The organism is Bacillus multifaciens (assembly GCF_030756675.1).
Lineage (GTDB): Bacteria > Bacillota > Bacilli > Bacillales > Bacillaceae_G > Bacillus_A > Bacillus_A multifaciens.
In genome coordinates this window covers 57,672-115,342 of sequence record NZ_JAVBXD010000010.1, presented here as the reverse complement: position 1 = coordinate 115,342, position 57,671 = coordinate 57,672, and the positions used below count along the sequence as shown (strand labels likewise).

The window sequence follows — 57,671 nt, the reverse complement described above, 5'->3', positions numbered from 1 at the left end:
TGAAACAGTAACATGTCTGTAAATGAAAAAGTGATATAATTAAATAAGTTTTTATCGATTTTCTAGTTATATTTGAGGAAAAAGTCATTGTTACTTCTTTGGTTGAATACAATAAAGTAGAAATACGATGCATAAAATTTTTCGCTTTCTTAATCTTTATATTGCATATATAATTTAGAAGAGACGAATCGGACTATTTATTTAGAAAAGAATTGAGGTTTAACAAACAATGACAATAAAAATTATTACAGATAGTGCGGCGGATTTACCGGAGGACCTGCTCCAAGCTTATGATATAGAGGTTATTCCTCTTCGTGTATTTGATGAACAAGAAAACGAATTCTTTGATGGTGTAACACTAGATCCTATTGATTTACTACGAAATATGAGAGAAGGAAAATTATATAAAACATCATTACCTTCCTTAGAAAAAATTCAAGAAGTATTTACTACATATGCAAAACAGAATATCACCTGTATTTATTTAGCTTTTTCTTCTGAGCTCTCTGGCACATATCAATCCTCTGTACTCGTAAAAGAGGAAGTAAAAGAATCCTACCCTAATGCTTCTCTAGAAATTATTGACACGAAATGTGTATCAGCTGGCCTAGGATTAGTCGTAGTAGAGGCTGCGAAAATGGCACAAGACGGAGCGATAAAAGAAGAAATTTTAAACCGTATTGCATTTTTGACTGAGCATATGGAACATATATTCACTGTTGCAGATTTACAATATTTAGTTCGTGGTGGACGGTTAAGTAAAGTGGCAGGATTTTTAGGTGGTTTATTAAATATTAAGCCAATTTTAAATGTAGAAGATGGAAAGCTTATTCCACTGGAAAAAATACGCGGGCGGAAGAAAGTATTTCAACGTATAGTTGAGATTATGGAAACAAGGGGTAAGGACCTTAAAAATCAAACAATTGGAATTTCACACGGTGATGATTTAGAAAGTGTCGACATATTAAAAGAAATGATTACCGAGAAATTTGGTTGCAAAGTATTTGTAGTAAATTCAATTGGTGCAGCTATTGGAGCTCATGCTGGTCCGGGTACATTAGCTATCTGTTTCTTAAATGAAGTATAAAAAGAAACAGTCTCTTTAAAATAAGGGACTGTTTCTTTTTTTATTCGTATCAATTACTAAAATGCTACAAATAGTATGAGAACATAAATGTATTTTATAAATAACCGTTTAACTAAAAATAACACCAAAAAGTAATAACTATTTTAAAGGGATAACACCTACTTGTAAATATTTTTTAAGACAAAACAACAATTTTATTATATAATTTTAATAGAATAAATATTGAAATTTAGGTGTTTAAATTTTGTTTTAAGGATGGTATTTCATGAAAAACATTGACTTTATTCTTGAGAGTGATGAGGGATTAAAGCCATCAGAACGACTTGTTTTATTACTATTAGAAAAACATAGTATATTATATACAAATGATTTACTGGTTTTATCGAATTTATCATATAAAACATTAGTAGATTCTTTAACTACACTTGTTATGAAATCGTATATAACAAAGGAAACTGGAAAAGGCCGCAAGCAAAATAGATATAGTTTAATATAATTATATTATTGTAAACAAAAAGAGGGAGAGCTGTAAATATGCTCTTCTTCTTTTATACTTAAAATTCATCATCACTAATTAAATTCCCCGCGTCATGATCTTTCATCAATCGCTGCTTCAAATAATTTTCTTTCGTTGTTCTATCATCTTTATGCCCAACAGCTGCGGCGATAATATGCGGTGGTAATTGTTTATAGTCATATAAATATTGAACATAAAAATGCCTAAAGAAATGGGGGGTTATTTTTTCATTCTTTGTAAAAGATAGATCAGTTTCTTTTATAATCTTCGTAATATATTGAGATAGGTAATTTTCTTTATACGCTGTATGATTTTTTGTTTGAAAAATTGTACCGCCATGATTAATTCCTAATTCAATTGGCAGGCGTCGTCGTCTTCGAAAAGCAATGATTCTCTCAAACACTGCCTTATTAATGGGTACAATTCGTTCAGAATCTCCTTTTGTATTCACATAAAGAAAATAGCGATCGCGTAATGCATCATATTCTAAATCTTCCCACCTTGCATGCGCAATTTCAGCAACACGTAATCCGGTTGTTGCCAATATTGAAAGCAAGGCATAATTGATAGGATTATCTTTATAATAGGAAAGCAATTGTTTTACTTCTTCATAAGATAACTCTCTTTTTGGTTTATGTTTTTGTGTTATCGTTGTACTTAGTATATCAATGTACAAAGGCTCTTTAATATATTCAATTTCATATAACCATTTTAAAAAAGAACGTGTAATGCGTATCTTTCTACTTACTGTTGCTGGCTTATATTTTTCGTTAGATTGATAGGATATAGCTTCTTCAGCAAGCCACTTTTGATAATTACGAATATGTCGTTTTCGTAAATTCATCCAAACTTTACCTTCTATGAAATGTTCCACATCCATTTGTAAAAATTCCATATGCTCTTTAATAAAAAAATAAAATTGTGATAAATCTCTAGAATAGAGAAGACGAGATGTATCTTTCACTCGTTTCTCTTTATCAAAATGCGTTTGGCGATTTAAGTAATAGTACAAAATTTCTTCGTCAGAAAAACCTTCATATGAGTATGTATGTTGACGTTCATTTTGTTCTTTTCGATCTTCAGCTTGCTTTAAAAAATCTTCGTTCCATATCGCAATTGTATTTGCGAATCTTTCTTTGTTATTTTTATTGTGTAATAACGACTGTTGATTTTGAATTGGTAATAAATTAAATTTCACTTTATATCAAATCCTTATTTATTTCACTTATATCATGAATGAAACAAAATAAACTATAACTATATTATATTTTAAATTTTATGTAAGTAAAATTCAATAGTTATTAATAACCATAGAAAATCACACATTTTCTATGATTTAAAATCTATTTATAAATTTTAATTTTCATAAGTTGAATTAAAATAATATAAAATTTAATTTAAAAACAAAAAGAAATTACGTCTGTTTATACTATAATTATAATTTTGTTTTATATGTGTTATAATAAATTTACACTGTATAACATTTATATTTTAAATTCTAATTTCATATAAATTATATTTAGTTTTGATTAGAAAGGATTTTATTTTTATGTACGATCAAACATATGAACAATATATGGATACAAATGAGGTAAAAGATTATTTATGTATTTCAAATTTCACATTTAAGAAATTAATGAGAGAACATAAATTAACACCAATTAATAAAGATACGTGGCGATTGGATGGAAGTTTTTTGTTTCGAAAAAATGAGGTTACTGCATTACAATCTCAGTTACGTATAGAAGGAATCACATTAAACCAAGCAAGTAAACAGTTTCATATTAGTATGTATCAATTATGGAAATGGATTGAAGAAGGGGAGTTATCCTATACAATTCAAATGCATAGAAATAAAGAAACAAAGTTTGTACAAGAAGATGACGTTAAGAATCTGGCTGAAAAATTAGATGATAGTAATAGTCTTTATACATATTCTCGAAAATATAATGTTGTTTTATTTCAAAAATTTATACAAGGGAATACAATTGCCCGCATAACCTCTATTCCAAAAAGAGGAGATATTATCGTAACAGATGAATTTGGAAATGAGCTGACATTACAGCAGGCAAAAGAAAGCGGCTTTTTAGCAGCGTATCAATTATTAGACAAACCGAGAAGTCACCATCAAAAATTCGTGAAGTTTCGTCTTTTGAAAACACACAATTTACGAAGTGATATTTTCCAGCGAATTGATTTTTTATTGCAATATGTCTCACCACGAAATCTTCGAATTTCAGAAGAACACAATTTTTGGATTATTGAAATTCGCCAATCGCTCATTCAAGTTCCTATGCAAATCCAACAAGAGTGGATTGATTCTCTTATGCCCTATATAATAGAAGGGAAATTAGTAAAACGGCCAAATAATAATATTTACTTAGATAGCAATAGTGTTACGAAAAGTGTTGTACTATCTTCATCAGAGTATCAATCTATCTCAAACATTGTAACTGAAGAAAAGATGTCAATTGAAGAATTTATTACTTCTGCAATTCGTGAAAAATTAAATCGTCATACAATAAAATACTAAAAGGCTTATCATGTTATTGATAAGTCTTTTTATATACAAAAATATCCAAAATGTCTTTAAAAATGACCTTTCAGATTCTTTTTTAAGAGGAGATAATCTATAAAACAATATGATAAGGTTCAACTTATATAAAGCCCCGAAAAGAGGTTTATAAAAGCCTTAAATTGATTTGGTTATATTTTGAAGTAAATTAATTTGCATATAGTTTACATAATAATTTTATGTTCTGAATAATTAAGTGGGATAGCAAAGAATCAATAACATTTCTTTATACATCTTTATAAAGAAAATGAAAAAGGTATCTATATAAATACAAATTAAAAAATCGACATAAAAACCTCTTTCTTTTTATCCCGCATTAACGGGCAGTAATACTCCCACCTCAAAATTCGGCGAAAGCAAAGAAGTTAGGTGGGAGATAAACTGCCCGTAAAAGCCCGATTGGTTCAACTAATAATCAGTGGGGGATGAAGAACCCCCCACTGATTAAAGTTTCACTTTATGCGGGCGAGAGCATCTGGCCATGCATAGGAGCGGTCAGGGTCTTTTTCTGCCACATGCGAAGTTTAAACAAAGGGAGAAAGCGAGTGGAATCTCCTTTTTTTTCTGCATAGCAGCAATCTATATGTCGGAAAATCAAAATGGATTCATATATATTAATAAAAAATATAACTTTCTATACGTGAAAAACAATGATATAATTTCAATTAAAGTGTAATATTACACTTTAATTGAAGGGGGAGGTAATTTGAAAATCGGTAAAATTATACTTTCTATAGTAATATACGCAAGTTTACTAACTGTATCTATATACACATATACAATGCAGCTAGCCCAACCTGTAATGGCAGATGCAGGGCGGTTACTTCCAACAAAAATTAAACGAATCGAAAACGTTGAAGATGAAAAGAAATTACAACAAATGGTTCAAGGCGCAAATGCTTCAAATGAAAAGCTCTCTATTGCGGGGATGCAGCATACGCAAGGTGGTCATACATATTATCCAAATGGCACTGTTTTGGATATGAAAAGGTACAATAAAATATTGGAATTTAATCCAGGGCAAAAAAGAATAAGAGTGCAAAGCGGTGCAACATGGAATGATATCCAAAAGGTGATTAATCCATATGGTCTTGCGATTCAAGTGATGCAATCGCAAAATATCTTTACGATAGGTGGTTCTTTAAGTGCAAATGTACATGGTCGAGATATTCGGCATGATGCACTGATAGATACAGTTGATTCATTTCGGTTATTAATGGCAGACGGTAACATAAAAAATGTCAGTAGAAATGAAAATACAGAGTTATTCTCTCTCGTAATAGGTGGATACGGTCTATTCGGATTCATTCTAGATGTAACATTAAAATTAACGGAAGATGAACTATATCAAATACGAACTAAGACGTTAGACTATCGTGAATATATTTCCTATTTTAAGAAACATGTGGAAGGTGATGAAGGTGTGCATATGCATTTAGCACGTATTTCTGTTGCACCAGATTCATTTTTACGTGAGATGTACGTGACAAATTACGTTCTCGCTACGGATCAAGAAAAGCGAGAGCAATATAGTACCTTAAAAGAAGAGACGAATGTTGCCCTGCCAAAGTTTTTTCTTGGGTTATCTAGATACAGTGACTGGGGAAAAACAATGTTTTGGAATACCCAAAAGAAATATTTTGAACATACGGATGGATCCTATGAAACTCGTAATAACGTCATGAGATCAGATAGTGCATTCATGGAATATGAAAATCCGAATCGTACAGAAATTTTACAAGAGTACTTTATTCCAGTTGATAACTTTTCTACCTATATAGATGACTTGAGAAATGTATTAGGACATGACGAACTAAACCTTCTTAATATCACTATTCGGTATGTGACAAAAAACGAAAGTGCGGTTTTATCCTATGCGAAAGAGGATATGTTTGCTCTTGTTCTTCTTATTAATCAAGGGCGTTCTGAAGAAGAAATAGAAAAAACAAAAAGAGTAATCCAGAAGATGATAAACGTTACTTTACAACATGATGGAAGTTACTATTTGCCTTATTATCAATATCCGGAAAAACAGCAGTTACAAAAAGCTTACTCTCGTTCAGATGAGTTTTTTCAAAAAAAGAGGGAATATGATCCACAAGAACGGTTTGTTAATTTATTTTACAAGGAGTATGGTCAATGACATATACAAGATTTGTAGTTTCACAAAGTCTCATTATGATGGCTGGAAGTATGGTATTTCCTTTTTATGTATTATTGCTAAGAAACGTAGGAAATAGCTTTTCACAATTTGGATGGGCATATGGTTTATTTGCATTAACATCAGCGCTTGCCTATCCTTTAATCGGTAAGGTTTCTGATCGGTTTGGTGATAAAAAACTATTGATTGTATATTCCTGGTCAATGGCTGTGTTAATGTTATGTTTTCCAATCGCGACAGAAGTTTGGCATGTATATATTTTGCAAATTATGATGGGATTGTTAGGGGCTATGCAGAAAAATGCAGAAAAAACATCGCTTGTACGAAAAATAGAACGTAAAGAAGCTGGCTATGAAATTGGAAAATATCATATTTGGACATCTTTAGGAGCAGCGATAGCCATTATTTTAACAGGGTATTTGGTGGATTTTTTAACGATTGGAACGATTTTTTACGTCGCTTCTATTCTATATATGATAAGTGGGATCGTACTTTGCCGAATAAAGAACAAAACCGCATATAACCGATAACATTTGTTTTCGGTTATATGCGGTTTGCAGAGGTTTAATTCACATTTAAGTGCTGTAAAAACAGCGTAGCTGATACGTATCGTTTCGCTAATCTTTGAACATACGCAGTATGAACTGATAACGTTGCAATAACAATTGCATTTCGAATGGCTTCGCGCTGTTCCTTGTTTATATGCTCAATTTTAGCTGCTAACTCATCGGCATTTTCTTTTATTGTTTGTTCAATCGTATAAATCGTATTCGTTGTATTGAATTGAATGTAACCTCGTTGATTTAATTTTTCAAATAAAGAAGAGTAAAAAACATATAATTGTATAGGGTTAATTAAATCATCAGTGCGATCTGCAGGGTCATTCACGATAAGCTTTAACAACTTTCGGATAGAGTCAAAATCGAGCGTTGTTTTTAAATCTTCTACAATAAATAATAAGGCCGCTTGTTCAATTGAATATTTTTTCCCCTTTTGCGGAGAGCCAATCATTTCTTTTATATCACGTTTCACCCAATTTTGGAGTGCTGTAATAGAAAAGTTAGTATTTTCAATTTGATTCCCTAGAGCTACAATTTCGTTTAATGAGAATCCAATATCCGTTTCTTCGATTTTAATCAGTTTTTCAAAAATAGGTGCTAATGCAGTTGTAATAATGGCTGTAAAACTTTGACCGCTTTCAATATCTTCTTTATGTGACTTTGCCCAGGCTTCTTGTAAAATTGCAAGAGGCTTTTTTGTATTCCATCCTCTAAGAGAAAGAAGGAGCATCCCCATTTCGCTACGTGTGAGATGAAATGTTTCCATCTTTTCACCTCCAATAATATAAAGGTTCTTATGAACTTATATTATGCATTGTTCTATATAAAGTCAATTTTATTTTCACGATTGCTCTTGTAGTTAATCAAGTTAATAATTTTAATAAATAACTCTTGATTATTCTTGTGAAAGTTCATATAATAAGTTCATAAGAACTCTTTGATTAACTTTAAAAATCATCTATCTTTTTCATAAATTAAGAGAAGGATAGCTATGATATACATTTATAGAAGAAGGGGAATGAATAGTAAATGTTAAAAAAAATGGTTACAATATTGACAGCATTTATGTTTGTCTTTGCCGCAAGTAGTTTCATTTCAGTAGATAGTGCTTACGCAAAAAGCTACAAATCTGGTAAAAAATCATATAGTCCAAGTTCAAGTCAAACACAAAAATCAAAAGTAGATTTGAATAAAAAAGATTCTAATGTAAATGCAAATAAAACAACAGATTCAAAAGCAAAAGCAACAAATACGGCACCAAAAAGTAATAAAGGAAGCTTTATGAAAGGTCTTTTACTTGGTGGTCTTGGTGGTTTATTAATGGGAAGCTTATTTGCTAACATGGGAGTTCTTGGCTCTGTATTAGCATTTATGGTCAATATGCTAGTAATGGCTGGTATTATTATGCTAGTAGTTCGCGCCTTCAAATATTTTAAAAACCAACGTAAGAAACAGGTGGAAGAAGCAGCATGGAAACGATAAAAATATCTGAACAAGAGCTGATTAACGCACTTTGTGTATATATTGCACAAAAACGTCAAGTTGCCCCGGAACAAGTGTCGGTAGAACTGATGTATGATGACGATTATGGTTTTTCGGCTGAAGTAGAAGTAAACGGACGTCAACAAATTTTAATTCAAGCAAATTTAATTGAGGCACTTCGCTTATGGCTTGATATGGAATATAACATTAATCCATTTGCTGCAAGATTACAGCTTGAATTACATGATGAAGAAGGTATTATCGCGTATGCGAATTTAAATAATTCTTATGAGTAATATAAAAATAGCTGTTGAGATGAACGGTCTCAGCAGCTATTTTTTGTTTGTATATGAGTATATATGTTTAGTAATCAAAAGGGGTTTTCATAAAGGTGTTTTATTGTTTTTTATAGACTGAATGAAATGATCTACTACTTTATTAAAATGGTCCGCTTCTTCTAAAAATGGACAATGACAGCTATTTTCAAAAATGATAAGCTGAGAGTTTTGAAGGTGCTTGTGTAAATGTTCGCCTGCTGCAACAGGAATGAGCTTTTCTTCTTTGCCGAAACAAAGTAAAGTAGGGATCGTAATTTGAGCTAGGAAGTCTCGATAATCCACAACAGACTGGTCGAACAAAATAGCACTTGCGGTAGACTCCGGGATTTTTGTGACTTCTTGTAATATCCACTCAAAATCATCTTCAGAAAGGGGATGTTTGAACATTAATGATATAAATTCTTTCAAGAAGTTAACTCGATTCATTTGCATTTCTCGCATAATATGAATAAGGGCCGGAAGATCAAAAGCTCCAATTGGAAAATCAGCCCATTTAAAATCAGAGGCTAGTTCATCTACGATAACTGAGGCTTTTACATTGTTTTCTCCAAATTGTTTTAAATATTCCCAAACAACAAATGCTCCCATAGACCAGCCAACTAAAACAACGTTCTCAAGAGATAATTTTTCGATAAATGCCTGTAGATCACGAGCATAGTTTGTAATTGTATGCCCGTATTGAACGTGTGAAGAACGGCCATGACTTCGTAAATCAAGTGAAATCGCACGGTAATTCTCACTAAAATACGGTAGTTGTTTATGAAAAAAACGACTGCTCATCCAAACTCCATGTACAAATATAATTGGGATTCCTTTTCCTTGATCTTCATAATATATATTCACTTCGTTATCAAGTTCCATATAAGGCATGTATATCAGCCTCCTTTTCAAAAAGAAAATAAGTTATATATTCGAAAATATGCTTTATTGCAGCTATGTATTCAAAGCTTCAAAAAAATACCATCGACTTTTTTACGAAATAGTCTTATATATCGGTACAGAATCTTTATTTTTTACGTAATTTTAAAAGAAACCTCGATTATTTCTAAAAAAATTCGCCTAAAATATTGTCATATCCTGCCCTTTAAGATATCCTTTTGTAGAGAGGTGAAATCATGGAAAAAGTACTTATTTTCGGGCATAAAAACCCAGATACAGATGCAATTTGTTCTGCAATTGCATATGCAGAGCTAAAGAAAGAATTAGGAATGGATGCTGAACCTGTTCGTTTAGGTGAAATCAGCGGTGAAACACAATTTGCTTTAGATTATTTTAAAGTAGAAGGACCACGATTTGTTGAGACAGTTGCAAACGAAGTGGACAATGTTATTTTAGTTGACCATAACGAACGCCAACAAAGCGCGAATGATATCGAATCTGTTCGTGTATTAGAAGTAATCGATCATCATCGTATTGCTAACTTTGAAACGAGCGATCCTTTATACTACCGTTGTGAGCCTGTTGGTTGTACAGCTACAATTTTAAATAAAATGTACAAAGAAAACGGCGTTGCAGTTCGTAAAGAAGTTGCAGGATTAATGTTATCTGCAATCATTTCTGATTCTTTACTATTTAAATCTCCAACTTGCACAGACCAAGACGTAGCAGCGGCTCGTGAACTAGCAAAGATCGCTGGTGTAGATGCTGAAAGCTACGGCTTAGAAATGTTAAAAGCTGGTGCGGATTTAAGCGGTAAAACAATGGAACAATTAATTTCTCTTGATGCAAAAGAGTTCCAAATGGGCACTGCAAAAGTTGAAATCGCACAAGTAAACGCTGTTGATACAAATGACGTTCTTGTACACCAAGCAGAATTAGAAAAAGTAATCTCTGCAGTAGTTGAAGAAAAAGGTTTAGACCTATTCTTATTCGTTGTAACAGATATTTTAACAAACGACTCTGTTGGTCTTGCAATTGGTAAAGCAGCACAAGTTGTTGAGAAAGCATACAACGTAACGTTAGAAAACAACACAGCTACTTTAAAAGGTGTTGTTTCACGTAAAAAACAAATCGTTCCTGTATTAACAGAAACATTCCAAACTCTATAAGAGAAGCTTTGGACGAAAAGGAAAGAACAAGCAGATATACAGTCTACTTGTTCTTTTTTTGTTTTTAGGAGGCATAAAAATTCGGATATTAAAGTCTGTTATTTTAATGTTTCATATAGGAAAGATGGAATTTGAGTAGGGAGAATTGAAAAACCTGATATTTTTATTTGTGAATAAAAAATGCTATGATTTTATTGCTATATAAATCCAAATTAAAAAACGGACATAAAGCCATTCATTTTCGGTGAGCGAGAGCATCTGGCCATGTAGCCCTTTCCTGCCACACGCAAGGTAAAACAAAGGGAGAAAGCAAGTGCAGGCTCTTCTGCACAGCCGCATTCTTATATGTCGAAAAATTAAAGTGGATTCATATAATTACTTATGTCATTTCTTAAAAATAATAATGAAAAAATGAAGAAAATTATATAGGGTTGAAAGAGAAAAGAGGTAAGAATGTAACAATGAAAAGACTATGTATAATTCCATGTGGGAAAAAGAAGATTTGGGATAAGTGCCCTGATATGGGACTGACAGAAGCGAGAGAAGTGTACATTAGTCCATTCGGAAAAGTGTGCCAAGCGTATGCTTCTCAATTTTTTACACACTGGGTTATTTTATCTGCAAAGCATGGATTTTTACTGCCAACCGATATAGTGAAAGAAAACTATAATCTTGCTTTTAATTCGAAAAGTAGTGAGATTATTAGTATAGAACAACTAAAAAAACAGATGATTGATAAAGACTTACTAGGCTTTGATGAAATTGTTCTGCTTGCAGGCAAGAAGCATAAAAAAGTAGTGACAAAGTTATATCCAGAAGAGATCATTTCTTATCCATTAGAAGGCTGTAAAGGGATTGGATATATGATGCAGAGGCTGAATAAGGCAGTTGAAAATCATAACGAGATTCAGTAAAAGGTAAAAGAATTTAATTTATGAAGCAGATTAATAAGTAGTTATTGAAAAATAAAGGGGCATTAGGGATCCCCCTTTATTCTAAATGTTGGTAATAGTTTATCACTTGCTCCATAAGATTTCTTATCTCTTTAACTGGTGGTTTTTTATCGTATATATCAATATGTGAAGAGTAATAATTTAAATTTCTAACAAGGCCTTTTCCGATTTTTTCCTTTAGGAAAGGGAATATTTGTCCAGTATAGTCTTCAAGAGATTTACAATAGTATTTTTCATCTAAATAAACGCTATATTTACATGTTAGCTCTACTAGTAGGTTACCTTCAGAATCATATACATCTTTAGATTCAAATACGTCTATTAGTGCAAATCTATCATTAAGATAAACTTTTTTCTTCTTTTCAGGCTTATTAGAAAGAATAAAAGCGATACCTATTGCGTTTATCAATGTGTTGCCTCCTATAAATATAAAGTGAAACTTTAATCAGCCTTCACTAATCGGGCTTTTACGGGTAGCATATCTCCCATCTAATTTCTTTTACTTTGCCAAATTTTAAGGTGGGGTCTCATCCAGTATACAAAAAGATACTAATAAAATATATCGATATATGTTAAATGTAAAGGGGGAAGGTGGATTGAGAGAAGAATCTGTTAATTTTATTGGAGAAGTATAGAGTACAATGACTTTTAACTAATGATATAATGCTAATAGATGAAAGACTAAGAAAAGCAGGTGAATCTTTTTTGTTTACAAAAGCACAAGAACTTTTAGCTTCCTATTTTGGCTACTCGTCATTCCGTAGAGGGCAGGATGAAACGATTAAAAATATATTGGATGGAAGAGATACCGTTTGCATTATGCCAACAGGCGGCGGAAAATCTTTATGCTATCAAATTCCAGCATTAGTGTTAGAGGGAACAACATTAGTTATTTCTCCACTTATTTCTTTGATGAAAGATCAAGTTGATACCTTAACTCAAAATGGTATTCCAGCAACATACATTAACAGTTCTATTTCAATTACGGAAGCAAATCAGCGCATACAACTAGCGAAACAGGGGCATTATAAATTGTTATATATTGCACCAGAGCGTCTGGATTCAATTGATTTTATTGATCAACTTATTGATATGAAGATCCCATTAATTGCAATTGATGAAGCACACTGTATTTCGCAATGGGGACATGATTTTCGTCCGAGCTATTTACATATTCATCGTGTACTTGATTATCTTCCATTTCAGCCAATCATACTTGCATTGACAGCAACAGCAACGCCCCAAGTACGACAAGATATTTGCAGCGCTTTAGGAATAGCAGAACAGAATACAATTTTGACGACTTTTGAACGAGAAAATTTATCGTTTTCCGTTGTAAAGGGACAGGACCGTGATGCCTTTTTATCATGTTATATTCGTCAAAACAAAAAAGAAGCGGGAATTATTTATGCAGCGACGCGTAAAGTTGTTGATGGGCTGTATGAAAAATTAAATAAAGAAGACGTTTCGGTCGCACGTTATCATGCTGGTATGAGTGATAATGACCGAAATGAACAGCAAGAACGTTTTTTACGAGACGAAGTAAATGTAATGATTGCGACATCGGCATTTGGTATGGGAATTGACAAATCGAACATTCGGTATGTGATTCATTATCAACTTCCAAAAAACATGGAAAGTTATTATCAAGAAGCAGGACGTGCTGGACGTGATGGGTTAGATAGTGAATGTATCTTGCTATATTCACCGCAAGATGTGCAAGTACAACGTTATTTAATTGATCAATCAACAGGAACGTCTCGATTTTCTAATGAATTAGAAAAATTGCAACATATGACAGATTATTGCCATACAGAGAATTGCTTACAATCATTCGTTCTACAATATTTTGGGGAAGAGCCAAAACAAGATTGCGGCCGCTGCGGCAATTGTACAGACGATCGAAATAGTGTCGATGTTACAAAAGAAGCACAAATGGTACTGTCATGCATGATTAGAACAAATCAACGTTTCGGTAAGCAAATGATTGCGCAAGTATTAACAGGATCGAAAAATAAAAAGGTAATGGAATTTAATTTTCACACGTTACCAACGTATGGGCTGCTGTCAAATCAAAGTGTAAAAGAAGTGAGTGATTTCATTGAGTTTTTAATCTCAGAAGAACTCATTGCTGTTGAACATGGTACGTATCCAACATTAAAAGTAACGGCAAAAGGAAAAGATGTTTTACTTGGGAACCAACTTATTTTCCAAAAAGAAAGAGTAGAAACAAAACAAATAGTGAAAGATCATCCACTATTCGAAGAGTTACGTCATGTGCGTAAAGAAATTGCCCAAGGAGAAGGAGTACCGCCATTTGTTATTTTCTCTGACCAAACATTGCAAGATATGTGTGCAAAACTACCGAAAACATTAGAGGAAATGCTAGGGGTAAAAGGAATTGGGGAGCATAAACTTGATAAATATGGAAATGTATTTTTGCAAGTTATCACAAATTTTATCGAACAGAATCCCGATATAGAAGCGATGATTAAGACCGAAGTTATAACTGAACGTAAGCAGTCAAAAAAAGCAATGAAAAATTCTCATCATGCAACATATGAAATGTATGAACAAGAGAAAGAGCTTTCTCATATTGCTGAACTACGTGAGTTGTCTTTGCAAACTGTAGAAAATCATCTAATTCGTTGTTTTGAAGAAGGAATGGACGTAGATTGGCCAAGGTTTGTACCGAAAGAATATGAATCTATAATTGCAACCGCAATTGAGAACGCTGATGGTGGACTGAAGGCTATTAAAGAACAACTTCCTGATTATATAAGTTATTTTATGATTCGCGCTTATTTACAAATGAAGAAATAGTAGTGTGATAGTAAAGACTATATATATAGAAATTTAAAAAACGACATAAAACCATCTTTTTTAGGTGGACGAGAGCGCCTGGCCAAGCATAGAAGCGGTCAGTGCCTTTTCCTGCCACATGCGAAGTTTAAACAAAGGGAGAAAGCGAGTGGAATCTCCTTTTTGTCTGCATAGCAGCAATCTATATGTCGGAAAATCAAAATGGATTCATATAGAATCAATATTTGTTTTATATGTCTTCTAATGTATCTAGATTTTTCATATATTAAGGAATGAGAGAGATTTGAAAGGGGAGTAAGGTATGGATAAACTAGTATTTAAACAATTTAAGATGACAAGAGGTTATTTTATTAAAAACGTAGAATCACTTTCGAAGGATATCGTAAATGTGCAGCCAGACGGTTTTAACAACACGATCCAATGGCATATTGGCCATGTATTAACGGTTGCTGAACAGTTTATGCTTGGCTTTCCACATAAAACGACCCATCTTCCCGCAAATTATATCGAATTATTTGGAAACGGTACAAAGCCGGCTGATTGGGAAGAAGATGTACCTACTGTAGATAAACTTATTATAGAGTTGAAAGATCAGTTAGTACGTCTTCAACAAATTCCTGCTGAACGGTTAAATGAAACGCTGGAAAAACCATTTATGGGACTTGAAACCTTTGGGGAATTAGCCGGGCTTACATTAATGCATGAAGCAAATCACTTAGGGCAAATTCAAGCAATGAAGCGTATCATTGAACATACAGGAGTAAAGAATTAGTAAACTAACTTAGCTCCTTAAAAATTCAGGATTCCCGATTTCTTATACAGTCTTTGATGTGGACAATTAAGTAATTGGTACATACAATGCTAATTCACCTTATGGGAGCGTATTCAAAGCGCAAAAAGACGGTAATACTTCTGTACAAATTCAAGCAGGGGTGAATCCTTCATTTATTAAGAAAATGAATTTTACAGCCAAATTCACTCTTTCTAAATTTAATTAGTGATAAGGAATTGTTTTTGTTATAGTAACAATGAAATAAAAAAGGCGTATCCTGTTTATGGAATACGCCTTTTAACTATTCTATTTTGAGAAGGTGATCCTTTAATAATAAGAAAATATTTAGTAATCCAATTATATCGTATAAAGGTGATTGTTTGCATGTTATCACTACCTAAATTCAAAAAAACTTAAAATATAAATGCCATAACATATTATATATGACTAATATGTTATGGCATTTTGTTTTTGATAATGATTTTTGAAGGTGAATTTGAAAAGTATTTTTCTCTATTTGGGTAGAAATAAATAAAGGTATCATATCGTTGCAATTCTTTAGAAACTAATTCTAGTTCATCAGAAATCGATAAATTCATATCAAAAACGCTATCCCTTTTGTATATTTCTGTAAACAGAATAGCGTTTTTTTTATTATATGGATAGAAATTACTATTATGTTAAATCGATAAATGCCACAGTTGACAAAACACGTAATATTGTTATAATGGTACATTGTTATATAGGTAACAAAATAGAATTTTTGACGAGAAGGATGTGAAATTATGAAACAACATAATAAACAAATGAATGGAAAAGATCAAAAAATTAAAGTTGAACGTGTACAAACTGGAATTAGGATGGAAAAAAGAATGGTAAAAGTTTTGAAAGCAATGGCAGAGTATCATGATATTTCACTAGGAGTTCTTCTTGAAAGAATAGTTCTTCATTCTTTTGAAAACAAACCTGTGTTTAGCGAGGAAAGTCTTGAAAAAGTTAAAGCTATAAAAGAAGTTTACGATATGGATTATGGTCTAGAAATAAGTCGTCAGTGGAATGATTCGGAAAACTAGAATGATTATTTTCAAATACAGTACCATCTAGATTTTTGTAAGAAATCCATGAAGTAAAGAAACTAAATAAAATTATCAGGAGCGATATGAAATGAAATTTAGCACATTAACAATATTTGATAATTACCCCAATCAACTTCCTCGAACTCCTGGACAATTCTATAATGAGGTATTGGAGCAAGCCGTTCGGGCTGAAGAAATGAATTTTGATGGGGTATGGTTTGCAGAACATCATTTCTCAGATTTTGGCATTAATCCCTCTCCAGCAGTTCTGCTCGCTGCGGTATCTCAAAGGACGAATAGAATTCGTCTTGGTGTGGGTGTTTCAGTACTTCCATTACACAACCCTATACGAGTTGCTGAAGATTATGCGATGGTTGATCTTTTATCAAATGGAAGATTAGATTTGGGGTTAGGTAGTGGATATGCACAGAAGGAATTTGATGGTTATAATATTTCATTGGAGGACAAAACTGAGCGTTTTAACGAGTCTCTAGAAGTGTTACGTAAGGCATGGTCAGGAAAGCTTTTTTCTCATCAAGGGAAATTTTTTCAATACAAAGACCTTAGGCTTAATGTTCAGCCAACACAAGCTCCGTTTCCGCCTCACTGGATTGCAACCTCTAGTGAAAAAGGTGTTAGTCATGTTGCCAGTATGGGAAACAAGTTCATGGGGCTTGGGTTTAGTAAATCACGAGATGAATTAGCAAAGCTGATTGATACTTACAAGAATACGTATCTAAAGTCAGGATACGGTAATCCAGAAGAGTTGGAAATCCCTGTTGCATTTCATGTTCATGTTGGTGAAACATATGCATTTGCTGAATCCAATGCAAAATATCCTTATCAACTATTTATGAATACTCCGCGTGGGACGAATATCTCATATGAAGATCTTAAACATAAATTCAATCCAGTAATAGGAAGTCCTAATGAAGTTATTAAACAAATTCAGTCCTACAGGGAAATAGGTGTTACGAATTTTATGGCAGTAATGAATTTTGGTGGATTAGAACATCATAAAGTACTTTCATCCCTAGACTTATTTGGTAAGTATGTAATTCCTGCATGTAAGTGAAAAATTGATTGTTCCTCAAAGCCAAAAAATGAATTTAATTCTCATAAATAAATATAGAGAGAAAAAATTTGTTTTGGGGATACTTTATAATCTTAGATTGATGGTGATAGGTGCTACCTATTTTTTAGTTGATGGACATGTAAGGAGGCACCTAAAAGAACAATTTTCTTCATCAGCATGGATTAGAAATTTCATGTGGATTTTTTTGTGAATTTTTTATAACCACTTGACTTATAGGATTCACTTTCAATACAATTAAACTTCGACTGAAAATTCCGACGAATGGGAGGGGATTCTAAAATGAGTGACATTTATGAACTAGAGTTAGAGAAATTAAATCGTACGCTTTCGAAAATTAATGACCAATTGAAGAAACTAGAGAGTATCCCGGTTTATCACGGAGAAAATTTTACAGAACAAGTGCTTGAAACGATGCGAGAATCTAGTCGTCAAAGACTTCGCATTGCCAGTGAAGAACCTTATTTTGGACGATTAGATTTTCAAGAAGAGGGACATGCGCAGCCAGCACCTGTTTATATTGGGAAAGTTGGTGCTTCTGATGAAGAAACGCAGCAACCAATCGTTGTTGATTGGCGGGCGCCTGTTGCCAGTATGTTTTATTCATTTACAGGAGGAGAAGATGCGGCTTTTTATGATTCTCCTGAAGGAATCGTTGAAGGAGTTGTTTACCTAAAACGCAACATTGCTGTTAGGAAGCAAATACTCGAACGTGTTGTAGATACATATGTAAGGGGAAGCGAGGATCTGTCACTAGCAGATGATTTTCTTCTCTATCGTTTAGGGGAAAATAAAGATAACAAATTAAAGGATATTGTTTCAACAATTCAAGCAGAACAAAATGATATTATCCGTGCTGAAAAAAATGTTCCTCTTATTATTCAAGGTGTTGCAGGGAGCGGAAAAACAACGATTGCTCTGCATCGTCTTGCCTTTTTAATTTATCAATATCAAGAGCAGCTCAAGGCTGAGAAAATGATTGTTTTTGCACCAAACAGTATATTTCTCGATTATATTTCCAGTGTGTTACCAGAGCTCGGTGTTGGTGATATTTATCAAACTACGTTTCAAGACTGGGCATTACATACTTTAGAAAATAGTGTTTTTGTAAAGAATACTGATAAACAACTTCAACAAGCGTTCTCCATTCATAAAAACAAGCATGAGATTATGGCTGGAAAATTAAAAGGATCAATTGAGTTTCAACTATTTATTAAGCAAAGTTTGTCCAACTACGAGAAAAGCATAGTGCTAACGAAAGATTTTGAACCTTGGGATGGTTCCGTATTACAAGGAAAGGTAATTCAGCAATGGTTTGAAACAGAATATAAACACTATCCAGTTGGAAAGCGAAGAGAGCGAATCGTAGCTCGTATGAAGCGTTGGATTGAGATGGAACTTAAGATGGTTTCAGACGCAAATAAAAAGAAGCAACTTAAAAAACAAGCAACGCAAAGATTGAACAGTTATTTAAAGTGTTGGTCGAAGATGACTGCATTATCCTTTTACAGTATGTTAATGAAACAAGATGATATTTTAAGTGTGTTGCCAGCTGAACTCGTACAAGAAACAGCAAAAAACTGCCGAAAAAAAGAAGTGTCACTAGAAGATTTAGCACCGCTCATTTATATTCATCACTATCTAGAGGGCATAAAGATTGGACAGAAATTTCATCATGTTGTAATTGATGAAGCGCAAGATTTCTCACCATTTCAACTTTCCATTTTAAAAGAAATAACACTTGGTAATTCTTTTACTATTTTAGGTGATTTATCACAAGCGATTCATGAATATCAAGGTATTGACGATTGGAATCAGTTTCAAGATGTATTTGATCACAATGCACAGTACTTTGAATTAACGAGAAGTTATCGGTCAACAAAAGAAATTATTTATTTTGCAAATGAAGTCATTCAAACGGCAAATATTCCAGTAGGTCTTGCTAATCCAGTATTTCGCAGCGGTGAAAGTATAAAAGTTGTTTCAACAAATGATCAATTGCAATCCATTTTATCTACTGTAAAGACTTTGCGAGAACAAAGTGTAAAAACGATTGCGATTATCGGACGTACAGAGGAAGAATGCCGTGAGATATATGAAAAACTCACTGAAGCTGGTATTTCTGCAAATATTATAGAAGCGAATCAAAGTAAATATGAAGGTGGTATTTCAGTCGTTCCTGTTTATTTAGCGAAAGGATTAGAATTCGATGCAGTATTACTGATGGATGTAGATGCAACACATTATAAACAAACAAAACAAGATGCGAAATTGTTATATGTCGGGTGTACTCGCTCCCTACATGATTTATGGATTTTTTATTCGGGGACATGTTCACCTTTAATTCAACAAATTCCAAAAGAGTTATACGAAGAAAGGATAGATGATTAATTAAGAAGAAAATGAATTTAAAAGCTATAGCTCTGAAAGTACGCTATGTTGACTGGTACTTTTAGGGTTATAGCTATTTTCATAAGTTGTTCGTATCGAAAATAACATGAATAGTATGTTTATTCAACCGGTCTTGGGCCAGCATCCATCCCTGATGTTTCTACTGTTAAAACAGGACGAACTGTCATATCTTCATTTACGTATACTTGACACGATAGACGCAAGTGATCTTCAATACCTTTTTCCGCAAATACAGATTTTTCAATCTTGCCAGGCTCACAAAAATCACCATCTAAAATTTCCACGCGGCAAGTTGTACATTTTGCTTTACCGCCGCAGCGGTGAAGGATATTCACACCATTATCTTCAAGAGCCAACACTAATTTTGTTCCTGCATCCACTTCAAAAGTTCCTTTTCCTGGAACAGTTATTTTTGGCATTTTATACTCTCCTTCTATAAAATATGAATAACATAATTATCACCTTACCCTGTAAAAGGTAAACATAAGACCAACAATATTTCCTAAATGAAAAAATTATTATAAAAAATTCATGACTCCCGTAACTTTTTTCTTTATTGAATCGTTTATTAAATAAGCGCGCTTAAAAGGAGTGATCACTTTGAATACGAAAAGAAAGATGATTTTACATCATACTTCAGAAATTCAGCAATCAAATAGATCGTTTATTATTAAACATTATGCGGAATTAAAGCGTTATTGTACATTTTTAACGAAAAATAGATGGGACGGAGAAGATCTCGCACAAGAAACGATCTGTAAAGTGTTAAAAAAATATACAGATACGGAATGGAGTCAAAGTATTTGTTTAACACTGCTCTACAAAGTAGCTCGCAATCAATGGCTAGATGAAATGAGGACAAAAGCATATGAAACAGAAAGTAATAAAGAAGCTTCTTATGAACCACATGAAAACGTCGCTGAATTATATGCTTTAATCGAAACGATGCTTTCTTGTTTAAATGAAATGCAAACTGTTATTTTCTTATTAAAGGATGTGTTTGAATATAGCTTAGCTGATATTGCAACTATTACTTCTATGTCAGAAGGAGCAATAAAAGCTTCCTTGTTTCGAACACGTAACAAACTGAAAACGATAAAAGAAGAGGAACGTTTTGTAATTTCAAAAGACACGGAAGAAAATATGGAAATACTCGTAAAAGCGATTCGGCAACAAAGGCCAGAGTTATTAGTAAAACTTATGCCAACACTACAATTTTCAAAAATCTCACAACACCCATTCCCTTTATTACACAAAAGATCTTCTTACAACTGTTTCTCATGTGCTGCTTAATCTAAAATGGTGGAGGGATTTTTCATGAATGCGATTCCTTATGTAATAGAACAAACGAAACTTGGTGAACGGTCATATGATATTTATTCTCGGTTATTAAAGGATAGAATTATTATGATTGGGCAAGAAATTAATGATCAAGTTGCCAGTAGTGTTGTAGCGCAGTTATTATTCTTAACGGCAGAAGATGCAGAGAAGGACATATCTATTTATATTAATAGTCCTGGCGGTTCAACTTCTGCGGGGTTTGCTATTTTAGATACGATGAATTATATTAAGCCGGATGTGCAAACCATTTGTATCGGTCTAGCAGCTTCGTTCGGAGCATTATTGTTACTATCGGGAGCAGAAGGAAAGCGATTTGCTTTGCCAAATAGCGAAATTATGATTCATCAGCCGCTCGGCGGAACGCAAGGGCAAGCAACTGAAATTGAGATTTCAGCAAGACGGATTTTGAAATTAAAAGAACATATCAATCAAATCATTGCCGATAAAACAGGGCAACCAGTCGGAAAAATAGCAAAAGATACAGAACGGGATTACTTTATGAGCGCAGAAGAGGCGAAAACATATGGCATTGTAGATGGGATTATCGGTTAAAGTTGAAAAGAGGTTATTGAAACAAATTGTTCAATAACCTCTTTTTAAATGATAAACAATTGAATTTTCTCAATTAATGGAATAAAATGAAAATATTATATATTCTTTGTTATTAATATATAAAATACATATTGTTTAAGGAGTTTACAATGCAAAGAAAAAGACTAAGAGATTTAGATATTCGTATTGGAAAATTGAGGACAGGAACATTTAATGCAATTACAGATGTAGAAGGTGTTATCGTCGGTCACAAAACAATTTTAGATAAGGATGTTTGTTCAGGGCTTACTGTTATTTTGCCTAACAATGGGAATCTAGCTGGATCGCATTTTCCAGCAGGCTTTTTCTCTTTTAATGGAACGGGTGAATTTACAGGAAGTCATTGGATTGACGAAACAGGTACTCTAGTAACTCCGATTGTATTTACTGGCAGCCATTTACTTGGATTAGCACATCATTTTCTTTCGCGTGCTACAAGAAGAATCGAAAATTTAGAGCCTTTCTCAAATGGAATAGTTGCAGAGACATGGGATGGATGGTTAAGTGATTTAGAAAAAACAACCATGACATATGAGGATTTAGAAGAAGCGATTTCCTATGCCAAATCTGGCGGAATCGAAGAAGGAAATGTCGGCGGTGGTACTGGAATGATTTGTTTTGAATTTAAAGGCGGTATCGGTACTTCTTCTCGCGTAATTGAATGTGAATCAGGGACTTATACAGTGGGCGCTCTTGTACAAACCAATTTTGGTAGAAGAGAAGATTTTGTTCTTAACCATAGTCCAGTTGGCAGTATCTTAAATGAAACGGAAGTACCATTACCATGGAGTACTCCGGAAAACGCAGGCTCTCTTCTCGTTACAGTAGCTACAGATGCACCGTTATTACCTTCACAATGTGAAAGAATATCAAAAAGAGCATCGTTAGCAATGGCTAAATTAGGTGGTATCGGAGAAGAAGGAAGCGGAGATTTCTTCCTAACTTTTTCAACTGGGAATTGCTATTCTTACGATAATGAAACACCTTATCCTATTAATATGTTTCCATCGGAACAGTTAGATTTTATTTTTGAAGCAGCGCTTGAATCTGTCCAAGAAGCAATTGTTAATTCTATGTGTATGGCAGAAACGATAACAGGACAAAAAGGGAGACAGGTACATGCGTTGCCGTTAGAGCGGTTAGTAGAAATCCTAAAATCTTAAATTGGACAATGTATTGTCATAGACAGGGGGACTTTATGTTTTATAGGAGAAAATTTTATATTGTAAAAGGCGAGTTTGTCGAGATTTTTAACAGGCATTTTAATGAAACAAACTTACCGAATCAACTAAAATATGGTTCACGGCTAGTAGGTCGATGGATGAAGGATAATGGTGATGACACCACTGAAGTTTTTGCTTTATGGGAATATGACAGTTATGAAGATTATGTAGAAATTGAATCCAAAATTAGAAGTGATCAGGCTCAGCTTAAACGGATTCATGATTGGTACGAAAAACATGGCGGAAGAGAGCATGTGTTAAAGGAGTATATATTGGAGATGAGAAACGAAGCTTTAGAATCAACTGTAACGGGAACCAAATCACATATGAATAAGTAATTTTAAGTATTCTTTTTTTATTAAAAAGGCACGATCGTTCAAACTTGATCGATTTTTCTTATGAGTATACAAATAGGGGGAGTATGTATGTTTTCTCACGATCAAAATTGCTTTATTTGTAAGAAACATGAAGGAAGTATATCTGTGCCAGGTGGTGTCATTTACGAAGATGACTTTGTCTATGTTGGACATGTGTATTGGGAGGGGGAGGAAACATATTTAGGCTATCTGATGATCGATACGAAAAGACATACACCAGGATTAGCGGAATTAAATGAAAAAGAAGCGCAAGCATTCGGGCTCATTGTTAGTAGGGTGAGCCGGGCTTTAAAAGAATGCGAAGGTGCGGAACATATTTATGCATTTGTATCTGGAAATGGTGTACCACATATGCATATGCATCTTATTCCGCGATATCCGAACACTCCAAAAGAATATTGGTCTCCAACAAAAATTGCAACTTGGCCTGAAGCGCCTCTAGGAAGAGAAAAAGAAATCGAACAATTATGTGAAAGGATTAAAATGTATTTGGTGAATGAATATGAATATAACGGATAAACCTCTGCAGTTTTCATGGATAGGGAATGAAGAGATGTGTATCGATCAAATAAAAATTGATCAATGCGGCGATGTAATCATCGGGAGATATGGCGGAAACAAAATTGCTGGTGCCAAAAAGAACGAAGACGGAGCATTAGTATGGGCCCATGATGATTGGGAACTCGCTATGATTTTAGATGCTCATTATAGCGCGGAAAGTACAGCATTATTAGTACAAACAATGCAAAATGAGTTTTCTAATCTAAAAGTCTTGTTAGATGAACCAATAGAAACGGTGTTTAAATCTGTGGAAAAACATATATTATCGATTTTTCAATCTGAATCATTTCGACAATCTTGTCAGCGAATAAAAGGAGAGACGGCTTGTTTAATTTGTGTACGAAAAGCAAATTATCTCTGGTGGTTATCCGTTGGGGATTGTTTAGTATATCTTCTGCATGACGAACTACATAAATTAGGTCAGTACACTTTGAACCAACGAAACTTCTATGAATGGATTGGTTTTATCAATACATTTTCATTACCAGTTCCTTGTTATTCATCTGGAGTTCGAGAATTGCGTACAGGACATAATCGTGTTGTAATGGTGACAGATGGTGTATTAGAATGCGGGGAACAATATTACGAAAAACCAAATAACTTATATACTGATCTCTATGCAGATAAAGAGAGTATACAACTAACGGATTGTGTTGAAAAGATATTACAACATGTACATGAGCAGCATGGAAGAGATAGTGCGACTATTGTAAGCTGGGATTATATCAATTCTTTACCATCTACTTATCCAAACGATCAATTATTTCAAAAGGAAAGCTAAATACTTATAAAGAAGGAGAGTAACATGGATCTAGAAATGGTTTTTGAAGAATTTCCAGTTTTAGAATCTCAAAATTTAGTATTGAAGAAAATTGAAGAGGTTCATTTACAGGAACTATATGCCATCTATAATAACGATAAAGTATTTGAATACTGCGGAATTATACCGAAGCATAATATAAAAACGGTAAGTAAAATGATTCAACACTTTGAGAGAGACTATGACAAGCAGAGTAGAATCAAATGGGGAATTTTTCAAAAGAATAAAAGCGATATATTAGTTGGAATTGTTGAAGCATTGGATTTTAATCGCAAGGTAAATATGGCCACAATCGGATACTTTTTAGCGGAAGAATACTGGGGGAAAGGCATTGCGTCTGAGGCGGTTCAAACAGTTGTGAAATTTTTATTTGAGGATGTCCATATAAATCGAATCCAAGCCGAAGTAATGCCAGCAAATGATATATCAAAGAAGGTGCTTTTAAAGAACGGATTCATGAAAGAAGGATTATTAAGACAGGCTACATTATGGTCTGGGAAGGGAATTGTTGATTTAGAAATATATAGTGTTCTTCAAGAGGATTATAAATGATAAAGACAAATATAATATCAAAGACTGTTTTCTTCTCGTATCGATGAGATTTTCGTCCATTCTTCTGTAGGAGATGGAACAGAAGAATTAGAATCTTTGTTATTTCGTGGGTGTTTTGTTGTATAGCTTGGTACAACAGATATAAATAATCTTGAATCATTCCAATTGCCTTATATTCACTTAATTCTCTTTTCTTTTTTTAAAGAAGTTAACGCATTTTAAACATCGTAGACGAGCACAGGAAAATAGCGATTAGCTTTCCGTATAACTGGCACTCTAATCGCTCCTGTTTTAATTCAAATGTTTCTCCGGGATGTAGTTGTTTCGAAATCTGTTTTACATTGATTTGTATATATTCCGATTGTTTCTTAATAGCGCCATTTTTAAAGTATTCGGCAATTACATCATTTCGATATACCCTTCTGTTCCATGCACGCGAATTCGTTGCCCATCTTTTATCAGTTTGGTAGCATTCTCCACTCCGACAACTGCTGGTAAGCCATATTCTCGTGCGATAACTGCTCCATGGGTCATCAGTCCACCAACTTCGGTAACTAGACCTTTTATGGATATAAATAATGGTGTCCAGCCAGGGTCAGTAAAGGAGGTGACTAATATATCTCCATCTTCTAAATCCGCATCTTCCATGTTTAAGATGACACGTGCTCGCCCCTCTATCACTCCGGAAGAAACGGGTAGACCTACAATCGCTTCTGCTGGGAGATTTTCTCGTTTGTACTTACCCGCAATGATTTCACCATCAGACGTGATAACACGTGGAGGTGTTAGTTTTTCATATAATTTGTACTCACCTTTACGTTTACTGACAATCTGGTAATCCAGTTTATTTGTACGGACAACTTCGTGAAGTTCTTCAAAAGTCAAGTAGTATATATCTTCAATTTTATGAATAACGCCGTCTTGTACGAGTTGCTCGGCTTCTTTCAGTAAAGCCTGCTTATAAACGAAGTAGCGATTAATCATGCCGTATTTTGGGTATTCACGATAACCGATGAAATTCCGGATTAGGTCGATCATTCGTTTTGTTTCTTTGGCTTTTGGTTCACCATCCGGTAATTGTTTCAATCGATATATTAACTCTTGTTCTTTTTTTAAAGCTTCCTGTCGCCCTTGCTCAAATTTCTGATTGCTAGCATTAGGCTCAAAATTTTTGATATTACTAAGAATCATGGGGACAAGTGTAGTTGGGTTTTCGCTCCAACGAGTTTTAGTAATATCGATTTCTCCGGTACATCGCATGCCGTATTTGCTGAGATAATCATAGATAGCATCTTGGGTTTCCTGTCCACCATCAAACTTAACCAGTTCATCCAAAAAGTTATCATCTTTTACATGTTGTAAATAATCAATTACTTCCGGATAAGGACGAATTACATCTGCGACATCCAATAGCGCCAGACCCATTTTCGAAGTAATATTGTTTGGTACAGATTGAGAAAGCGTATCTGCTACGTTTTTTTCATCTAACCACTTGTTCATTTTTTCATTGATCCATAATGAAGCATCCATAGCAGCCATAATTATACCCAAACTTTGTGGGTCAAATAAAATCTTCTTTAATTTCTGGATATCTTCAAGAATAAAATCAAATAAATCTGATCCTGATTTCGTTTGGATGTTTTGTTTTAACTCTTCTATCGATATTTGACTACTCTTAATCAAATTAGAAACGATTGTTGGATCGTTTTCGATTTTTTCTTGAAAACCTGAAGACGATATACCTTTATTGTTTTTACTGGGACTCTGTTCATTTTTATCATTTGGTAGTGATTTTATAAAATCTCCACGCTCTATTATAGTCATGAGTGCGTCTTTTATGAGTGGATCGGATTGTCCTAATGTATCTATTATCGTTTTTCTGCTGATAGGCGAAGCCAGATTATGCGTGATATCAACAAATAACCTTCCACCAGCTTTAAACCTGGGCCCAAAAGATGTTAACTGGAATAAAGACATTCCTAGTGGTTTCATGGGATCGGTCATCATTTGTTGATGACCAACCGATACATAGACGTGATTTTCTTGATCATTCGCTTCAGGGATGGGGTATAAAGTAGTGATTGGACGACTCTGGACAATATAAAATGTATCATCAACTAAACACCATTCGATATCTTGTGGGCAACCAAAATAAGCTTCGATCTGTCTTCCTATGCGTGCTAGTTGTAAAATTTGTTGTTCAGTAAGTGTTTGAGTCTTTTGCTGATCGGGATCGATCTGCCGCGCTCCTGTTCCGCCTTCTTTTAGTCCATAGATAGCCAATTTTTTGGTTGCTATCATCTTATCGACGATTTCCTCATCCTTTACTTTATAACAATCGGCAGATACCAAGCCAGAGACTAGTGCTTCTCCAAGTCCAAAACTGGCATCGATTGATAGCAGATTTCGGTTAGAGGTAATCGGATCAGCGGTAAATAAAATTCCTGAAGCCCGTGGGAAAACCATCCTTTGAACGATAACGGATAAATAAACTTGACTGTGGTCAAATCCATTTCGCATACGGTAGATTACTGCTCGATCCGTAAATAGGGAAGCCCAACATTTGCTGATATGCTGCATGATTGCTTCTTTGCCGATGATATTTAAATAGGTGTCTTGTTGACCAGCAAAAGAGGCAAATGGTAAATCTTCAGCAGTCGCACTAGAACGCACTGCATAAGCGTGTTCATCACCAAACTGGGAAAGATAGTGAGTAACTGCTTTCACAACATCGGAAGGAATTTCTACTTCCATAATGACTTTTCGAATCTCCCTGCTGATTTCACCAATTTGATCTCGATCTTCTAATTTTAGTATTGTTAGTCGATCCAACAAAGCATGATACGTTTCGTTTTGTTCGATTGCTTTTTGATATCCCACTGTTGTAACACAAAATCCTTCTGGTACTTGTATTCCTTTAATTTTTGATAATTCTCCTAAATTTAATCCTTTTCCGCCAACGAGCAAAAGCTGCGTTTTTTCCATTTCCTGAAAACCGAGAACCAAAGAACTCATTCTACATCTCTCCTAACCATTAATGTTTTATTGATTTTAGCAGTAGTAAATGAGAATAAAAAGTCTATATTAACCATTTTTAAAATGCTATAATTAAATTAGGAAGAGTTCAAAAAACAGCTAAAATACATAGGTGTTGCCTGTTTTACTTCACTAATAGGGATCTTTAATTAAAAAAAGGACAATACATATTAGTCATATAAAATATGTATTGTCCTTTTTTTATTAGGATCTTTTCAATTTAAGTCTTGATAATGTACGATTTTTTACTTTTGGTGACGTGCCCCCCGGTAAAGTAATTTTTGAACTATCTGTATCTCAGATAATCTTAGCTAAAGCTAAGGGTATTGTTGAACGAAAATTTACTTTGTTTCTGTTCTTAAGCTGATGGATGTGTGGTCGGATCCCTTTTAAAGCTTGAATGACCTTATGAACCTCTTTTTCGGTAAAATGTGCAGGTGAGGCATAGGTTTGTTGAATTTTTTTCTTCATTTTCGCGGAAATACATAATTTGAATAAAATTATTTCACATTTTTATCTACTTAGTAATATTATGTAGCAGTACTGAGTATTAATAAGTACAGGAGCAGGGAATAAGGGGATAGCGTCAGGATTATGCGGATTTACAACGTTAAGGAGAAAGGCCTTGTATCAATGGTGTATACCCTATTGATATAAAATTAGATTTCAATGAAATTAGGCGTTATAGCGTCTCATATGACTTGTGTCAGAAGTTTTACCGTTGTGAATTCATTAACTTTTAACGTTAAAATCTGCTTAGCGTTGTAAATCCGCATTTTCGGGACTCCCACCTATTACGCATATTGGCCCAGTATCAGTGTTGCTGTAACCAGGGAGCAAGTAGGAGAAAATCTCATCATTTTCACACCAGAGAAACCGGGAACCTACATGTACAGCTGCTGGATGGGAATGATAAGCGATGTAATCTTTGTGAAAGAAGTATAGGAGGAAATAAAAGCTTCATAAAGAAAATCTGCTGTATTTAATGGGGGTAGCTGATTTTAAAAATATTTAGAAAATCCATTTGACACCCCTGCTACTCAGTGTTACGATATACATGTAATAAGTAATACTGAATAGTGTATTTTCTCAAAAGCTATTGAATAAAAATTCCCCTTAGTACTCTGTTATACTGAATATAAGTCAGACAGAATAAAGGAGGTAGAGGAGGATCTGAACATGGAAAATTTAACTGAAATGCTGAAAGGTTCGCTGGAAGGTTGTGTGCTGGAAATCATCAGCCGCCATGAAACCTATGGCTATGAGATTACCCGCCACCTGAACGAGCTTGGGTTTACCGAAGTCGTGGAAGGGACGGTCTATACCATCCTCGTGCGATTAGAAAAGAAAAAACTTGTGAATATAGAAAAGAAACCGTCAGATATGGGCCCGCCCCGCAAGTTTTACTCACTTAATGAGGCTGGCCGCCAGGAACTTGAATTATTTTGGAAAAAATGGGATTTTGTATCATCAAAAATTAACGTCTTAAAGTCAATCTAGCTTCATAAGATATTCCGTCCGATATTTTTGGAGTATCTTGTTCAGCTTTATAAAAAAGGAGGAAAAATAACATGATGGAAATGTTCAAAAAAATAATTGGTGATAAAAAAGAATACAAGATGATGATGGCACGGGTTGAAGCCTTGCCAGAGGACTACCAGTTTGTATTTAAGAAAATTCAAAACTACATGTGGAATTTCTCAGCGGGCAACGGGATGGATATGCTACACATACAGTATGAATTAATCGATTTGTTCGAAGCCGGTGCGGCGGAAGGTAGACAAGTGCTGGAAATCACCGGGGACGACGTGGCGTCCTTTGCCGACGAACTAGTGGCAAACGCTAAAACCTATGTTGCCAAGTATCGTGAAGATTTAAATCAGAGTATCATGAATCGATTGGGAAAAAAATGAATTCAATAGATAATACCGACTGAATAGCTGGTTACAAATGTGAATTGCCACCCTCTCTATTCAGTTATTTTTTCGTCTTGGTACTAAGTCATACAGATTATCAGTCAGACTAAATAGTGAAATATATGTAATCTAGCTCCGCAAAGCGCTTTTTATAAGGAGGAAAAAAGTATGAGCAGTGCAGTGATTTCTGTAAAAGGGTTAAAAAAATCTTTTAAAGACAAGGAAGTCTTAAAGGGGGTGGATTTTGAGGTGCGGCGTGGTGAAATTTTCGCACTGCTGGGATCAAATGGAGCGGGCAAGACGACGACGGTCAACATCCTCTCGACGCTGATGAAGGCCGATGGCGGCGAAGTAGGTATTTGCGGCTTTGACGTCCAGCGTCAACCGGATCATGTTCGCCAGAGCATCAGCCTGACAGGGCAGTTCGCAGCTTTAGACGGCATGCTCACTGGGCGGGAAAACCTGATAATGATCGCTAAGTTGCGTGGAGTTTCCAATCCCGCTCAAGTCGCCGACAATCTGCTTGCAAGATTCAGCCTGACCGATGCGGCTAACCGCCGGGCAGACCAATATCCCGGCGGGATGAAGCGCCGGCTTGACATCGCCATGAGCCTGATTGGGACGCCAGCAGTCATTTTTCTCGACGAACCGACGACAGGGCTTGACCCCGAAGCGCGGATTGAAGTCTGGGATACCGTCAAGGAGCTTGCCGGCGGCGGCACAACCATCTTGCTGACAACCCAGTACCTGGAGGAAGCTGAACAACTGGCAGACCGTATCGCCATCCTGCATGACGGAAAAATCATCACGACCGGTACCCTTACCGAACTCAAAGAAATGTTCCCACCAGCGAAAGTGGAATACATCGAGAAGCAACCAACATTAGAGGAAATTTTCCTCGCGATCATCGGCAAAAAGGAGGAGATGTAAATGAAAAGCAAAACAGGGGTATTACTAGGGCGTTTAATGCGCAACATCATGCGCAGCCCGGATACGATTATCACAGTGGCAATTACGCCAATTATGATGCTGCTGCTGTTTGTCTACGTATTTGGAGGTGCCATAGAGACAGGAACGGACAACTACGTCAATTATTTATTGCCGGGAATCTTGCTGATGGCTATTGCATCCGGCGTCGCTTACACTTCCGTCCGGCTGTTTACGGATGTAAAGAGCGGGCTGATGGCGCGTTTCATTACCATGCCCATCAAGCGCTCGTCGGTATTGTGGGCTCACGTATTGACCTCACTTGTTTCCAATGCACTTACTATCGTGGTGGTTATCCTCGTCGCACTCTTGATGGGCTTCCGTTCCAGCGCTGATATCCTAGATTGGCTCGCGGTAGCTGGAATACTCGGGCTGTTTACGCTGGCGCTGACATGGCTGGCGGTCATTCCTGGATTGACAGCGAGATCTATGGAAGGGGCAACAGCCTACTCGTACCCGCTGATATTCCTGCCGTTTATCAGTTCAGCCTTTGTCCCCACCGAAACCATGCCTAAAATTGTCCGTGCGTTCGCTGAGAACCAGCCCGTGACTTCAATCGTGAATGCGATTCGTGCCCTCTTGTATGAAGGATCTGTTGGCAACGGTATCTGGATCGCGCTTGCTTGGTGCGTCGGCATCATGGTCATCGCTTACTTCTTTGCCATTAAAGCATTTAAACGCCAGTTAGGGTGAATACACCATCGGTTCGGTGTCTCGTGGCAACTAAATCTTCTGAAATAAAATATATGTTTGAAAAAGCACGGGAAAATTTTCTGTGCTTTATTTATTTGTCATGTTCTCAGGGTAACGATTGTCGATATAACACCTTCATGTTATTCAACAATCAGAAAGAACGCCATTCTTTCGAAAGAATGGCGTTTTTTTGTTTTAGGGGTATTAATTTTTTCTTAGCTTGATAGCGATGTGACGTGACCCCTTCATGGCGATATGAAACAGTCATCATTTATTCAAGGCGTTCGTAATAAAATGATACAAGAACATTCATGTTAACGGGAGGAAGTGAAATGCACTACAGTGATCGGAAAAAGAAATGGAACGACTTTTCCAAAACAATGCCGCATTCTCTTTTGGATATAAAAAATGAACTAATGAAAAAATGTGAAAACAAACAACTTCCCGTTAAAACATGGAAGTTAACAGAAGAAGAAAGGGTGCTCATTCATCAAATCAATGACCAAACAAGAAAACATAACAAAAATAATGTGACGCGAACGCAAGCTTATTATCGTTTTTACCTCCGCTATCCAGAAATACAGTGGGCATTGCTTGGACATATGGTATCGCGTAATGGCGGTTGGAATATGACCGATTTGAAAGGGGAGTTATATACGAGATTATTGTCAGAAAAAGATCAACTCACCTTCTTTTCTTTTTTAGAACGAGGTAACTGGTTAATCTTCCAGGATGTATTTCCGCAGTTTTTGCTGTACGAACAAAGTATAAAAAAAGAAAAAAACTTATTCTATCTTCTACCCTTTTTTCATGTGTCAACATTTATGGAAACAATTTGGAACTATTTTTGGAGTACAGGTGACCGCTATACATTAGCCATTGCCACCGTTATTAATGAACAAAGCTATTTAGAAAAAAGGGTTATTCAAAATGAACATTTTAAAAAGACGGTATTGAACAGTATTGCATTTAAACTTTACGATTTTTTTCGCTTTAATCATATCCTTTTTCCATTCTATAAAGATGAGACTAAACAAAAAACACTGCTGTTCGGTGATACAATCAAACATTTCATCTCCCTCCATGAACGAATTCTACTCGGAAAACGATTATACTCACTATTATTTCACCGCGAGAACATCTTACAAAAAGTAATAAACTGGGCTCATGATCATCCACATACCGGTTCACGAAAAGACTACTGGCCACATTTATTTTATGATGTAAACGAATCATTCTCTCGTGCATTTTATAAGCGCCGAATAAAAAACTGTCAATTAAGAAAGGGTGCGAATCGCTTATATAGCCCGCGATTCATATACGCATGGAAAGATCTTAATCATGAAGAAGCGGAAAGCGAAGACTGGTTTGAAGACTGGCGTATTGTGGACTATTTAATCGATAAAGGAGAAAGTACAAATGGAAAGATTTATAACGAATACTGCAAAACGCTTGAAAAAATTGAACTTGCCATCTTGGTCAAAAAAAATGTCTTGCTCCGAGAAGAAACAGGGGAGGAATGACCATAAAGTAATTGTAGCTACGATTATATTCTCTTCTTTAATCGGAACATATTTAGACTTATTGTTTGTCAGTAAACAAATCTACGCCTTCCCAGCAAGACCTTTCCCGCAAGTTTTTACAATCAATATTGCGTTTACGTTATTCATATTACCTATTTGCACTGCTCTTTTTGTGTGGATCATGAAAATGTTACCTACATTATCAAAAATCATATTTATCATTTCGATTGGACTTTGTATGAGTATTTCTGAACGATTTGCGGAGCAGCTAGGATGGTTCGTTCATAGCGAAGCATGGCATCATTCCTACTCCTTTTTTGGATACCTGATTTTCTTGCTTTTTATGTGGAGGTTTTATCGATGGTTTCAATAAGAGATGTATGACTATTGTTGGTTTAAAACAAAGATTTACTGTTAATAAGAAAGTCGTATTGTTTTGAAATGAGGAATAATTTATTCAGATAAAGAATAGTAAGAAAAGTGACGGTCAGGGGGCGATTGTATAGCTAATCATGTAGAAAATCTATATAACTATCATGTATGGGCAAATCAACGGATTTTTAATCATCTTAAAACACTTTCTCCCGCAATTTATAGATACAAAAGCTTCTAGTCCTATATCTTTTATTATTTTAGGACTTACGTTTACGATTACTGGATTATTATGGTGTCTATTTATTGCTTAGTTTTCTTCCTATGTCACAAAGAAACTAAGAGGAAATGAAAAAGTAGGAATGGTGCTAAATAAAATAACAGGGATGATTTTTATCGGTATGGGGTTGAAGCTGCTTCAAACAAAAGCTCCTCAGTAAACTTAAATTTTAAAGAAAATCCCCCTTTTAGAAGAATGGAAACGAAAGCCTCTTAAGTTGATTCTTAAAGAGGCTTTTTCTTTGAAAAGTATTGTATCAAAAACATTTATTTATAATAAGTCACGTATTGAATCCATAATTATCGAGTTTTATAACTTAACTCTTTCTACAAGATTTTGAATTTGTTTTTTGGGAGCATTCATACAAATGCCTCCGTGATAACAAATGACGGATTTGATATCAAAATCTAAATATTTATTTAAAGAAGTAAGAGCCTCCTTCATGTCTAACGTTGTTCTCTCGACAGGTCCTTGTAAAGAACCATCTACACATATCAAAGCATCGCCAGCAACAAGAGTTTTGCTTTTCTTTACATAAAGGCTAACATGTCCTGGAGTATGTCCAGGTGTATGGAGTACTTGAATGCCTCCGCAATACGGAAGTTCTTGTCCATTTTCTAAAGTTTGATTGACTTTACAGTTGGGAGGGTTCGTATATAACAATTTCATTTCTTTAGGAAGAGATGCCCATGCTTCTTTACTCATACGTTCAGGATCTGTTTTTATAAGCGGGAATTTCCCCTCGATATATGGTTTATCAAGCTTGTGTGCATACACATTAATTTTAGTAGTAGATGCATCTACTACTTCTGGAAGGCTTCCGATATGGTCTATATCTTGATGTGATACAATGACTGCCTTTAATTTCTCAAAGGGAACCCCTAAATCATTCATCAAAGTACGTATTTGTTCCAACTGACCGGGCATGCCCGCATCAATCAAAACAGCTTCCTCATCATCCCAGATAAGGGTAGGATGTAAGATGAAACCTTGTATTTTTAATTCAAGTGTCGCAACTCCATTTGAAACCTTCATTGATTAAGCCCTCCTTAGGAAGTGTGTTTGTTTAGTAATTAACTACTACACTATGATAATTTACCACGCTTCACGTCATTGTTAAATGAACAAATAATTAATCATAACATAAATAATATTTTTTGCCAAGTTTTTAATTGTTTTAATTACTAATTTTAAACAAAGAGGATTTCCAAACCATATCTAGAATAAGAAAAAGATATTTTCAGATAAGGAGATGTTCACATGGATCTTATATCAAATGTTAAAGGAATTGTTTTAGACTTAGATGGTACGTTATTAAATTCACAAAAAGAAGTATCGAAAAGAAACTTACAAGCTATCCGTGAATGTTATAGAAACGGAATAACTGTTATTTTTGCGACAGCAAGACCCCCGCGCTCAGTAAAAGCCTTTCTTCCACAGGAACTTCAAGACATGGCGGCGTTTGTGTATTACAACGGCGCATTAATCATTGATAACACATCAGAGTACAAACAACATTATCCGATTGAATCAGCTATTACAGATGAAATTTTTGAATATGTAATTACTCATCATTCAGATGCTTGTCTTTCTATCGAATCTGAAGATACGTGGTATAGCAACAAGACGTTAGATTATAGTAAAGCTATGAATGCAATTGTAAATCCAGTTGTAGTTTCATTAGATGAATTGAAAGAAATTAAGGCTTCAAAATTATTAATCACACAATATCCGTATTACGAGAAATTACACAAACAATTTGAACATAAAGTAAACACTGTATGTACCGACTCGGGAACTTTAATTCAAATTATGGCTAAAGGTGTTTCTAAAAAACTAGCTATAATGGACCTTTGCGTTGAAAGCCAAATATCTATGAGCAGTATAATGGCATTTGGTGATGATTGGAACGATTTAGATCTCTTTCAAGCGTGTGGTTTTCCGGTTGCTATGGAAAATGCAATCAGTGAATTAAAAGAAATTGCGCATTTCGTTACAAAATCTAATGATGAAGATGGTGTCGCGGAAGTGTTAGAGAAGTTAATTCGTACGGTTAGTGTTGGTTAAAAATGTAGTTGAAGAAGGGAATTAGCAAATGTGGAAATGAGAATTGAACAAATTATAGAGTTTTTACGGATAATAGATAAGTTTAAATTGATTGAAAGAAAAACTAAAGTTTCTCATAGTAGTCGTCATGAAAATAATGCAGAACATACATGGCATATGTGTATGTTTGCTCTTTTGTTATATAAAGAAATAGGAGAGAAGATTAATTTAGAAAGAGCTTTAAAATTAATATTAATACACGATCTTGGTGAAATATATGCCGGTGATACCTATGCACATGATTCTTTTGCTAGAATAAATAAGAAACAACGAGAAGAGGAAGCGATCCAAAAGTTGTTAAATGAGTTACCAAATGAGTTAGAACTTGAATTTCACGAACTTTGGAATGAATATGAAGCAAACGAAACGAAGAAAGCGCGGTTTGTTCAGGCGATAGATAAAATGCAGGCGTTTACACAAAATGTACATACAAATGGTGAGGTATGGAGAGAAAATAAAGTAACCTCGGATCAAATTATTAAATATAATGAAATTTGGACAGAACAAAATAAGACATTTGAACATTAAGAAGTTTTACGGTCAGAGCGAACAAGCTGTGCACAATCAAGTATATATTGCGATGATTGTGTACTATTTAAATGTGTTAGCTGAGCTGTTTTCGCAAAGTAAACGAACCTATTTGCAAATCAGTCGTTTTTTAAAAGCATCATTATGGAAACCAGCACACATTTGGCAACGTAAAATCCAAGGAAAAAGTGTTCCATAAAGCTTTTCATGTCTCTGTTACACTCGCTAAAGGTTATAGAAAAAAATGGATGTTTACTACCCCTGTTAAAGTGTCTATGTTTTTCTTCTAATAAAGGGAAGGGTAAAAACAGAAAATTCAAAACTTAATTATGTGACGCTAGCGATAGAACATACATCTATGTTTTTTTTGATAAGTAAAGACAATGGCACAAGAAAACACGCTTTTTTTACATTTAATATACTAAATACAAAAAAAGGAGCTTGATTATTCATGTCATTAAAACATAGAGGCTTCTTCATTCCTGTTGCATTTCCGGTTCCTATTCCAGAGCCTATTTCAGAATCCATTCCAGAACCTATTTCAGAACCCATTCCAGAACCTACACAATCAACCGAGCCGACCGGATTTGATTATATCGTGATTGGTGCCGGAACTGCCGGAGGAGTAATCGCCAAAGAATTAACGGATGACAAAAGCACTTCTGTACTAGTGCTTGAAGCAGGAACGAATATGACGAATGAGCTAAGTAGTGCTTCTATTACAGATTCGATTAATTTAGCCAGCGATAATAAGTTTACATTTAATATTACTTCTAACCTAGAGAAAATCATTGAACGTTCACTTCTTTCACAAAATGGTCGAGTAATTGGGGGAAGCTCAGAAATTAATGACATGTATGCAGTACGTGGGAGTAAAGAACTGTATGACAAGTGGGCAGCTCTCGTTGGTGACCAATGGAGTTACAATCAGATTCGTTCCTTATTTATGAAAAATGAGACATATATAGGAGCGACTCAAAGCTCTAACGAGAGAGGAACGGAAGGTCCTATTTTTGTTAGACAACAACTTATTCCTCCTCATGGGCTGATAGAAACCTTGACCAACGCAACCGCAAAGGTTTTAGGTATCGACATTGTTGATGACTATAATACAGGTGTCAGGGATTGTACATTTTACAAATCACAATATATCCAACAGAAAAAAGATAGTCAATTTGTCCGTTCATCGACAGCAACAGGATATTTAAATGAACATATTGTCAGTCAAGGAGACGAGGTCCATCCAGATGAGTTTGGGGTTAATGGAAGAAAGTTAGTTATTTTAGCTAAAACAACTGTTAATAAAATCTTATTTAAGAAAATACAGGGACTGAACATTGCAGTTGGCGTTGAATTTGTCAAGAACGGTATTTCACAAAGAAGATTTGCAAGAAAAGGCATTATCGTCTCTGCGGGATTTTTTTCTTCAGTCATTCTACAACGTTCAGGAATCGGAAAATCGTGCGATTTGGCTAAGGCGGGGATACCAACATTGATAGAGAGTCCAAATGTTGGTTACAATCTTCAAACTCAAGCTTATGTTGGAATGGGCGTTAAGGTAGAGACATCCGAACTTGTACCTATATTGTCGACTGATCCCCAACCCATTGCCCTAGGTGCCTTTAAAGCGGAAAATCCGGCGAGTCTGGAGGGGCGTCGCCTCCAAATTCTTGGAGCCCCCGCAGCTTTATTTCTCCCTATTCAAGATGTAATCCGTAATGGTTGGAATTTTGATAGTTTCAGTAGTACCAATATCATGAGTTTTGGTATATTAGATCTTAACCCGAAAAGCAAGGGTACGATTATGGTGGCGCATAGCGATCCTGAAGCTTTTCCGTCGCTTACCTTCAATCCGTTGCAAAATCTTGATGATCTAAATTTTCTGGTAGATCAATATATAAACACTTACAAAATTATTAAGCAGGCTCGAACTCATAATAGCGGCATACATGAGGTTGTATACCCTCCGGAAGAAATCTTCAAGTTACCTAATGAGGCAAAAAAACGAAAGCAACTTGAGAATTATGTCAGGGCATCTTATTCGAACTTCTTTCATTTTGGGGGACAATGTAAGATGGGACGGACGATTCAAGAAGGCGTAGTGGATGGATTCCTCAATGTCTTTGGTACTAAAAATCTTAAAGTTGCTGATCTTTCCATTTCACCTATTTTACCAGACGGCAACACTTCCATCCCTGCTCAGATGATTGGTTTAAATGCGGTACGATTTATTCAGGAGGATCCTCACCCTTATGTAGTAGATGATAAAGAATTTGATGATTATAAAGGATAGCACACACATTTTAACGGTTTTATACGCTAAGAGATTCTCAAGACTCAATGTTAAGGATAGATGCAGCAACCGTGTCATAAAGCGCAAAATAACTTACAGAAAATGCAATAATGTATTTTCGATATTTCACAATATACACAAGGATTAGTGTTAAAGGCTCGCAAAGGTATGACAGTTAAAGAAATCAAACAGAAAGTAAAATAATAAAAGAAAAAGGACGATGATTATTGTTGTTGTTCTTTTTCTTTTACTAGCTTATAAAATGTTATTTTTTTCATTCTTGCTCGCTTCTTGGCTTCAACCGCTGTTATATTTCCCCCTTTTTATACATCATAAGCAGTTAAAAATGAATCTCTGTCAATGCTGTTTTTAATACAGGGACTTCTGACAAGTCTTTCAAATTCAAAAGTTTCTCAATGGGTTACCAAATAATTCAGAACTTGAATTCCACGAATTTTGGAATGAATAAGAAGCAAATGAAACGAAGGAAGCGCGTTTTGTTCAGGTGATAGATAAAATGCAGGCGTTTACACAAAATGTACATACAGATGGTGAGGTATGGAGAGAAAATAAAGTAACCTCTGATAAAATCATTAAGTATAATGAGAATTGGACAAAACAAAATAAAACATTTGAAGATGTATTTCATTATCTTTGGGAAGTTGCTGAAAATAAAAAAATGTTTTATACAAAAAAGGAGATTGATTCTACGGTATAAACTATTGGCGTAATGTTTATTTAAAATCCCAGAACACTTATTCTATGTAAAACTAAAATTAAAAGGGTGAAACATGACTAATATGTATCACCCCTTATTTTTTATGACTTTTTATAAAGTAATTTTGATATTTTTTTGCACTATTTAAAACGCTTTAAAACAAGAAACTCCCACCATTTCCAAGGTAGAATGTTCTTTATAAGTACCATTAACTTTACACCTTTTCCGATCGGATAACGTAAAGTTGGATGCTGTGATTGTGCAATACTTACTATTTTCTCGGCAACATCTTGCGGGTCTCCCAAACTCTCATTCCCGTTATGAATATGTTGTTCAATTTTCTTCATGTATTCTTTGTAAGGGGACTTAGATTCAGAGGGAGATTCCGCAAGTTTTTGGCCAATTTCCCAAATGTTTGTGTTATATGATCCTGGTTCAATTAATGAAACATCGATTCCAAATGGTTTTACTTCTAGACGAAGAGATTCACTCCAGCCTTCAAGTGCATATTTAGATGCAACATAAGGAGAGAGGCCAGGGAACCCTATTTTTCCACTGATGCTACTAATATTAATGATTTTTCCGTGTTTTTGTTTTCTCATTATTGGAAGAACAGCTTGTGTTACTGCGATGGCACCAAATACGTTTGTCTCAAATTGCTTCCGATACTCTTCAAGTGGAATTTCCTCTACAAATCCACCACTTGCGTAGCCGGCATTATTCACAAGTATATCTATTCGTTCAAGAGTACTTATAAAAGATGTAAACTTCTCAATAGATTTTTGAGAAGTTACATCAAGCTGATGGATTTTTATTTTATGCTCTAAGTGTAACAGTGCTGCCTGTTCGAGCAATTTTGTTTGTTTTTCAACATTTCGCATTGTAGCGATGACAAGATATCCTTTTTTCGCAAACTCTAACGATGTAAGAAGCCCAAATCCACTTGATGAACCTGTAATAATCGCAATTTTTTCTGTCATTTGTTTCTCACTTTCTATTGAAATTCAATTTGATTTCATCATATCGAAAGGAGGAAGGGAATTTCAATAGATTATTTACATAGACATATTTATATTCTTATTTTAAAAGGTAGATTTATAGGGAAATTCCTTTTTATCTGTCAAAATATGCGCTTACCAGGGAAATAATAGGGAAACATTATTTCCAATAAGTAATAACCTAAAATTACGAGAAATTAAAATGTACGATTTAGAATAGACATTTTAAAAGGCCTGTTTTATACCGTACATTTTAGGAATAAAGTCCGCCCATATACATTTCTGTTAATGTATGTACTATGTCCTCGAGAGAAAATTCTCGTTCATTTCGTACGATTTCCCATAAAAACATTTCATTTGCAAAGAACCAACTTCTTGCTACTAAAAAACTGTTCAAATCTTTACGCGCTAAACCGCTGTTTTGTGAATATGTAATATCTTGAACAATTCGCTCAATAAATCGTTCTCGAATAGCATCCCATCTGTTCCTGACTTCATTGGATGTACCAATTGCTTCTTCAACAACTTGTAGTAGCTGTCTTTCTATTTCTGCCATTTGTAAAAATGCATGAACTTGCTTTTGAATCATACTATGAGCTTCTTGCTTTGTTACGGGTTGAAAAACACGTTCTGCAATTGTATAAAATTGATTCATTACATCGTCCATTAATACAATGAGTAAATCATCTTTATTTTTAAAGTATACGTAAGCAGTCCCATATCCTGTTTCTGCTTTTTTTATAATTTGGGAAATTGTTGTTTTTTGAAAGCCTTGTTCTATAAATACTTCACGCCCAGCCAATAATAATTTCTTTTTTGTTTCTAGCGAACGGCGTTGTCTTGCTGAAAAAGTATTTTTAGTCATATGTACCACACCTTTATACTGAAATATCAGAAAAATTAATTTCATTGTAGAGGAACCGATAGTAAACTGTCAACTGACATTATGTCATTGACGCTATGTCAGTTTTAGTGATATATTTTTTATTAATTAGAATTAAAAGAAAATTCAAGAGAAGGTGATAGAATGTACACAAAACCATTTGAGCCATCTTATGAGTACGCCCGTCAATGTGATCGTAATGATGAGCTCGCATCGTTTCAACATGAATTTTATAAAAAAGAAGGAACCATTTATTTGGATGGAAATTCACTTGGGCTTCTATCTAAACGAGCTGAGCAGTCTTTATTAACATTACTAGATTCATGGAAACAATTTGGCATTGACGGCTGGACAGAAGGACCGCATCCTTGGTATTTCTTATCTGAGCAATTAGGAGAATTAACTGCGCCTCTTATTGGTGCCACGCCAGAAGAAGTAATTGTAACCGGTTCCACGACGACAAATTTACATCAAGTGGTTGCTACGTTTTTCGAACCGAAAGAAGGAAAAACAAAAATCCTTGCCGATGAGTTAACATTTCCATCTGATATTTATGCTTTGCAAAGCCAAATTCGTTTAAAAGGATTGGACCCTGCTGAGCATCTTGTTCAAGTGAAAAGCAGGGATGGAAGAACGTTAAATGAAGAAGATATTATTGCTGCAATGACAGAAGATATTGCACTTATTGTCCTTCCAGCTGTGTTATATCGAAGTGGTCAAATTTTAAATATGAAATTTCTTACAGAAGAAGCACATAAACGAGGGATTCATATCGGCTTTGATCTTTGCCATTCTATCGGTTCTATTCCGCATCATTTTCAAGAATGGGACGTTGATTTTGCAGTTTGGTGTAATTATAAATATTTAAATGCCGGACCAGGCGGTGTTGGAGGCTTGTACGTAAATAAAAAACATTTTAATCGTCTACCAGGATTAGCGGGTTGGTTTGGCTCTCGAAAAGATAAGCAGTTTGATATGGAGCACGAACTTACACCAGCTGAGCATGCCGGTGCCTATCAAATTGGAACACCGCACGTATTAAGTGTTGCACCGCTTATTGGTTCTTTAGAAATTTTTAAAGAAGCAGGTATAGAGCGCTTACGGAAAAAATCCCTTCATATTACACGTTATATGATAAACCTTATTCAACATGAATTAGCAGATATGGACTTTACACTTGGTAATCCGTTAGAGGATGAAATACGAGGCGGACATATTTATTTAGAACATAAAGAAGCGGCGCGGATTTGTAAAGCATTAAAGGCAAATGGAATTGTTCCTGATTTTCGCGCTCCAAATGGCATTCGTTTAGCTCCTGTCGCGTTATACAATACGTATGAAGAAGTATGGAACGCTGTCCAAATTTTGAAAAAGATTATGGTAGATGAGGAGTATAAACAATTTGAAAATAAACGAGAGGTTGTGGCATAAAGATGAAAGAACACAAATGGATTGATATTTCTCAACCTCTAAATAATAAAATTGCCACTTGGCCTGGCGATACACCTTTTTCCTATGAAGTTTCATGGACAAAAGAGCAAAGCGGCTCGGTTAATGTTGGTAAAATTTCGATGAGTATTCACACCGGCACACATATTGATGCTCCGTTTCACTTCGATAATGATGGTAAAAAAGTAAGTGATCTTGATATTAACATCTACATCGGTCCTGCTCGAATTATAGATGTAACAGGTCTCGAAAGCATCGGAGCAAAAGAACTTGAAAATTATGATTTAGAAGGGGTAAGTAGATTATTATTGCGAACCTTATCAAAAACAAATCCACATGTATTTCCTGAAACGATTCCGTATTTACGTGCAGATCTTGCACCATACCTTCATGAAAAAGGAGTTCGTTTAATTGGTGTTGATGTTCCGTCTGTGGACCCACTTAATGATAAAGAGCTAGCAGCACACCATGAATTATTTAAACACGGTATTCATATTTTAGAAAATGTTGTTTTGGAAAATGTACAAGACGGAGACTATGAACTGATTGCCCTGCCACTTTCACTAACAGATGCAGACGGTAGTCCAGTGCGTGCCGTATTAAAACCATTATAAAAATAAATATATACTGCATAGAGAGGATGTACACATATGACAGAAAATGAAAAAGTGATTATGGAAAAAGGAATTCATACAGATTTTCGTAACAACATGACATACGGAGAGTACTTACAACTAGACAGTTTGCTTTCAAGTCAAAAGCGACTGTCCAATCATCACGACGAAATGTTGTTCATCGTGATTCATCAAGCAAGTGAACTTTGGATGAAATTAATTTTGCATGAGTTAGAAGCAGCTATTGAGTCCATTCAAAATGGAAATCTTGCGCCTGCTTTTAAGATGCTTGCACGCGTTTCAAAAATTCAATCGCAAATTATTCAGTCGTGGGATATTCTTGCGACGCTTACACCGGCAGAATATATTGAATTCCGCGATGCACTCGGTCAATCATCTGGATTTCAATCTTACCAATATCGGATGATTGAATTTGCACTTGGTTATAAAACACCACATATTCTTAAAATCTATGAAAAAGATGAAGAGTTATATACTCGTCTACATAAGGCGTTTCACACACCGAGTTTATATGACGTTGCGATTCAAACGCTTGCTAAAGAAGGTTTTCCAATCAATCCGATTGTGCTTCAACGTGATATTACACAACCATATGAACCAGATGCAACAGTAGAAGCAGCGTGGTTAGAAGTGTACTCAGATGTGAAGAAATACTGGGATTTATATCAATTAGCTGAGAAGCTAATCGATATTGAAGATTGGCTGCAGCAGTGGCGCTTCCGTCATATGAAAACAGTAGAACGTATTATTGGTCATAAGATGGGCACTGGCGGTTCTTCAGGCGTTTCGTATTTAAAACGTGTGCTTGATCAATCATTTTTCCCAGAGCTTTGGGCTATTCGGACAAAACTATAAACGATTAAACAATAAGCATAAAAGTTTTTTCTATGAAAAAGCTTTTATGCTTATTTGCATATTTTTAAATTGAAATTATGCTTTATATTATTGTTATACGAAATAAAGTCACCCCAAAAACGACAAAGCTAGCTTCTTATTTGAAAAAAGATAAGAAGTGAGCTTTTTTGTCTGCTACGATAATGATTGGTTATGTAAGGCACATTTTTATACCAATAATTGTTTTTATGATAACTACATATGAATAGAATTCACTTTTTAGGAATACATAAAATATATACGTACAAGCCTATCCTACTCACTACATCCTTAGTGAAAATAGGATTCTATAAATTTGGAGGAAGATATATGCAAAAAAAAGTTCTCCTATTTACGGATTTGGGAATTGATGATGCGTTTGCTATTTTGTATACCTTTTTTCGTAAAGATATTCAACTTGTAGGGATTGTCGCCGATTATGGAAATGTATCAAGAGAGAATGTTATCAGAAATATTAACTATTTGAAGTACATTGCAGGAAGAGAAGAGATACCTGTATTCCTTGGTGCTTCTGTACCGTTGACAGGTATATTGGTTCAGTATTTCCCCGAGGTACATGGAAAAGTCGGATTAGGACCTATCATTCCCCCTGAAATTTCTTATCCAGTTTATCCCTTAAATGATATTTACCAAGTTATACATTCAAATTTAGAAGATCTTACAATTATCAATTTAGGAAGACTTTCTTCGTTAGCTACAACTTTTGTATTAAATTTAGAAACAATGCGGAACGTAAGGGAATGTATTTGCATGGGCGGAGCTTTTTTTTATCCAGGTAATGTGACTGCTGTAGCTGAAGCTAACTTTTATGCCGATCCTTATGCAGCAAACTTAATTTTGCAGCATGCGAAGAACTTGACAATTATTCCGTTAAATGTAACTCAACATGCGATTGTTACACCCGAAATGGTCCAACAAATCGATGCATTTCATCAGAATACACAGGATCTTGCAGGACTCATCATCAAACCTATGTTAGACTATTATTATAGTTTCTACTCCAAGTCTAATCCCGGTATAAGCGGAAGTCCTATGCATGATTTTGTAACAGTGTGGTATTTGCTGAATCAAGAGGCTGTTAGCCTTTCAAGAGTACCCATTAAAGTAATTCCTGATCAAGGAGAAGGATTTGGTCAAAGCATTGCAGACTTTCGTTTTGTGACTAATCCAGGATATAAAACGCATAATGTAGCTTTTCAGTTGGATTATGAAAGATTCAAGAAGGATATTATAGAAACGTTCTTACAGAAGAGATTGTAACATACTTTATTAACTTCAGATAATCCGGATTATAAAAGTAAACTCAGATTTTCTGAAGTGACTTTTCTAGGTTTCTAGATAGAGTGACTATCCCTAGGGGGATTTGATTAAAAAAATGTTTTAGACTATAGAAAAAAGTCTTAGACTGTTAAAAATAGTTGTAGACTACAGAGGTGTTTTCGTACATGAGAACACCTCTTGTCCTTTTTACTAAGACTGCATCTTCCGGATTACATACATATAGCGGGGTTAAACGTGTACGTGACGAATACACCTTGGGAATGGGTCCGATGGAACAAGTACATGAGTTATATACTTTGCGTTGGCAAATAGAGATTGTCTTTAAAACGTGGAAATCACTCTTCAAAATACACCATTATCGTCATGTAAAACAGGAACGATTAGAGTGCCAATTATATGGAAAGCTAATCGCTATTTTCCTGTGTACCTCTATTATGTTTAAAATGCGCCAACTTCTTTTGCAAAAGAAGAAAAGAGAATTAAGCGAATATAAAGCGATAGGGATGATTCAAGATTATTTATATCTTTTGTATCAAGCTATACAGAAAGACACCCAAGAAATAACAAAGATTCTAATCCGCCTACACCACCTATTACAGAAAAATGGGCGAAAATCTCATCGATATGAGAAGAAAACAGTCTTTGATATTATGGGTGTTGTCTATGAGTATAGTGGGTTTGGAAAACAAAAGAAAGCTGCATAATTTTTGAAATTTGATTGAGGTTTATTTGGCATGCTCATTTTTAAGGACAAAAAGTATTTTAAGAGTTTTTTAATTCATTTGAACGAAAGTTCATTTTGTTTCCGTTCTTAAGTTGATGGGCATGTGACGGTAGCCTAGAAAAAATCTACTCTTTTTTGTTTCTCATTTCAAATTTCGTTATAATAAGTCAAATTAGCGCTAAGTAATTATGGAGGAGTTTAAATTGAACTTACCAGAATTAGAACATACATTGAAAAAGAAGAAAGTAAATGCTTTTCTCGTATATCAAAAAGGAGAAATCGTTAGAGAATATTATAAAACAGAGAAATGTGCACAAAATGTATTTAAAGTTAATTCAATAACAAAAAGTATCATTTCTATTTTAATCGGCATTGCACTTGAAAAAAGATATATCCATAGTATTCATACACCTATTGTTGAGTGGATTCCAAACGCACCAAAAGAAAAACAGCTGTTAACAATGTATCATTTACTAACGATGACAACGGGAGAAGAGTGGAACGAGTTTGGTGACGGTGTTATTTTCCCAAATGATTTCGTAGAATCAAAAAACTGGATTGACTATATTCTTAATAAACCGATTATTGAACAACCAGGGACTAAAATGAATTATAATTCTGGTTCTTCACATGTATTAAGTTATATTTTGCAACTTGCAACAGGGATGTCAACAGCAGTGTTTACTGAGAAATATTTATTTGAACCGTTACATATTACAAACTATGAGTGGCAACAAGATCCACAAGGAATTTTTGTGGGTGGTTTTGGTATGAAAATGAGACCAAAAGATTTGCTGAAAATCGGTCAACTCTGTCTGCAAAACGGCTGTTGGAATGGACAACAACTCGTGTCTTCGAACTGGATCGAACAATCGCAGCAAAACCGATTTATTACGTACAAACATATTGGAGCATATGGATTTCACTGGTGGGTTCTAGATAGAGACACATGCAATGTGCCATATCATACATATTTTGCGATGGGATACGGCGGGCAATATATTTTCATTGTGCCTCAATTAGAACTCACCGCAGTTATTACAAGTCAAATGCCTAAACGGGGTTTAGTACCACTAAAAATGTTTGTGAAATATTTACAAGAAGTGTACTAAAAAAGAGAGGTTTTGTTTCGGAAATTTACAAAACCTCTCACTAAAATTGTACTACATACGATTTTAAAGTCATGATTTATAAACTTCAGCAATGGAATAGAGTTGCCACGCCTTGAAAAAAGCTTCTTCTTTTGGCACGGCATGTTGTTTTTATCTTGGAGTCTCTTTGAATGAAATGTTAATAAATTTTTCTGTTTTCGTTTCAAACTCTACATCAACAAATACTCCAAATTCTTTTCCACTCTTGTCACGCAACCATAACTTAAATTTTTCAACTGATACATTTCCTGTTTTCGGCCTTCTTCCAATATGAAGGTAATCGATAATATCAGCTTGCGGGTATTTTTCTTTCGTCATTTGCACCGCGATCTTTCCCCATTTCGCATATGGAGGCTGTGCATGAACAGCGGAGAAAGGTTTATAAATAAATAATATAATTGCAGCAAGGCTGATACATATAATTAATCGAGTATATAACCGTGTCATCTTAAAGCTCCTTTATAGCATTTTTTATAGTGTTTACATTTAGGCATATTCATATGAATGTGCCTTTTTTTGTCTTCGTTACATAAAACCGCATGATTTACAAAAAATAACCTTGAAATCATCGTCATATTCAAGGAGGTTGAACTATGCAGCGTAAAGCTTTCTTCAAAGTGCCGCTTCTGCTTATTACAGCGGCGATTACTTTGTTGGTAAGTAGTGTTCATGAGAAGGAGGTAGGGGCTTTTTCAAATCAAATTATCCAAAAAGGAGCTTCTGGGGAAGATGTAATCGAGCTACAATCAAGACTGAAATACATTGGATTTTACACTGGCAAAGTAGATGGTGTCTTTGGGTGGGGTACATATTGGGCACTTCGAAATTTCCAACAAAAATTCGGGTTAAAGGTTGATGGACTTGCTGGTGCAACAACAAAACAAAAGCTCGTAAAAGCTACCAAATATGAAAAGCAACCAAGTAACACAGCGAACAACCAAGGTAATAAACCGTCACAAAATAATAAACCAGCACAAAATAAAGGCACAAATGTTCCGAATGGATACTCGCAAAATGACATTAAAATCTTGGCAAATGCTGTATATGGTGAATCACGCGGTGAACCTTATATCGGACAAGTTGCCGTTGCAGCTGTTATTTTGAATCGCGTAAGCAGTTCATCTTTTCCAAACACAGTCGCAGGCGTTATTTATGAGCCGCGTGCGTTTACTGCTGTTGCAGACGGCCAGATCAATTTAACACCAAATGAAACAGCAAAAAAAGCTGTACTTGATGCAATTAACGGATGGGATCCATCTGGAGGAGCGCTTTATTACTTTAATCCGGATACAGCAACAAGTAAATGGATTTGGAGCCGCCCGCAAATTAAGAAAATTGGAAGACACATTTTTTGTCACTAGTTAGGAGGTGGATGAGATATGTTTAGAGGTTTACTTATTGTTTTATTAACAATCGGAGTTGTAGGCACAGGATATTGGGGATATAAAGAGCACCAAGAGAAAAATGCGGTCTTAATTCACGCTGAAAATAACTACCAGCGGGCTTTCCATGATTTAGCCTATCAAGTCGATTTATTACATGACAAAATCGGGACAACATTAGCAATGAATTCACGCACATCATTATCACCTGCATTAGCCGATGTGTGGCGCATCACATCTCAAGCTCATTCTGATATTGGCCAATTACCACTTACATTACTCCCATTTAATAAAACAGAAGAATTTCTATCAAATATCGGAGAATTTAGTTACCGTACAGCTATACGTGATTTAGATAAAGAACCGCTGAATGACCAAGAATATAATACACTTCAGCAACTATATAGTAACGCGGCAAATATTCAAGATGAACTGCGTAAAGTACAGCATCTTGCCTTAAAAAACAATCTACGTTGGATGGATGTTGAACTAGCGCTTGCTTCTAATAAAAATCCAGCTGATAACACGATTATAGATGGATTTAAAACAGTAGAAAAAAACAGTAACTCTTATTCACAAAGCCCTTTTGGACCAACGTTTACAAGTTTGCAGACAGAAAAAAAGGGTGAAACGCACATATCCGGTCCAATAATTTCAAAAGAACAAGCAATAAATATCGCAAAATCTTTCCTTAGCTTAAAGGGATCTGAAACGATTTCTGCTGAAAAAAGCGGCAAAGGAGCAAAAGAAAAATTTTATAGCATTACAGTAAAAGATCCTAAGACAAATAGTGAAACGAATATGGATATTACGGAAAAAGGCGGCTATCCAATTTGGGTCATGAACAACCGTGAAGTAAAAGAACAAAAAATCAGTTTAAATGAAGCAGGAGAAAAGGGGCTTTCCTTTTTAAAACAAAATAAATTTAAAAATATGGAGTTATATGAAAGCTCACAATACGACTCTATCGGTGTTTTCACATTCGTAACGAATCGGGACAACGTACGTATATATCCCGAATCCATCCAAATGAAAATTGCGCTTGATGACGGTTCGATTGTTGGTTTCTCTGCTAGAGACTATTTAGCTTCACGTAAAGATATAAAAATTCCAAAACCAACATTATCGGTTTCGGATGCACGAAAGAAAATTAATCCGAATTTAAAAGTTATGGAAGAGCGTGAAGCAATCGTTGTAAATGACTTGCATAAAGAGGTACTATGTTATGAATTTTTAGGGACACTTGGAAAAGACACCTATCAAATCTTTATTAATGCTAATAGTGGTACCGAAGAAAAAGTGAAAAAACTACAAAGTGTAGAACAAATTTTTGATTAATGAATAGGAGTGATACCTTTGAGGAAACCCTTATACTTTTGTATCTGTTTGCTTCTATTAGCAAGTTGCAGTACAAAAAAGAATGATAACGCAGCAAATCCAAAACCAACTTCAAATGCAAATCAATATACAACAAAAAACGTAACATATAAAGAAAATACACGTAAATCAGAAGAAACAAAAGCTGATCATCTTGCAAATATTGCTTCAAATATACCAGGTGTAAAAGGTGCAACAGCTGTTGTTCTTGGTAAGTATTCCATTGTTGGTATTGATGTAGGTGCTAAGTTAGATCGTACAAGAGTAGAAACAATTAAATACTCAGTTGCAGAGAGCTTAAAACATGATCCACAAGGTTCTAATGCAGTTGTAGTGGCCGATTTAGATACGTACGAGCGTTTAAAACAAATTGGAAAGCGTATTAAAGAAGGAAAAGCTGGCGAAGGAATTCTTGATGAACTTGCGGCAATCGTTGGACGTGCGATGCCGCAAGTGCCTAATGATTTATTAGAAAACAAAAAGACGAATCCAGTTAAAGAAAATAATCAACAATTACCAAAATATGAACAAAATGAATTAAAACAAGAACAAGTCGATCAATCGAATCAACAATTAAAACGATAAAACAATCCCCCGTGTAATGCAGCACGGGGATTGTTTTATCGTTTTGAAAACTGAAAATTTCCTTTATTACTAAAAATGTTATATGATTTTACATGGAAGGAAACATATGTTTTTATAACTGGGGGAATTTATGTTATGCAAATGAATCAATCTATTCAACTCGTTCCATATACAGAGGAATATAAAGAAACTTTTCAAACCTATACTTTACCCGAAGAACAAGTACAATTTACTGCTCATCCAATGGAACTATTAAATCATGCGAAGCAGGATCCAACTCGAAATCCTATTGTTATTTTAGCTGATGACAAGCCAGTAGGTATTTTTTCCTTACAATCAGGAAGTCGTGTGCAAGAATATACAACGAAAGAAAAGTCTTTGTTACTCACTTCATTTTCGATTAATTACACTGAACAAGGAAACGGGTATGCAAAACGCGCACTGCAACTGCTACCAAATTATGTAGGTTTATACTTTCCAAACATAGAAGAAATCGTATTGGCAGTCAATGAAAAAAATATTCCTGCGCAAAAATTATACATAACAGTTGGTTTTGAAGATAGAGGACAGCGTCGAATGGGGCCGATTGGGCCTCAGCTCGTTTTATATTTACCTGTCAACAAAGCATCAGTTAAACGCTATGTGTTTTAAAATAGTAAATCTGTAAAAGTTTTGAGCGAGAAGGAATAGTCAACCACAAGCTTTTTGTATGGATTCTAATTGTTATGATTGAAATTAGAGTTTTGTTATATGAGAGTTTGATGTTATTGGAAATTTAGATATAAATTAATTTCTACTTAATACTCATTGAATGCTAAAATAGTGAAGTGGTAGCTTCATTCGAGACAAGTACTAGGTAGAACTTATTGGTGGAAAAGAAACAACTAATTTTGTAAAGTCCTTTAATTTTTATGTGCGAATGTAAAGCGCACATAAAATTCCAAGGGGATTCGCACCTGAATTTTCACGATTTACGATTGAATTTTATGATTTTCTGTAAAGGTTTTTAATTTTATTAAAGAAAATAACTGGTTTTTATACAGAATTTACGTATTTGCGTGTTATTTTGAACAAAAATCGCTGTCGCATCCCTCATAGGATGCGTGGATTGAAATATTGCTACACTTTTCCCGGAACCCGAAACGCCAAGTTGCATCCTTCATAGGGTGCGTGGATTGAAATTGTTTTGTATATGAATAACTAACATACTTAAAAAGTCGCATCCTTCATAGGGTGCATGGATTGAAATTCTACAAAATTTAAATTGTATTACAATAAGGCTTTTTGTATTCATCATGAATGTATAGATGAAAAAATGCTTACTTGCACTTATCTACTTGGATAAAGATAAGATACTTACTCACGTTAAAAATTCATATAGACGCAGTAATTTGAGGCACACCATAATACTTAGTTTTTTCACAATCGCACTAAAAGATATAATTTAACAACCATTTTTAAACCCTTCATTAAACATCTTGTTTATCACTCAGATATTTTCTAATTTTAAAATAATCATTTCTTGTCAATTATCACTCCACTTTTTTTGTTTACTTCTTAGCATGAATAGGATTAAGATGTTTTATAAGCATGTTATTGTATAGCTGAATGCATATATACAAAACAGAAAAATACCATTATGCTATAGAAGTTAGAAAGCTGAAAGGGATTGAGAATTGTGAGAAAACTTGATGTACTGTTAATGGTGCTCAGCGCCCTATTCCCAGTTACAGGTTTAATGAAACAAATGCCCCTACAATTATCATTATATATAGGTGGTTTATTATTTTTAACTAGTTTTGGGAGCTATCATGCCAAACGAATGCATTCACGAATATTTAGTTGGGTAGCATACGCAGCATTTATTACACTCTTGATGTCAATTTGGAATCAATACATAACAGTTGATTCTTTAATTGCGAACGCAAAAATCGCTGCATGTATTGCTGTCATCCCGTTTTTATTCCGATTCCGTACATATGCGATTACACTAGGACTTCTTGCATTATGGGGCGTAATGCTTTGGGATGCAAAGCAAATTCAATCACTAGCAGTTCTTCAGCGCATGATGAACCTACTTACAACAGAACGGTTGTATTTAGTCATTTTAGTGGCAGGCTTCTTACTCGGCGGTTTGCTTGCAAACGCGCTGCACCGTGATAACGGAAAGCAAGAAAAAACAAGCGCATTTCAACAAAAAAAGAAGCGAATGAGACCTACATTTAAAATTCGCATTCCGAGTTTACCGAGATTAAAATTTAAAATGCTAAAGTTCGGTAAAAAATCTTCTAAACAGAGAGACACTCGCACGTATGAACGAAATCATCAAGAAGCAGCACCAACTTATCATACAACGCCAACAGAGCAACATAATGATATTGGAACAGCACAAGGACAAACGAGAATGGAACGAAGAAAAAATCGTTATAATGCATAGAGAATGTTCTTTTACAACGAAAAAACCCGTAATGTCTACAAATAATCGATAGGCATTACGGGTTTTTTCGTTGTAATAATATACATATTAATTATCATAAATTTGAACAAGAATAAATATAAAAGCGCGTTTTTGTAAAAAATAGCCGTTGTCCAATTAGAATGAATATTTTATAGTTAAATATATAGAAAAAATTAACAATGGGAGGGCGTCATGAAAGATAATTATGTACTCTCCTTTTTGCAACCGCAATATCCAAATTTAGCCGAGATTGCATATAGCATAGAAAAGAACATCTACGAAGATCCACATGAAGCAATTGTGAAAGCTTGCCTATTTCTTGAAGCTGTAGTAAATGAAATTTGGGATCAAGAAAAATTACAAAGCGTATATGAGATAAAGTACGTTCAGCGCATACAAAAATTATTTCGTGAAGGAATTATTGATGAAACATTCCGTGGTTATTTTGATTTAATCCGTTCCATAGGCAATAAGGCTGCTCATGATGTCCATTACGGCAGTATGGTGGATTCTATGCGAATCTATCGTATTGTTTTTAAAGTTGCTGTTTGGTTTATGGAGTCATATGGCGATGAAGGATTTCAAGCTCCGGGCTATCGAGCTCCAGAGGTCCCGCAACAGACAGCGGAGAATCATAACGATGAATTAACAGAACTATTAAGTAAAACAGTAGAAGTAGCGATTGAAAAATCCATTCAAACAACGATACAAGAAGTATTCGCACATATGATGATGCAACAAGCGATGTTTAATGTCGATCTCAAAAAGCAAGAAGAAACAGAAATTGTTACTTCAAATGAAGAAAAAACAGAACAAGCACTTGATGCACCTTTTGATTTAGACGCATATTTTCAAAAACACAATGTAAATGTAATTGACAAACGTGAAATTGGAGGCACATTGTGGGTTCTTGGCGGTTGGGAGTTAAATGAAGTTTTATTCCCATTAAAAGAAAAGAAAATATTCTTCCGCTATAAGGAAAAAGGAAACCGGATAACAAGAGGAAAGCCAGCTTGGTTTTTATTTGGTTCATACATTACAAATGGAAAATCAAAAATAACAACAAAACAAGATGTAAAGCAAGAGCAGACAAAAACAACAAAGTTTAATCTTATGGCATATTTGAAAAAACACAATGTTGAAATGATAGATAAACGCAACCGCGGCGGAGCATTATGGATCATCGGCGGTTGGGAGCTTAACGAAATTTTATTCCCTCTAAAAGAACATAGCATTTATTTCCGCTATATGGCGAAAGGGAATCGGGCGACAAAGTATAAACCGGCTTGGTTTTTGATGGGGAAATGATGTAGAGGAAGGTACATTTTACTATTAGATGTACCTTTTTTATGTGATCATTTGTATACTTATTTTATATAATTTTCACCATCAACAATTATTACTAGAGGATTTTCTCATTAACTAGAAAATAAACTACAATAAAAACAAAGGAGCGATCACTTTTGAAAAAAATAAAAATCCCTACGTTAAAAAAAGAATTAAAAGAATATGACCAGACAGAACTAATTACGCTAATTGTTGACTTATTTAAGATGAATAAAGAAGTGCAACAATATTTATCTAGTAAATTTTTAGGTGATGAAGTAAACGAAGACTTACATAAACAATTACGAAAGAAAATTGAAAATGAATTTTTCCCAGAGCGTAGTTTACCAAAATTAAGACTTGCTGATTTAGAAAAAATGATTCTCAGCTTTCAAAAAACAACAGATGATCCGATCAGAACAATCGATTTAATGTTGTATTATGTAGAAATGGGTGTAGATTTTACAAGATCGTATGGAGATATAGGTGGAAAATTTTATAATAAACTTTTATCCATGTTTGCAAAATTAGTAGATTTATGTGAAGAAGATGAATCTTACTATACACCATATGCTGAGAGATTATCTAACCTTTTAAGTAATAGCATGGAAATCGCTTGGGGATTTCCTGAAGAATTAAGTGAGTTATATTATTGTATCCCTTGGTTAGAAGAGGAAGAGGAAGAGGAATAAGAATTTGACCGATTACAGAATTTGCGATACGAGAAAGCCCATGTAGGACTTTAGTGCGCCTTTAGGCATGGGATGAAAGTATTGCTTTTTGAATAAAAACATTCGTTCTGTTATCATAAAGCCATAGTCATGCAAAAGACTCTAAAACAATTATGTTCTCTGAAAAACGAATATTGTATGAGGTTGCACGAATCAATTTCATTTCGTGTGTAAAACAATATGTGTCGTCAAGAACAAGACGTTAAAACATGGTGGAGAATCCAAAAAGCTGTACGGTATGGTAACAGTACCGTAGCCCACGAACCTATACGGTCTGTCGTGGGAGTGGTGATGGCACACCGCAATCTTGCACGTCAGCGATATCAGAAATGAATTTCGCCTTTGGTAGCAAGAATCCCACTGACGTTAGTCAGCTTGCCCCTTTAGGGGTGGGAGTGTCAATACCTAATAAAAATACATTGATAGAGGAGAAACAATGCTAAAACACCTACAAAAAGCAATCAATCATTTAACTGAAGGAGAAGCAAGGGAACTACTCTTCAAGACACTCACACAACTTCACTCACTAGAAACAAATTTTAATAAGGAAACATTAACTTCACTTACAAATACACCGAAAGAACTGATAGAACAGTATATTCAAAAAACTGATATTACGAAAGGCAAACATGTTCATGTTGTTTTTGGCCATTCCGCAGCAGGATCTCTAAAATATGCCTTAAAAACAGCCAATATTCACGATGAGCATGTTCTATTGTTTTCCGATGCTTTTTCTGTTGGACCTCTTTTTCATTTAGATGAAGAAGAAGGGCAAGTTGCACGGCAGCAATGGCTACAGGAGAAAATACCATTAGAAGATTACGGTTATGAGGAATACTTGCCAGAAATGAAAGAAGCTCTGGGGAAATTATATGCAATCCCATCTCATGTTTCAATTACAATTTGGACAGGAAATAATGCTTACGAACATGTAGGGCTTACTTTTGTATTATTTTTATTGAGAGCTGCTACTAATGATTTATATGTCATAAATACAGCTGACGGCTTCGATAAGTTGTTTCACAAACCAAACTTAGATTACACTGTCCGCCATACTGGAGAAATTGTTCCTGAAAAGTTAATCGCAATACGCGAAAGCTACAAAGAATCATCTCCTCTAACAAAAGAAGAGCGACAAACACTTGAAAATGAATGGGAAACATTACGTGAAGAGCACGCAGTTTTACGTATATGGGAGAATAATTGTGTTGTTTCTGTTCCAGAAGATTATATTGATGATTTCATCGTACAATGTGCTAGAAGTTTAGAAACTGATGGATTTACAAATCAATTTTATAAATCTGCTCGATTAGTTGGGGAGGTTTTAGGACATTTTGAACAATATGTAGGAGATGATTTCATTGAATATCGTTTAAAAACATTAATTAAACAAGGTATTTTTCTTATGAAAGGCTCTTTGCATTCCATGAGGTTTTATAGCGTACGATTAGCACAGCCGGAAAAATGATAGCGAATGAAAGGAGGCGTCTATGTGAACATCTCCTTTTTCATTTTCATATGAAAAGTAATATATAATTGCAACTTTCTAGACTTTTATAAAAATAAATGCGTTATAATAATTAAACGCTACGATTACCAAATTTTTCTGAATCTAAAGATTGTAGAGATATCTTCAAAAAATGAGTGGTGATTAAATCAACAATAGATACACACTTTTGAGGAGAGTAACAATGATTTATTTACGACAATTAGTTTGTTTTGGCTATCAACAAGCTCTTTCCTGTATTTTTCCTGTACTAATCTTTTTGACACTTGCTCTTTCGAAGGTGATCCATATTCCGGGTCTATACCGTTATGATTTCATCTTACTCGTCTGCCTTCTCATTCAATACGGCATGTATAAAAGCGGGCTTGAAACAAAAGACGAGCTTAAAGTGATTACTGTTTTCCACCTTATTGGATTGGCATTAGAAATATACAAAGTGCATCAAGGTTCTTGGTCTTATCCGGAAGATGCATGGA

At 34.8% G+C, this 57,671-nt stretch carries 54 protein-coding genes and 7 pseudogenes (1 of these 61 only partly in view); 50 read left to right on the top strand and 11 right to left on the bottom strand.

Annotation, left to right across the window (positions count from 1 at the left end; translation table 11 throughout):
* The first annotated feature begins 229 nt into the window (after positions 1–229).
* Positions 230–1,087: a DegV family protein gene (locus tag Q9306_RS09300; protein ID WP_306197536.1), complete on the top strand. Its 858-nt coding sequence runs from the start codon at positions 230–232 to the stop codon at positions 1,085–1,087.
* A 265-nt stretch (positions 1,088–1,352) separates the two neighbouring features.
* Positions 1,353–1,583, top strand: a complete 231-nt coding sequence (locus tag Q9306_RS09295; RefSeq protein ID WP_306197533.1) for a hypothetical protein — start codon at positions 1,353–1,355, stop codon at positions 1,581–1,583.
* 58 nt (positions 1,584–1,641) lie between these two features.
* Here the strand turns inward: Q9306_RS09295 and Q9306_RS09290 are convergent, their stop codons facing one another.
* The gene (locus Q9306_RS09290) at positions 1,642–2,781 is read right to left on the bottom strand and encodes a tyrosine-type recombinase/integrase (RefSeq protein ID WP_371932366.1); all 1,140 of its coding nucleotides are present in this window, start codon (positions 2,779–2,781) and stop codon (positions 1,642–1,644) included.
* Positions 2,782–3,153: 372 nt separating this feature from the next.
* Here Q9306_RS09290 and Q9306_RS09285 point away from each other — a divergent pair, with 372 nt between their 5' ends.
* The 3 genes from Q9306_RS09285 to Q9306_RS09275 all read left to right on the top strand — a co-directional run bounded on the left by Q9306_RS09285 (position 3,154) and on the right by Q9306_RS09275 (position 6,870).
* Positions 3,154–4,137 carry a DNA-binding protein gene (locus tag Q9306_RS09285; RefSeq protein ID WP_306197528.1) on the top strand — a complete coding sequence of 328 codons (984 nt, stop codon included), beginning with the start codon at positions 3,154–3,156 and terminating at the stop codon, positions 4,135–4,137.
* Positions 4,138–4,885: 748 nt separating this feature from the next.
* The gene (locus Q9306_RS09280; RefSeq protein ID WP_306197526.1) at positions 4,886–6,322 is read left to right on the top strand and encodes an FAD-binding oxidoreductase; all 1,437 of its coding nucleotides are present in this window, start codon (positions 4,886–4,888) and stop codon (positions 6,320–6,322) included.
* Positions 6,319–6,870 (top strand): MFS transporter, encoded by a 552-nt coding sequence (locus Q9306_RS09275; protein WP_306197524.1) that lies wholly within the window; start codon positions 6,319–6,321, stop codon positions 6,868–6,870. Before Q9306_RS09280 ends, Q9306_RS09275 begins: the two co-directional genes overlap by 4 nt.
* A gap of 34 nt (positions 6,871–6,904) precedes the next feature.
* Here the strand turns inward: Q9306_RS09275 and Q9306_RS09270 are convergent, their stop codons facing one another.
* Complete coding sequence (locus Q9306_RS09270; RefSeq protein WP_306197521.1) at positions 6,905–7,666, bottom strand: DUF1836 domain-containing protein; 762 nt, start codon at positions 7,664–7,666, stop codon at positions 6,905–6,907.
* Between the two features lie 263 nt (positions 7,667–7,929).
* Here Q9306_RS09270 and Q9306_RS09265 point away from each other — a divergent pair, with 263 nt between their 5' ends.
* Both Q9306_RS09265 and Q9306_RS09260 read left to right on the top strand, forming a co-directional pair.
* Positions 7,930–8,382, top strand: coding sequence for a hypothetical protein (locus Q9306_RS09265; RefSeq protein WP_306197519.1), 453 nt, complete (start codon positions 7,930–7,932; stop codon positions 8,380–8,382).
* The gene (locus Q9306_RS09260) at positions 8,370–8,678 is read left to right on the top strand and encodes a YxcD family protein (RefSeq protein WP_306197517.1); all 309 of its coding nucleotides are present in this window, start codon (positions 8,370–8,372) and stop codon (positions 8,676–8,678) included. Before Q9306_RS09265 ends, Q9306_RS09260 begins: the two co-directional genes overlap by 13 nt.
* Before the next feature lie 87 nt (positions 8,679–8,765).
* On the opposite strand, the gene Q9306_RS09255 is transcribed toward Q9306_RS09260, so the two are convergent.
* Positions 8,766–9,590 carry an alpha/beta fold hydrolase gene (locus Q9306_RS09255; protein ID WP_306197515.1) on the bottom strand — a complete coding sequence of 275 codons (825 nt, stop codon included), beginning with the start codon at positions 9,588–9,590 and terminating at the stop codon, positions 8,766–8,768.
* A gap of 245 nt (positions 9,591–9,835) precedes the next feature.
* On the opposite strand from Q9306_RS09255, the gene ppaC reads away from it, so the two are divergent.
* Together ppaC and Q9306_RS09245 are read left to right on the top strand one after the other, a co-directional pair.
* The gene (gene ppaC / locus Q9306_RS09250) at positions 9,836–10,768 is read left to right on the top strand and encodes a manganese-dependent inorganic pyrophosphatase (RefSeq protein WP_306197513.1); all 933 of its coding nucleotides are present in this window, start codon (positions 9,836–9,838) and stop codon (positions 10,766–10,768) included.
* A gap of 461 nt (positions 10,769–11,229) precedes the next feature.
* A complete protein-coding gene (locus Q9306_RS09245; RefSeq protein WP_306197511.1) occupies positions 11,230–11,682 on the top strand; it encodes a DUF6884 domain-containing protein in 453 nt (150 codons plus the stop codon).
* A 76-nt stretch (positions 11,683–11,758) separates the two neighbouring features.
* Here Q9306_RS09245 and Q9306_RS09240 read toward each other — a convergent pair whose 3' ends face one another.
* Entirely contained in the window at positions 11,759–12,130 is a 372-nt protein-coding gene (locus Q9306_RS09240) for a cytoplasmic protein (protein WP_306197508.1), read from the bottom strand.
* Between the two features lie 296 nt (positions 12,131–12,426).
* On the opposite strand from Q9306_RS09240, the gene recQ reads away from it, so the two are divergent.
* From recQ to Q9306_RS09210, 6 genes and pseudogenes are all read left to right on the top strand, one after another.
* Positions 12,427–14,544, top strand: a complete 2,118-nt coding sequence (recQ, locus tag Q9306_RS09235) for a DNA helicase RecQ (RefSeq protein WP_306197506.1) — start codon at positions 12,427–12,429, stop codon at positions 14,542–14,544.
* A gap of 301 nt (positions 14,545–14,845) precedes the next feature.
* Positions 14,846–15,316 (top strand): DinB family protein, encoded by a 471-nt coding sequence (locus tag Q9306_RS09230; protein ID WP_306197503.1) that lies wholly within the window; start codon positions 14,846–14,848, stop codon positions 15,314–15,316.
* A gap of 16 nt (positions 15,317–15,332) precedes the next feature.
* Positions 15,333–15,542: pseudogene (locus Q9306_RS09225) on the top strand (hypothetical protein); the annotation flags it as partial.
* A gap of 559 nt (positions 15,543–16,101) precedes the next feature.
* Entirely contained in the window at positions 16,102–16,389 is a 288-nt protein-coding gene (locus tag Q9306_RS09220) for a hypothetical protein (protein WP_306197501.1), read from the top strand.
* A gap of 91 nt (positions 16,390–16,480) precedes the next feature.
* Positions 16,481–17,467: an LLM class flavin-dependent oxidoreductase gene (locus Q9306_RS09215; protein WP_306197498.1), complete on the top strand. Its 987-nt coding sequence runs from the start codon at positions 16,481–16,483 to the stop codon at positions 17,465–17,467.
* A 300-nt stretch (positions 17,468–17,767) separates the two neighbouring features.
* Positions 17,768–19,876, top strand: a complete 2,109-nt coding sequence (locus Q9306_RS09210; protein WP_306197496.1) for a HelD family protein — start codon at positions 17,768–17,770, stop codon at positions 19,874–19,876.
* Between the two features lie 119 nt (positions 19,877–19,995).
* Here the strand turns inward: Q9306_RS09210 and Q9306_RS09205 are convergent, their stop codons facing one another.
* The gene (locus tag Q9306_RS09205; RefSeq protein ID WP_306197494.1) at positions 19,996–20,316 is read right to left on the bottom strand and encodes a 2Fe-2S iron-sulfur cluster-binding protein; all 321 of its coding nucleotides are present in this window, start codon (positions 20,314–20,316) and stop codon (positions 19,996–19,998) included.
* Positions 20,317–20,497: 181 nt separating this feature from the next.
* Between Q9306_RS09205 and Q9306_RS09200 the strand changes: the two genes are divergently transcribed.
* From Q9306_RS09200 to Q9306_RS09170, 7 genes are all read left to right on the top strand, one after another.
* Positions 20,498–21,190, top strand: a complete 693-nt coding sequence (locus Q9306_RS09200; RefSeq protein WP_371932364.1) for an RNA polymerase subunit sigma-70 — start codon at positions 20,498–20,500, stop codon at positions 21,188–21,190.
* A gap of 24 nt (positions 21,191–21,214) precedes the next feature.
* Positions 21,215–21,790: an ATP-dependent Clp endopeptidase proteolytic subunit ClpP gene (gene clpP / locus Q9306_RS09195; RefSeq protein ID WP_306197492.1), complete on the top strand. Its 576-nt coding sequence runs from the start codon at positions 21,215–21,217 to the stop codon at positions 21,788–21,790.
* 149 nt (positions 21,791–21,939) lie between these two features.
* Positions 21,940–22,992, top strand: a complete 1,053-nt coding sequence (locus tag Q9306_RS09190; RefSeq protein WP_306197490.1) for a P1 family peptidase — start codon at positions 21,940–21,942, stop codon at positions 22,990–22,992.
* A 35-nt stretch (positions 22,993–23,027) separates the two neighbouring features.
* The gene (locus Q9306_RS09185) at positions 23,028–23,390 is read left to right on the top strand and encodes an NIPSNAP family protein (protein ID WP_306197488.1); all 363 of its coding nucleotides are present in this window, start codon (positions 23,028–23,030) and stop codon (positions 23,388–23,390) included.
* An 87-nt stretch (positions 23,391–23,477) separates the two neighbouring features.
* Positions 23,478–23,948, top strand: a complete 471-nt coding sequence (locus tag Q9306_RS09180; protein WP_306197487.1) for an HIT family protein — start codon at positions 23,478–23,480, stop codon at positions 23,946–23,948.
* Positions 23,926–24,771 carry a PP2C family serine/threonine-protein phosphatase gene (locus Q9306_RS09175; protein ID WP_306197484.1) on the top strand — a complete coding sequence of 282 codons (846 nt, stop codon included), beginning with the start codon at positions 23,926–23,928 and terminating at the stop codon, positions 24,769–24,771. Before Q9306_RS09180 ends, Q9306_RS09175 begins: the two co-directional genes overlap by 23 nt.
* 24 nt (positions 24,772–24,795) lie before the next feature.
* A complete protein-coding gene (locus Q9306_RS09170; RefSeq protein ID WP_306197483.1) occupies positions 24,796–25,362 on the top strand; it encodes a GNAT family N-acetyltransferase in 567 nt (188 codons plus the stop codon).
* On the opposite strand, the pseudogene Q9306_RS09165 reads toward Q9306_RS09170, so the two are convergent.
* Together Q9306_RS09165 and ppsA are read right to left on the bottom strand one after the other, a co-directional pair.
* Positions 25,292–25,657: pseudogene (locus tag Q9306_RS09165) on the bottom strand (hypothetical protein); the annotation flags it as partial. The gene Q9306_RS09170 and the pseudogene Q9306_RS09165 overlap by 71 nt on opposite strands.
* 104 nt (positions 25,658–25,761) lie before the next feature.
* Positions 25,762–28,377 carry a phosphoenolpyruvate synthase gene (ppsA, locus tag Q9306_RS09160; protein ID WP_306197481.1) on the bottom strand — a complete coding sequence of 872 codons (2,616 nt, stop codon included), beginning with the start codon at positions 28,375–28,377 and terminating at the stop codon, positions 25,762–25,764.
* Positions 28,378–29,577: 1,200 nt separating this feature from the next.
* Here ppsA and Q9306_RS09155 point away from each other — a divergent pair.
* From Q9306_RS09155 to Q9306_RS09120, 8 genes and pseudogenes are all read left to right on the top strand, one after another.
* Positions 29,578–29,898, top strand: coding sequence for a PadR family transcriptional regulator (locus tag Q9306_RS09155; protein WP_017151750.1), 321 nt, complete (start codon positions 29,578–29,580; stop codon positions 29,896–29,898).
* 71 nt (positions 29,899–29,969) lie between these two features.
* On the top strand, positions 29,970–30,311 hold the full coding sequence (locus Q9306_RS09150) for a DUF1048 domain-containing protein (protein ID WP_306197478.1): 342 nt from the start codon (positions 29,970–29,972) through the stop codon (positions 30,309–30,311).
* Positions 30,312–30,482: 171 nt separating this feature from the next.
* Positions 30,483–31,244, top strand: coding sequence for an ABC transporter ATP-binding protein (locus tag Q9306_RS09145; protein WP_306197476.1), 762 nt, complete (start codon positions 30,483–30,485; stop codon positions 31,242–31,244).
* Positions 31,245–31,994, top strand: a complete 750-nt coding sequence (locus tag Q9306_RS09140; RefSeq protein ID WP_306197475.1) for an ABC transporter permease — start codon at positions 31,245–31,247, stop codon at positions 31,992–31,994.
* A gap of 332 nt (positions 31,995–32,326) precedes the next feature.
* A complete protein-coding gene (locus tag Q9306_RS09135; RefSeq protein WP_306197473.1) occupies positions 32,327–33,517 on the top strand; it encodes a DUF2515 family protein in 1,191 nt (396 codons plus the stop codon).
* On the top strand, positions 33,414–33,890 hold the full coding sequence (locus Q9306_RS09130; RefSeq protein ID WP_306197471.1) for a CBO0543 family protein: 477 nt from the start codon (positions 33,414–33,416) through the stop codon (positions 33,888–33,890). Before Q9306_RS09135 ends, Q9306_RS09130 begins: the two co-directional genes overlap by 104 nt.
* A 129-nt stretch (positions 33,891–34,019) precedes the next feature.
* Positions 34,020–34,115 (top strand): annotated as a pseudogene (locus Q9306_RS09125) (damage-inducible protein DinB); the annotation flags it as partial.
* Positions 34,096–34,329 (top strand): annotated as a pseudogene (locus Q9306_RS09120) (LysE family translocator); the annotation flags it as partial. The pseudogenes Q9306_RS09125 and Q9306_RS09120, both read left to right, overlap by 20 nt.
* A 149-nt stretch (positions 34,330–34,478) precedes the next feature.
* Here the strand turns inward: Q9306_RS09120 and Q9306_RS09115 are convergent.
* Complete coding sequence (locus tag Q9306_RS09115) at positions 34,479–35,204, bottom strand: MBL fold metallo-hydrolase (RefSeq protein ID WP_306197469.1); 726 nt, start codon at positions 35,202–35,204, stop codon at positions 34,479–34,481.
* A 225-nt stretch (positions 35,205–35,429) separates the two neighbouring features.
* Between Q9306_RS09115 and Q9306_RS09110 the strand changes: the two genes are divergently transcribed.
* The 5 genes and pseudogenes from Q9306_RS09110 to Q9306_RS09090 form a co-directional block, all read left to right on the top strand.
* Entirely contained in the window at positions 35,430–36,236 is an 807-nt protein-coding gene (locus Q9306_RS09110) for an HAD family hydrolase (RefSeq protein WP_306197466.1), read from the top strand.
* 36 nt (positions 36,237–36,272) lie between these two features.
* Complete coding sequence (locus Q9306_RS09105; protein WP_306197559.1) at positions 36,273–36,803, top strand: HD domain-containing protein; 531 nt, start codon at positions 36,273–36,275, stop codon at positions 36,801–36,803.
* Positions 36,787–37,002: pseudogene (locus Q9306_RS09100) on the top strand (IS4 family transposase); the annotation flags it as partial. The gene Q9306_RS09105 and the pseudogene Q9306_RS09100, both read left to right, overlap by 17 nt.
* A 252-nt stretch (positions 37,003–37,254) precedes the next feature.
* Positions 37,255–39,096 (top strand): GMC family oxidoreductase, encoded by a 1,842-nt coding sequence (locus Q9306_RS09095; protein WP_306197465.1) that lies wholly within the window; start codon positions 37,255–37,257, stop codon positions 39,094–39,096.
* Positions 39,097–39,577: 481 nt separating this feature from the next.
* Positions 39,578–39,814, top strand: a pseudogene (locus Q9306_RS09090) (hypothetical protein); the annotation flags it as partial.
* Between the two features lie 140 nt (positions 39,815–39,954).
* On the opposite strand, the gene Q9306_RS09085 reads toward Q9306_RS09090, so the two are convergent.
* On the bottom strand, positions 39,955–40,794 hold the full coding sequence (locus tag Q9306_RS09085) for an oxidoreductase (protein WP_306197463.1): 840 nt from the start codon (positions 40,792–40,794) through the stop codon (positions 39,955–39,957).
* Positions 40,795–41,065: 271 nt separating this feature from the next.
* Complete coding sequence (locus Q9306_RS09080; RefSeq protein WP_306197461.1) at positions 41,066–41,677, bottom strand: TetR/AcrR family transcriptional regulator; 612 nt, start codon at positions 41,675–41,677, stop codon at positions 41,066–41,068.
* Positions 41,678–41,839: 162 nt separating this feature from the next.
* On the opposite strand from Q9306_RS09080, the gene kynU reads away from it, so the two are divergent.
* From kynU to Q9306_RS09050, 6 genes and pseudogenes are all read left to right on the top strand, one after another.
* Positions 41,840–43,126 (top strand): kynureninase, encoded by a 1,287-nt coding sequence (gene kynU, locus Q9306_RS09075; protein ID WP_306197459.1) that lies wholly within the window; start codon positions 41,840–41,842, stop codon positions 43,124–43,126.
* Positions 43,127–43,128: 2 nt separating this feature from the next.
* A complete protein-coding gene (gene kynB, locus Q9306_RS09070; RefSeq protein ID WP_306197456.1) occupies positions 43,129–43,758 on the top strand; it encodes an arylformamidase in 630 nt (209 codons plus the stop codon).
* Between the two features lie 36 nt (positions 43,759–43,794).
* On the top strand, positions 43,795–44,634 hold the full coding sequence (gene kynA / locus Q9306_RS09065) for a tryptophan 2,3-dioxygenase (protein ID WP_306197454.1): 840 nt from the start codon (positions 43,795–43,797) through the stop codon (positions 44,632–44,634).
* Positions 44,635–44,982: 348 nt separating this feature from the next.
* Positions 44,983–45,933 carry a nucleoside hydrolase gene (locus Q9306_RS09060; protein ID WP_306197452.1) on the top strand — a complete coding sequence of 317 codons (951 nt, stop codon included), beginning with the start codon at positions 44,983–44,985 and terminating at the stop codon, positions 45,931–45,933.
* A 240-nt stretch (positions 45,934–46,173) separates the two neighbouring features.
* Positions 46,174–46,658: pseudogene (locus tag Q9306_RS09055) on the top strand (transposase); the annotation flags it as partial.
* 208 nt (positions 46,659–46,866) lie between these two features.
* On the top strand, positions 46,867–47,790 hold the full coding sequence (locus Q9306_RS09050) for a serine hydrolase domain-containing protein (protein ID WP_371932363.1): 924 nt from the start codon (positions 46,867–46,869) through the stop codon (positions 47,788–47,790).
* A 150-nt stretch (positions 47,791–47,940) separates the two neighbouring features.
* On the opposite strand, the gene Q9306_RS09045 is transcribed toward Q9306_RS09050, so the two are convergent.
* Positions 47,941–48,276: a YqzG/YhdC family protein gene (locus tag Q9306_RS09045; protein ID WP_020063135.1), complete on the bottom strand. Its 336-nt coding sequence runs from the start codon at positions 48,274–48,276 to the stop codon at positions 47,941–47,943.
* A gap of 146 nt (positions 48,277–48,422) precedes the next feature.
* Between Q9306_RS09045 and sleB the strand changes: the two genes are divergently transcribed.
* From sleB to Q9306_RS09000, 9 genes are all read left to right on the top strand, one after another.
* Positions 48,423–49,190: a spore cortex-lytic enzyme gene (gene sleB, locus Q9306_RS09040; RefSeq protein ID WP_306197447.1), complete on the top strand. Its 768-nt coding sequence runs from the start codon at positions 48,423–48,425 to the stop codon at positions 49,188–49,190.
* An 18-nt stretch (positions 49,191–49,208) separates the two neighbouring features.
* The gene (gene ypeB / locus Q9306_RS09035) at positions 49,209–50,549 is read left to right on the top strand and encodes a germination protein YpeB (protein WP_306197445.1); all 1,341 of its coding nucleotides are present in this window, start codon (positions 49,209–49,211) and stop codon (positions 50,547–50,549) included.
* 18 nt (positions 50,550–50,567) lie between these two features.
* On the top strand, positions 50,568–51,173 hold the full coding sequence (locus Q9306_RS09030; protein WP_306197443.1) for a YhcN/YlaJ family sporulation lipoprotein: 606 nt from the start codon (positions 50,568–50,570) through the stop codon (positions 51,171–51,173).
* A gap of 135 nt (positions 51,174–51,308) precedes the next feature.
* On the top strand, positions 51,309–51,824 hold the full coding sequence (locus Q9306_RS09025) for a GNAT family N-acetyltransferase (protein WP_371932362.1): 516 nt from the start codon (positions 51,309–51,311) through the stop codon (positions 51,822–51,824).
* Positions 51,825–52,851: 1,027 nt separating this feature from the next.
* The gene (locus tag Q9306_RS09020) at positions 52,852–53,610 is read left to right on the top strand and encodes a DUF3959 family protein (RefSeq protein ID WP_306197441.1); all 759 of its coding nucleotides are present in this window, start codon (positions 52,852–52,854) and stop codon (positions 53,608–53,610) included.
* A gap of 213 nt (positions 53,611–53,823) precedes the next feature.
* Positions 53,824–54,939: a DUF4145 domain-containing protein gene (locus Q9306_RS09015; protein ID WP_306197439.1), complete on the top strand. Its 1,116-nt coding sequence runs from the start codon at positions 53,824–53,826 to the stop codon at positions 54,937–54,939.
* A 155-nt stretch (positions 54,940–55,094) separates the two neighbouring features.
* A complete protein-coding gene (locus Q9306_RS09010; protein WP_306197437.1) occupies positions 55,095–55,649 on the top strand; it encodes a DUF6155 family protein in 555 nt (184 codons plus the stop codon).
* A 475-nt stretch (positions 55,650–56,124) separates the two neighbouring features.
* Positions 56,125–57,156, top strand: a complete 1,032-nt coding sequence (locus Q9306_RS09005) for a DUF1835 domain-containing protein (protein WP_306197435.1) — start codon at positions 56,125–56,127, stop codon at positions 57,154–57,156.
* 223 nt (positions 57,157–57,379) lie between these two features.
* Positions 57,380–57,671: the start of a DUF817 domain-containing protein gene (locus tag Q9306_RS09000; RefSeq protein WP_306197433.1), read on the top strand. Its footprint extends 509 nt past the window's final position; the window shows 292 of its 801 coding nt (coding positions 1–292); the start codon lies at positions 57,380–57,382; the stop codon falls past the right edge of the window.

Excerpts from the sequence above, each read along its gene's own strand:
- Q9306_RS09300 (WP_306197536.1), top strand. The coding sequence starts at position 230 with ATGACAATAAAAATTATTACAGATAGTGCGGCGGATTTACCGGAGGAC.
- Q9306_RS09295 (WP_306197533.1), top strand. The coding sequence starts at position 1,353 with ATGAAAAACATTGACTTTATTCTTGAGAGTGATGAGGGATTAAAGCCA.
- Q9306_RS09285 (WP_306197528.1), top strand. The coding sequence starts at position 3,154 with ATGTACGATCAAACATATGAACAATATATGGATACAAATGAGGTAAAA.
- Q9306_RS09275 (WP_306197524.1), top strand. The coding sequence starts at position 6,319 with ATGACATATACAAGATTTGTAGTTTCACAAAGTCTCATTATGATGGCT.
- Q9306_RS09270 (WP_306197521.1), bottom strand. The coding sequence starts at position 7,666 with ATGGAAACATTTCATCTCACACGTAGCGAAATGGGGATGCTCCTTCTT.
- Q9306_RS09265 (WP_306197519.1), top strand. The coding sequence starts at position 7,930 with ATGTTAAAAAAAATGGTTACAATATTGACAGCATTTATGTTTGTCTTT.
- Q9306_RS09260 (WP_306197517.1), top strand. The coding sequence starts at position 8,370 with ATGGAAACGATAAAAATATCTGAACAAGAGCTGATTAACGCACTTTGT.
- Q9306_RS09255 (WP_306197515.1), bottom strand. The coding sequence starts at position 9,590 with ATGCCTTATATGGAACTTGATAACGAAGTGAATATATATTATGAAGAT.
- ppaC (WP_306197513.1), top strand. The coding sequence starts at position 9,836 with ATGGAAAAAGTACTTATTTTCGGGCATAAAAACCCAGATACAGATGCA.
- Q9306_RS09245 (WP_306197511.1), top strand. The coding sequence starts at position 11,230 with ATGAAAAGACTATGTATAATTCCATGTGGGAAAAAGAAGATTTGGGAT.
- Q9306_RS09230 (WP_306197503.1), top strand. The coding sequence starts at position 14,846 with ATGGATAAACTAGTATTTAAACAATTTAAGATGACAAGAGGTTATTTT.
- Q9306_RS09220 (WP_306197501.1), top strand. The coding sequence starts at position 16,102 with ATGAAACAACATAATAAACAAATGAATGGAAAAGATCAAAAAATTAAA.
- Q9306_RS09215 (WP_306197498.1), top strand. The coding sequence starts at position 16,481 with ATGAAATTTAGCACATTAACAATATTTGATAATTACCCCAATCAACTT.
- Q9306_RS09210 (WP_306197496.1), top strand. The coding sequence starts at position 17,768 with ATGAGTGACATTTATGAACTAGAGTTAGAGAAATTAAATCGTACGCTT.
- Q9306_RS09205 (WP_306197494.1), bottom strand. The coding sequence starts at position 20,316 with ATGCCAAAAATAACTGTTCCAGGAAAAGGAACTTTTGAAGTGGATGCA.
- clpP (WP_306197492.1), top strand. The coding sequence starts at position 21,215 with ATGAATGCGATTCCTTATGTAATAGAACAAACGAAACTTGGTGAACGG.
- Q9306_RS09190 (WP_306197490.1), top strand. The coding sequence starts at position 21,940 with ATGCAAAGAAAAAGACTAAGAGATTTAGATATTCGTATTGGAAAATTG.
- Q9306_RS09185 (WP_306197488.1), top strand. The coding sequence starts at position 23,028 with ATGTTTTATAGGAGAAAATTTTATATTGTAAAAGGCGAGTTTGTCGAG.
- Q9306_RS09180 (WP_306197487.1), top strand. The coding sequence starts at position 23,478 with ATGTTTTCTCACGATCAAAATTGCTTTATTTGTAAGAAACATGAAGGA.
- Q9306_RS09175 (WP_306197484.1), top strand. The coding sequence starts at position 23,926 with ATGAATATGAATATAACGGATAAACCTCTGCAGTTTTCATGGATAGGG.
- Q9306_RS09170 (WP_306197483.1), top strand. The coding sequence starts at position 24,796 with ATGGATCTAGAAATGGTTTTTGAAGAATTTCCAGTTTTAGAATCTCAA.
- ppsA (WP_306197481.1), bottom strand. The coding sequence starts at position 28,377 with ATGAGTTCTTTGGTTCTCGGTTTTCAGGAAATGGAAAAAACGCAGCTT.
- Q9306_RS09155 (WP_017151750.1), top strand. The coding sequence starts at position 29,578 with ATGGAAAATTTAACTGAAATGCTGAAAGGTTCGCTGGAAGGTTGTGTG.
- Q9306_RS09150 (WP_306197478.1), top strand. The coding sequence starts at position 29,970 with ATGATGGAAATGTTCAAAAAAATAATTGGTGATAAAAAAGAATACAAG.
- Q9306_RS09145 (WP_306197476.1), top strand. The coding sequence starts at position 30,483 with ATGAGCAGTGCAGTGATTTCTGTAAAAGGGTTAAAAAAATCTTTTAAA.
- Q9306_RS09140 (WP_306197475.1), top strand. The coding sequence starts at position 31,245 with ATGAAAAGCAAAACAGGGGTATTACTAGGGCGTTTAATGCGCAACATC.
- Q9306_RS09135 (WP_306197473.1), top strand. The coding sequence starts at position 32,327 with ATGCACTACAGTGATCGGAAAAAGAAATGGAACGACTTTTCCAAAACA.
- Q9306_RS09130 (WP_306197471.1), top strand. The coding sequence starts at position 33,414 with ATGGAAAGATTTATAACGAATACTGCAAAACGCTTGAAAAAATTGAAC.
- Q9306_RS09115 (WP_306197469.1), bottom strand. The coding sequence starts at position 35,204 with ATGAAGGTTTCAAATGGAGTTGCGACACTTGAATTAAAAATACAAGGT.
- Q9306_RS09110 (WP_306197466.1), top strand. The coding sequence starts at position 35,430 with ATGGATCTTATATCAAATGTTAAAGGAATTGTTTTAGACTTAGATGGT.
- Q9306_RS09105 (WP_306197559.1), top strand. The coding sequence starts at position 36,273 with ATGAGAATTGAACAAATTATAGAGTTTTTACGGATAATAGATAAGTTT.
- Q9306_RS09095 (WP_306197465.1), top strand. The coding sequence starts at position 37,255 with ATGTCATTAAAACATAGAGGCTTCTTCATTCCTGTTGCATTTCCGGTT.
- Q9306_RS09085 (WP_306197463.1), bottom strand. The coding sequence starts at position 40,794 with ATGACAGAAAAAATTGCGATTATTACAGGTTCATCAAGTGGATTTGGG.
- Q9306_RS09080 (WP_306197461.1), bottom strand. The coding sequence starts at position 41,677 with ATGACTAAAAATACTTTTTCAGCAAGACAACGCCGTTCGCTAGAAACA.
- kynU (WP_306197459.1), top strand. The coding sequence starts at position 41,840 with ATGTACACAAAACCATTTGAGCCATCTTATGAGTACGCCCGTCAATGT.
- kynB (WP_306197456.1), top strand. The coding sequence starts at position 43,129 with ATGAAAGAACACAAATGGATTGATATTTCTCAACCTCTAAATAATAAA.
- kynA (WP_306197454.1), top strand. The coding sequence starts at position 43,795 with ATGACAGAAAATGAAAAAGTGATTATGGAAAAAGGAATTCATACAGAT.
- Q9306_RS09060 (WP_306197452.1), top strand. The coding sequence starts at position 44,983 with ATGCAAAAAAAAGTTCTCCTATTTACGGATTTGGGAATTGATGATGCG.
- Q9306_RS09050 (WP_371932363.1), top strand. The coding sequence starts at position 46,867 with ATGGAGGAGTTTAAATTGAACTTACCAGAATTAGAACATACATTGAAA.
- Q9306_RS09045 (WP_020063135.1), bottom strand. The coding sequence starts at position 48,276 with ATGACACGGTTATATACTCGATTAATTATATGTATCAGCCTTGCTGCA.
- sleB (WP_306197447.1), top strand. The coding sequence starts at position 48,423 with ATGCAGCGTAAAGCTTTCTTCAAAGTGCCGCTTCTGCTTATTACAGCG.
- ypeB (WP_306197445.1), top strand. The coding sequence starts at position 49,209 with ATGTTTAGAGGTTTACTTATTGTTTTATTAACAATCGGAGTTGTAGGC.
- Q9306_RS09025 (WP_371932362.1), top strand. The coding sequence starts at position 51,309 with ATGCAAATGAATCAATCTATTCAACTCGTTCCATATACAGAGGAATAT.
- Q9306_RS09015 (WP_306197439.1), top strand. The coding sequence starts at position 53,824 with ATGAAAGATAATTATGTACTCTCCTTTTTGCAACCGCAATATCCAAAT.
- Q9306_RS09005 (WP_306197435.1), top strand. The coding sequence starts at position 56,125 with ATGCTAAAACACCTACAAAAAGCAATCAATCATTTAACTGAAGGAGAA.